The organism is [Brevibacterium] flavum (genome assembly GCF_019317305.1).
In the GTDB taxonomy this organism is placed as follows: Bacteria; Actinomycetota; Actinomycetes; order Mycobacteriales; family Mycobacteriaceae; genus Corynebacterium; species Corynebacterium glutamicum.
Genome location: NZ_CP079240.1, coordinates 2,759,271 through 2,816,941 on the forward strand (window position 1 = coordinate 2,759,271; position 57,671 = coordinate 2,816,941).

At 54.4% G+C, this 57,671-nt stretch carries 52 protein-coding genes, 1 tRNA gene and 3 pseudogenes (2 of these 56 cut by a window edge); 21 read left to right on the top strand and 35 right to left on the bottom strand.

All coding sequences use genetic code 11. The features are described from left to right. The 8 genes from KW808_RS13460 to KW808_RS13495 all read right to left on the bottom strand — a co-directional run. Nucleotides 1–2,134, bottom strand: the 5' portion of a protein-coding gene (locus tag KW808_RS13460) for a family 16 glycosylhydrolase (protein ID WP_003863085.1). It extends 11 nt beyond the left edge of the window; the window shows 2,134 of its 2,145 coding nt (coding positions 1–2,134); the start codon lies at nucleotides 2,132–2,134; its stop codon lies beyond the left edge, outside the window. Nucleotides 2,135–2,305: 171 nt separating this feature from the next. Next, nucleotides 2,306–4,084 carry an FAD-dependent oxidoreductase gene (locus tag KW808_RS13465; RefSeq protein WP_003863083.1) on the bottom strand — a complete coding sequence of 593 codons (1,779 nt, stop codon included), beginning with the start codon at nucleotides 4,082–4,084 and terminating at the stop codon, nucleotides 2,306–2,308. A gap of 31 nt (nucleotides 4,085–4,115) precedes the next feature. Continuing rightward, the gene (locus KW808_RS13470) at nucleotides 4,116–5,789 is read right to left on the bottom strand and encodes an FAD-dependent oxidoreductase (protein WP_003863080.1); all 1,674 of its coding nucleotides are present in this window, start codon (nucleotides 5,787–5,789) and stop codon (nucleotides 4,116–4,118) included. Further along, nucleotides 5,782–6,873: a zinc-binding dehydrogenase gene (locus KW808_RS13475; RefSeq protein ID WP_003863078.1), complete on the bottom strand. Its 1,092-nt coding sequence runs from the start codon at nucleotides 6,871–6,873 to the stop codon at nucleotides 5,782–5,784. The genes KW808_RS13470 and KW808_RS13475 overlap by 8 nt, the downstream gene beginning before the upstream one ends. A gap of 1 nt (nucleotide 6,874) precedes the next feature. Next, nucleotides 6,875–7,168, bottom strand: coding sequence for a YciI family protein (locus tag KW808_RS13480; protein WP_003853965.1), 294 nt, complete (start codon nucleotides 7,166–7,168; stop codon nucleotides 6,875–6,877). Between the two features lie 47 nt (nucleotides 7,169–7,215). Further along, entirely contained in the window at nucleotides 7,216–8,568 is a 1,353-nt protein-coding gene (gene shiA / locus KW808_RS13485; RefSeq protein WP_003853963.1) for a shikimate transporter, read from the bottom strand. 304 nt (nucleotides 8,569–8,872) lie between these two features. Further along, nucleotides 8,873–9,760, bottom strand: a complete 888-nt coding sequence (shiR, locus tag KW808_RS13490) for an HTH-type transcriptional regulator ShiR (protein ID WP_003863076.1) — start codon at nucleotides 9,758–9,760, stop codon at nucleotides 8,873–8,875. 396 nt (nucleotides 9,761–10,156) lie between these two features. Next, nucleotides 10,157–11,119 carry a diaminopimelate dehydrogenase gene (locus tag KW808_RS13495; RefSeq protein WP_034983278.1) on the bottom strand — a complete coding sequence of 321 codons (963 nt, stop codon included), beginning with the start codon at nucleotides 11,117–11,119 and terminating at the stop codon, nucleotides 10,157–10,159. Between the two features lie 66 nt (nucleotides 11,120–11,185). On the opposite strand from KW808_RS13495, the gene KW808_RS13500 reads away from it, so the two are divergent. Continuing rightward, a complete protein-coding gene (locus tag KW808_RS13500) occupies nucleotides 11,186–12,001 on the top strand; it encodes a CE1 family esterase (protein WP_003863068.1) in 816 nt (271 codons plus the stop codon). Here the strand turns inward: KW808_RS13500 and KW808_RS13505 are convergent. Both KW808_RS13505 and KW808_RS13510 read right to left on the bottom strand, forming a co-directional pair. Then, entirely contained in the window at nucleotides 11,988–12,803 is an 816-nt protein-coding gene (locus KW808_RS13505) for a Cof-type HAD-IIB family hydrolase (protein ID WP_003853955.1), read from the bottom strand. The two genes, KW808_RS13500 and KW808_RS13505, sit on opposite strands and share 14 nt — an antisense overlap. 74 nt (nucleotides 12,804–12,877) lie before the next feature. Next, entirely contained in the window at nucleotides 12,878–13,309 is a 432-nt protein-coding gene (locus tag KW808_RS13510) for a hypothetical protein (protein WP_003863065.1), read from the bottom strand. A gap of 248 nt (nucleotides 13,310–13,557) precedes the next feature. On the opposite strand from KW808_RS13510, the gene KW808_RS13515 reads away from it, so the two are divergent. Further along, nucleotides 13,558–13,959 (top strand): helix-turn-helix domain-containing protein, encoded by a 402-nt coding sequence (locus tag KW808_RS13515; RefSeq protein ID WP_003853941.1) that lies wholly within the window; start codon nucleotides 13,558–13,560, stop codon nucleotides 13,957–13,959. A gap of 208 nt (nucleotides 13,960–14,167) precedes the next feature. Here KW808_RS13515 and KW808_RS13520 read toward each other — a convergent pair. Beyond that, nucleotides 14,168–14,240: transfer RNA gene (locus KW808_RS13520), tRNA-Thr, on the bottom strand. Nucleotides 14,241–14,387: 147 nt separating this feature from the next. Between KW808_RS13520 and thrE the strand changes: the two genes are divergently transcribed. From thrE to otsB, 5 genes are all read left to right on the top strand, one after another. Continuing rightward, on the top strand, nucleotides 14,388–15,857 hold the full coding sequence (gene thrE, locus KW808_RS13525; protein WP_034983280.1) for a threonine/serine exporter ThrE: 1,470 nt from the start codon (nucleotides 14,388–14,390) through the stop codon (nucleotides 15,855–15,857). Nucleotides 15,858–15,936: 79 nt separating this feature from the next. Continuing rightward, nucleotides 15,937–16,266 (top strand): hypothetical protein, encoded by a 330-nt coding sequence (locus tag KW808_RS13530; RefSeq protein WP_003853934.1) that lies wholly within the window; start codon nucleotides 15,937–15,939, stop codon nucleotides 16,264–16,266. A 12-nt stretch (nucleotides 16,267–16,278) separates the two neighbouring features. Next, complete coding sequence (locus tag KW808_RS13535; protein WP_003863060.1) at nucleotides 16,279–17,736, top strand: alpha,alpha-trehalose-phosphate synthase (UDP-forming); 1,458 nt, start codon at nucleotides 16,279–16,281, stop codon at nucleotides 17,734–17,736. Next, on the top strand, nucleotides 17,733–18,221 hold the full coding sequence (locus KW808_RS13540) for a membrane protein (protein ID WP_003863057.1): 489 nt from the start codon (nucleotides 17,733–17,735) through the stop codon (nucleotides 18,219–18,221). Before KW808_RS13535 ends, KW808_RS13540 begins: the two co-directional genes overlap by 4 nt. 54 nt (nucleotides 18,222–18,275) lie before the next feature. Beyond that, nucleotides 18,276–19,046, top strand: a complete 771-nt coding sequence (gene otsB, locus KW808_RS13545) for a trehalose-phosphatase (protein WP_003863055.1) — start codon at nucleotides 18,276–18,278, stop codon at nucleotides 19,044–19,046. A gap of 32 nt (nucleotides 19,047–19,078) precedes the next feature. Here the strand turns inward: otsB and KW808_RS13550 are convergent, their stop codons facing one another. Further along, the gene (locus KW808_RS13550) at nucleotides 19,079–20,161 is read right to left on the bottom strand and encodes a LacI family DNA-binding transcriptional regulator (protein ID WP_034983184.1); all 1,083 of its coding nucleotides are present in this window, start codon (nucleotides 20,159–20,161) and stop codon (nucleotides 19,079–19,081) included. 100 nt (nucleotides 20,162–20,261) lie between these two features. On the opposite strand from KW808_RS13550, the gene KW808_RS13555 reads away from it, so the two are divergent. The 3 genes from KW808_RS13555 to KW808_RS13565 are packed head-to-tail and all read left to right on the top strand — an operon-like array spanning nucleotide 20,262 to nucleotide 22,779. After that, on the top strand, nucleotides 20,262–21,194 hold the full coding sequence (locus tag KW808_RS13555) for a metal ABC transporter solute-binding protein (protein ID WP_003863049.1): 933 nt from the start codon (nucleotides 20,262–20,264) through the stop codon (nucleotides 21,192–21,194). A 10-nt stretch (nucleotides 21,195–21,204) separates the two neighbouring features. Continuing rightward, nucleotides 21,205–21,897 (top strand): metal ABC transporter ATP-binding protein, encoded by a 693-nt coding sequence (locus tag KW808_RS13560; protein WP_003853925.1) that lies wholly within the window; start codon nucleotides 21,205–21,207, stop codon nucleotides 21,895–21,897. After that, the gene (locus KW808_RS13565) at nucleotides 21,898–22,779 is read left to right on the top strand and encodes a metal ABC transporter permease (RefSeq protein ID WP_003863047.1); all 882 of its coding nucleotides are present in this window, start codon (nucleotides 21,898–21,900) and stop codon (nucleotides 22,777–22,779) included. It abuts the gene before it with no gap. Nucleotides 22,780–23,139: 360 nt separating this feature from the next. Here the strand turns inward: KW808_RS13565 and KW808_RS13570 are convergent, their stop codons facing one another. From KW808_RS13570 to KW808_RS13620, 11 genes are all read right to left on the bottom strand, one after another. After that, nucleotides 23,140–24,831, bottom strand: a complete 1,692-nt coding sequence (locus KW808_RS13570) for an FAD-dependent oxidoreductase (RefSeq protein ID WP_003863046.1) — start codon at nucleotides 24,829–24,831, stop codon at nucleotides 23,140–23,142. Further along, the gene (locus KW808_RS13575; RefSeq protein WP_003863044.1) at nucleotides 24,832–25,641 is read right to left on the bottom strand and encodes a sugar phosphate isomerase/epimerase family protein; all 810 of its coding nucleotides are present in this window, start codon (nucleotides 25,639–25,641) and stop codon (nucleotides 24,832–24,834) included. 14 nt (nucleotides 25,642–25,655) lie between these two features. Continuing rightward, nucleotides 25,656–26,720 carry a Gfo/Idh/MocA family protein gene (locus KW808_RS13580; RefSeq protein ID WP_003863042.1) on the bottom strand — a complete coding sequence of 355 codons (1,065 nt, stop codon included), beginning with the start codon at nucleotides 26,718–26,720 and terminating at the stop codon, nucleotides 25,656–25,658. Further along, a complete protein-coding gene (locus KW808_RS13585; RefSeq protein WP_003863040.1) occupies nucleotides 26,720–28,051 on the bottom strand; it encodes an MFS transporter in 1,332 nt (443 codons plus the stop codon). The genes KW808_RS13580 and KW808_RS13585 overlap by 1 nt, the downstream gene beginning before the upstream one ends. Nucleotides 28,052–28,206: 155 nt before the next feature. Beyond that, entirely contained in the window at nucleotides 28,207–28,977 is a 771-nt protein-coding gene (locus KW808_RS13590; RefSeq protein WP_230622982.1) for an IclR family transcriptional regulator, read from the bottom strand. Nucleotides 28,978–29,034: 57 nt separating this feature from the next. Further along, nucleotides 29,035–29,976: a 23S rRNA (guanosine(2251)-2'-O)-methyltransferase RlmB gene (gene rlmB / locus KW808_RS13595; protein ID WP_003863034.1), complete on the bottom strand. Its 942-nt coding sequence runs from the start codon at nucleotides 29,974–29,976 to the stop codon at nucleotides 29,035–29,037. A 40-nt stretch (nucleotides 29,977–30,016) separates the two neighbouring features. Continuing rightward, nucleotides 30,017–31,399: a cysteine--tRNA ligase gene (gene cysS, locus KW808_RS13600; protein ID WP_003863032.1), complete on the bottom strand. Its 1,383-nt coding sequence runs from the start codon at nucleotides 31,397–31,399 to the stop codon at nucleotides 30,017–30,019. Nucleotides 31,400–31,441: 42 nt separating this feature from the next. Then, nucleotides 31,442–33,427: a sucrose-specific PTS transporter subunit IIBC gene (locus KW808_RS13605; RefSeq protein WP_003863030.1), complete on the bottom strand. Its 1,986-nt coding sequence runs from the start codon at nucleotides 33,425–33,427 to the stop codon at nucleotides 31,442–31,444. Nucleotides 33,428–33,577: 150 nt separating this feature from the next. Further along, nucleotides 33,578–34,879 (bottom strand): sucrose-6-phosphate hydrolase, encoded by a 1,302-nt coding sequence (scrB, locus tag KW808_RS13610; RefSeq protein WP_074496048.1) that lies wholly within the window; start codon nucleotides 34,877–34,879, stop codon nucleotides 33,578–33,580. 17 nt (nucleotides 34,880–34,896) lie between these two features. After that, nucleotides 34,897–35,658: a glucosamine-6-phosphate deaminase gene (gene nagB / locus KW808_RS13615; RefSeq protein WP_003863025.1), complete on the bottom strand. Its 762-nt coding sequence runs from the start codon at nucleotides 35,656–35,658 to the stop codon at nucleotides 34,897–34,899. A gap of 39 nt (nucleotides 35,659–35,697) precedes the next feature. Then, a complete protein-coding gene (locus tag KW808_RS13620; RefSeq protein WP_003863022.1) occupies nucleotides 35,698–36,864 on the bottom strand; it encodes an N-acetylglucosamine-6-phosphate deacetylase in 1,167 nt (388 codons plus the stop codon). A gap of 213 nt (nucleotides 36,865–37,077) precedes the next feature. Between KW808_RS13620 and KW808_RS13625 the strand changes: the two are divergent. Both KW808_RS13625 and KW808_RS13630 read left to right on the top strand, forming a co-directional pair. Beyond that, nucleotides 37,078–38,016, top strand: a pseudogene (locus KW808_RS13625) (dihydrodipicolinate synthase family protein). A gap of 12 nt (nucleotides 38,017–38,028) precedes the next feature. Next, nucleotides 38,029–38,940: an ROK family protein gene (locus KW808_RS13630; RefSeq protein ID WP_003863020.1), complete on the top strand. Its 912-nt coding sequence runs from the start codon at nucleotides 38,029–38,031 to the stop codon at nucleotides 38,938–38,940. Between the two features lie 209 nt (nucleotides 38,941–39,149). On the opposite strand, the pseudogene KW808_RS13635 reads toward KW808_RS13630, so the two are convergent. Together KW808_RS13635 and KW808_RS13640 are read right to left on the bottom strand one after the other, a co-directional pair. After that, nucleotides 39,150–39,867: pseudogene (locus KW808_RS13635) on the bottom strand (IS6 family transposase). A 109-nt stretch (nucleotides 39,868–39,976) separates the two neighbouring features. Next, nucleotides 39,977–41,302: a DUF2254 domain-containing protein gene (locus KW808_RS13640; protein ID WP_003863015.1), complete on the bottom strand. Its 1,326-nt coding sequence runs from the start codon at nucleotides 41,300–41,302 to the stop codon at nucleotides 39,977–39,979. A 132-nt stretch (nucleotides 41,303–41,434) separates the two neighbouring features. On the opposite strand from KW808_RS13640, the pseudogene KW808_RS13645 reads away from it, so the two are divergent. Continuing rightward, a pseudogene (locus KW808_RS13645) lies at nucleotides 41,435–42,187 on the top strand (IS6 family transposase). Between the two features lie 46 nt (nucleotides 42,188–42,233). Next, a complete protein-coding gene (locus tag KW808_RS13650) occupies nucleotides 42,234–42,845 on the top strand; it encodes an N-acetylmannosamine-6-phosphate 2-epimerase (protein ID WP_003863010.1) in 612 nt (203 codons plus the stop codon). A 285-nt stretch (nucleotides 42,846–43,130) separates the two neighbouring features. Here the strand turns inward: KW808_RS13650 and KW808_RS13655 are convergent, their stop codons facing one another. The 7 genes from KW808_RS13655 to KW808_RS13685 all read right to left on the bottom strand — a co-directional run bounded on the left by KW808_RS13655 (nucleotide 43,131) and on the right by KW808_RS13685 (nucleotide 47,560). Beyond that, the gene (locus KW808_RS13655) at nucleotides 43,131–43,877 is read right to left on the bottom strand and encodes a sialidase family protein (RefSeq protein ID WP_230622984.1); all 747 of its coding nucleotides are present in this window, start codon (nucleotides 43,875–43,877) and stop codon (nucleotides 43,131–43,133) included. A 6-nt stretch (nucleotides 43,878–43,883) separates the two neighbouring features. Next, nucleotides 43,884–44,300, bottom strand: coding sequence for a sialidase family protein (locus tag KW808_RS13660; protein ID WP_230622985.1), 417 nt, complete (start codon nucleotides 44,298–44,300; stop codon nucleotides 43,884–43,886). Continuing rightward, nucleotides 44,290–45,012: a transcriptional regulator NanR gene (locus tag KW808_RS13665; protein ID WP_003863008.1), complete on the bottom strand. Its 723-nt coding sequence runs from the start codon at nucleotides 45,010–45,012 to the stop codon at nucleotides 44,290–44,292. Before KW808_RS13665 ends, KW808_RS13660 begins: the two co-directional genes overlap by 11 nt. A 264-nt stretch (nucleotides 45,013–45,276) precedes the next feature. Continuing rightward, nucleotides 45,277–45,618 carry a hypothetical protein gene (locus KW808_RS13670; protein ID WP_003863006.1) on the bottom strand — a complete coding sequence of 114 codons (342 nt, stop codon included), beginning with the start codon at nucleotides 45,616–45,618 and terminating at the stop codon, nucleotides 45,277–45,279. Between the two features lie 93 nt (nucleotides 45,619–45,711). Beyond that, entirely contained in the window at nucleotides 45,712–46,194 is a 483-nt protein-coding gene (ispF, locus tag KW808_RS13675) for a 2-C-methyl-D-erythritol 2,4-cyclodiphosphate synthase (RefSeq protein ID WP_003863005.1), read from the bottom strand. Then, nucleotides 46,187–46,957 carry a 2-C-methyl-D-erythritol 4-phosphate cytidylyltransferase gene (gene ispD, locus KW808_RS13680; protein WP_003863003.1) on the bottom strand — a complete coding sequence of 257 codons (771 nt, stop codon included), beginning with the start codon at nucleotides 46,955–46,957 and terminating at the stop codon, nucleotides 46,187–46,189. Before ispD ends, ispF begins: the two co-directional genes overlap by 8 nt. Before the next feature lie 6 nt (nucleotides 46,958–46,963). Next, nucleotides 46,964–47,560, bottom strand: coding sequence for a CarD family transcriptional regulator (locus KW808_RS13685; RefSeq protein WP_003853867.1), 597 nt, complete (start codon nucleotides 47,558–47,560; stop codon nucleotides 46,964–46,966). 307 nt (nucleotides 47,561–47,867) lie between these two features. Between KW808_RS13685 and KW808_RS13690 the strand changes: the two genes are divergently transcribed. From KW808_RS13690 to disA, 5 genes are all read left to right on the top strand, one after another. Next, nucleotides 47,868–48,593: a response regulator transcription factor gene (locus KW808_RS13690; protein WP_003863001.1), complete on the top strand. Its 726-nt coding sequence runs from the start codon at nucleotides 47,868–47,870 to the stop codon at nucleotides 48,591–48,593. Then, entirely contained in the window at nucleotides 48,590–49,708 is a 1,119-nt protein-coding gene (locus tag KW808_RS13695; RefSeq protein WP_003853863.1) for a sensor histidine kinase, read from the top strand. The genes KW808_RS13690 and KW808_RS13695 overlap by 4 nt, the downstream gene beginning before the upstream one ends. 187 nt (nucleotides 49,709–49,895) lie before the next feature. After that, a complete protein-coding gene (locus KW808_RS13700) occupies nucleotides 49,896–50,480 on the top strand; it encodes a hypothetical protein (protein WP_003862999.1) in 585 nt (194 codons plus the stop codon). A 120-nt stretch (nucleotides 50,481–50,600) separates the two neighbouring features. Continuing rightward, nucleotides 50,601–51,995, top strand: coding sequence for a DNA repair protein RadA (radA, locus tag KW808_RS13705; protein WP_011015292.1), 1,395 nt, complete (start codon nucleotides 50,601–50,603; stop codon nucleotides 51,993–51,995). A 3-nt stretch (nucleotides 51,996–51,998) separates the two neighbouring features. Next, nucleotides 51,999–53,099: a DNA integrity scanning diadenylate cyclase DisA gene (gene disA / locus KW808_RS13710; protein WP_040072979.1), complete on the top strand. Its 1,101-nt coding sequence runs from the start codon at nucleotides 51,999–52,001 to the stop codon at nucleotides 53,097–53,099. Here the strand turns inward: disA and KW808_RS13715 are convergent. The 3 genes from KW808_RS13715 to KW808_RS13725 form a co-directional block, all read right to left on the bottom strand. Beyond that, a complete protein-coding gene (locus KW808_RS13715) occupies nucleotides 53,091–53,780 on the bottom strand; it encodes a hypothetical protein (protein WP_034983188.1) in 690 nt (229 codons plus the stop codon). The genes disA and KW808_RS13715 overlap by 9 nt on opposite strands. 75 nt (nucleotides 53,781–53,855) lie before the next feature. Further along, nucleotides 53,856–55,310 carry a vanillin dehydrogenase gene (vdh, locus tag KW808_RS13720; RefSeq protein WP_003862996.1) on the bottom strand — a complete coding sequence of 485 codons (1,455 nt, stop codon included), beginning with the start codon at nucleotides 55,308–55,310 and terminating at the stop codon, nucleotides 53,856–53,858. A gap of 453 nt (nucleotides 55,311–55,763) precedes the next feature. Next, nucleotides 55,764–56,387, bottom strand: coding sequence for a carbonic anhydrase (locus tag KW808_RS13725; protein ID WP_003862994.1), 624 nt, complete (start codon nucleotides 56,385–56,387; stop codon nucleotides 55,764–55,766). A 66-nt stretch (nucleotides 56,388–56,453) separates the two neighbouring features. On the opposite strand from KW808_RS13725, the gene KW808_RS13730 reads away from it, so the two are divergent. Then, entirely contained in the window at nucleotides 56,454–57,335 is an 882-nt protein-coding gene (locus tag KW808_RS13730; protein ID WP_003862992.1) for an iron-sulfur binding domain-containing protein, read from the top strand. Nucleotides 57,336–57,372: 37 nt separating this feature from the next. Beyond that, nucleotides 57,373–57,671 carry the beginning of a hypothetical protein gene (locus KW808_RS13735; protein ID WP_003862989.1) on the top strand. Its footprint extends 859 nt past the window's final position, so only the first 299 of its 1,158 coding nucleotides appear in the window; it begins with the start codon at nucleotides 57,373–57,375; its stop codon lies off the right edge, out of view.

Below are 57,671 nucleotides of genomic sequence, written 5' to 3' on the forward strand. Positions count from 1 at the left end.
GTCTCATGAACTGATTAATCAAATTCTGCAATGCTTCTTGATTGAGAGCCAGTGTGAAGACCAGCGAGCTCAACGCGGTGAACAACGAGATCCAGCTCACGGTCTCAGCTGTAGAGCTTCCGGTCGAACCAACCTCCAGGTCGCTGCCATCATCAGAGTCTTCAATACCAACATTGTCTGGGATTTCATTCGCAGCGTCAGGCCATACATTGTCCACAGAGTCAGACTCGATATCTACTGCCACATGGTCAATTTGGAAGCGGTGTTCTGGGAACGCCTCGTTATTGTCGACCGCTGTAATCCAGCTGTCTTTGCCAGACTGCTCCACCATGGTGTTCAAAATAAGATGCCAAGGCTGCCCGATGACTTCACGGTATTCCTCTTCCGACAACTTGAAGTGCGCGGGGCGAAGAGGTGCAGCGGCTGGGGTAACAGAGTTGCCAAAGACATCTTTGCCAGAGGAAGTTACTGCCTTGCCGTCAATGGTGAATACGATCTGGCCGTCGAAGACTTCGACGCCCCAGTCATGCCAATCCCCAAACATGGACTCTTCCATTTCCATTTGGCGAAGCTTCATCTCTGGGCGGTTGCCAGCACATCCAAGGTGTACTGCCGAGTACTGGGTGTTCACACGAGAGCTGTAGAACTCAGTAATATCCAGTTCACCATAAGGTCGGCCATCGTTGTCAGCACAGAAGTTGGTATTGTTCTGCATCCAGATAGCGGGGCGGACGCCGTCGACAAGCTCTTCGGACTGCGCCCGTGCGCGCACGGTGAGCCGGAAGTTGCCGGCGGGGATCTCTGGAAGGTGGACACGCGCGGAGCTGTAGCGTGTCACCTCACCCGGCGCGCACGGTTCCTCCTGTGCGTTTTCCGGAGTGGCGATGTCATCAGCGGTGGCCAGACAGTGGCGACGGGTCACGATATCCATGCGTCCATCAACGAATTCGACAGCTTCTGGGCGTTGCTCGAGTTCTGGATTCTGCCACGATTCCTTCAAATTGAAGTAGTTCCAGGAAGGCCTGCGGCCATCGGCAAAATCAGCACTTGCTGGCTCGTAGCGTTCCAGCACTGGCATGCGACCGAGGTATTCCAGAGTGTCTTGGGTCAAAAGCTGGGTGGTATCTGGCATGGGGGTGTCTTCAGATACTGCGGGAGATCCGGTGACCTCGATGCGGTCAATCACCATGGACCGGACTGGGAAATCTTCCTCAGAGGAACGTGGTTTTGCCCAGTCGGCGCTTTCTACCTTTTGATTAAGAGTGAGAGTCCATTCGCGGTCGACGATCTCATCAAACGTCTGCGCGGAGATCCCGAAATCATCAATTTCGGCATGCCCCAAAGTGACATCGTTGCGCCATGACTGGCGGTTAATCGCCTCATCATCAATGAAGTACTCAACACCATCGCGGGTCGTGCTCACCGTCCAGGTGTGCTGCACGCCATCGAGGGATTCATCTAGTTTAAGTTCACGAGGTGCACGGTTGGTGCCGTTGACACTTTCAGGATCACAACCCAAGTGGGTGTTTGATGGGGACCACGGTGCACGCAGATCATAAGAGAAGTGCTCTACTAGGTCTAATTCGCCATAAAGTCCATTGTTGGTTGCTGAGGAACATGCTTGCTCACCGTTTTGCATCCAAATGGCGCTTCGTACACCTTCGACTCCACCGGTGTTAAGGGTTGCAGTGACAGAAAGGTCGAACTCGCCACGAGCAATTTTCGGAGTGACAATGCGCGCACTGGTGAACTTTTCAAACTGACCTGGCGCGCAAGGTTCAACTTGCGCTGTGCTGTCATTGAGTTTTCCACGGTTGGCTGGGTCACTGATCGCGAAGTCCTCGTCAACGCAATGGCGTTGCGTGGTGATGGTGAGCTTGCCATCCTCAATGCTCAAAGCATCTTCGGTATAGAGAACTTTATCGCTGCCATAATCTGGCTGGCGGAAAATGTTCCACCCTTTGAGGGCATCTCGGGAATCAAACTCCTCCACCCATGTATATGGTGCAGAGAGATCTGGGGCTGGGTTAACTACTTGGGCAGCAGCTGGAGAAACGGCGACAGTTAAACCAAATGCAGCCGTTGAAAAAGCCGTTACCAAGGCGGTAACGGCTGAGGTCACATGCTTTTTCAAGATGGATAACCTTCCTTTTGCAAACTTGTTTATACGTCTATTTAAACAAGTTGCTAAGGAATTTCATATTTATTGACAACTACAAATAAGGTTTAAGCCAGCTTCTGTACTGTGTGCTGCTCTGCTGGTTTCCCTCACGATCATCGGACTAGTAAGCAACCCACCAAACAATTACTTAGAAGACGCGGCATATCCTGCCTTAGCTCCCCCGGATTTTCCCGCTTTCCCCACCGCGTGCTGTGCTGCGATCCAACCAAAGGTCATTCCGGAACCAACCTGTGAACCAGCACCTGGGTATTCGGAAGACATGACTGATTGGGCGTCATTTCCTGCGGAGTACAGTCCAATGATGGGCTCCCCATCTTCATCAACAACTTGACCGTTGGGGTTGATGCTGATGCCAAAGGCAGTGGCCAGTGGGGTTGGAACTACTGCGATTGCGTAGAACGGTCCCTTTTTGATTGGTCCGACGTTGGGGTTTGGCTTGTTGTCTGGATCGCCGGCGGCTTGACCGAAGAGGAGTTCACCCTTGTGGAAGTCTTCGTCGATACCCGTTTTAGCGAAGGTATTGTAGCGTTTGACGGTTTGTTCCAGGCCGCGTGCATCCACACCGATGTTGCGAGCTAGTTCGCCTAAGGATGATCCTGCGTGCAGGTATCCGGAGTCGATGTATTTTTGCAGAGCCAGTTTAGGCAGGTGAGGCATGGTGATCATGCCGAGGCCATATTTTGCCAGGGTGTGGGAATCAACAATGAGCCAGGCTGGAACAGTCGGGGTGGTTTTGTTGGATTCGTACATGGCGCGCACGAAGCGGTGGTAAGACACGGATTCATCGACAAAGCGCTCGCCTGCTGCGTTGACTGCGATGACTCCGGGGCGTCCACGGTCCCAAATGTGTGGGTACACCGCGGTAGATCCGTCGGCGCGGGTGCCGATCGATGATGGGAACCACAGTGCGTTTTCACCGTTGTCGTCGCCTAGGCGTGCTCCCACTTTCGCAGCAAGGGCCATGGTGTCACCGGTGGCGCTTTCGTTGGTGCGGGAGAACTGTGGGGTGGGTTCTGGCATGTACTTCTTGCGCAGTTCTGGATTCTGGGAGAATCCACCTGCTGCCAGCACCACGCCCTTGTTCACGCGGATACGGTGGGATACTCCCCCCTGATTGACTACCGCGCCAACAACAGCGTTTCCTTCTTTAATAAGTTCAGTAGTCAGCGCGTTTCGCCATACGTCGCCGCCGCGGGTGAGCACCTGGTGGTACATCCGAGCAGTCAGTGCATTACCCATGACAAGGCGGGTGCCACGAGGGTATTTCACCATGTCGGTTGCCCAGCGCAGACCGAGTTTGAGTGCAGTTCCCACTGCGGCGACAGTTTGTTTTGGACGCTTGGAGAAGAGTCCGAGAAGAACATTGACTTCTGGACGGCGCAGCATCATGGTGCCGTTCATCAGTGCGAACTCGTGGACTGGTGGTCTAACGTGCGCGAAGTTGACCTTGCCGAGCTCGCGGCCGTCGAAAGGCTTTGGCTCAAGTGCACGGCCGGTTTTGCCGGTTTCTGGAAGTTCGGAGTGGTAGTCCACCACGTTGGGTGAGCGGAGGAATTCCACGCCGATGTTTTCCATGTACTTCAGCATGTGCGGGCCTTGGTCGACATAGGCCATGCGCATTTCTTTATCCGATTTGTCCCCAACCAGGGTGTCTAGGTAACGCTCTACCTTTTCACGATCATCGGTGATGCCATCTTCGCGCTGGAAGTGGTTGTTGGGGATCCAGATGGTTCCAGCGGAATATGCGGTGGTGCCGCCGATGTAGTCGCTTTTTTCCAGAAGCAAGACATTCAGGCCTTCCACAACACCGGTGAGTGCTGCAGAGAGTCCGGCTGCGCCTGATCCTAGAACAAGCAGGTCAACTTCTTTGTCCCACTTCGCTTCGGAAGCTTTATCCACCATTGTTCTTCTCTTTTCCTTCTACTTTTGTTTCTTAGTGAGACAAGCTCAGTGCTTCAGTGGTTTCCATCTGAAAGGATTGGCTGATGTGCTTACCCACTGCGTATGCGCGGGTGATGGCGGATCCGATGGTTGCGCCACCACCTGGGTAGGCGTCCTTGAATACGGTTGCAGAGCAGTTACCTGCCGCATACAGTCCGCCGAGTGGAAGGCCATCCCAGCCGAGGACTTCGCCGTCTAGGTCGGTCTGCAATCCACCAGCTGTGCCCAGGACTCCGGGGTGGAGTTCGATGGCGTAGAAAGGGCCACTTTCTAAAGGTGCCAAACATGGGTTTGGGGTGTTGGCTGGATCGCCAAGGTGGCGGTCCTGCTCGGTTGCGCCGCGGCCGAATTCGGAGTCGACACCGGTGCGGGCATCGTCATTGAATCGTGAAACGGTGCTTGCAAGGCCTGCAGCATCCACGCCGAGTTTCGCAGCGAGTTCTTCCAGAGTATCTGCCTGAACCATCCATGCTGGGGCTTCCGTGCTGGAGGTAAAAGTTGGGTTACCTGCCACTGGGTACTTAGAGGTGAAGGAGGAATCCATCACTAGGTACGCCGGGATGTTGGCAAAATCTGATTCTTCTGGGTCGATGTTGGCAAAGACTCGAGAGAAATCGTGGTAGTTCAAAGCTTCATTAACAAATCGTTTACCCAGCTTGTTCACCACGATGGAGCCAGGCAGTGTTGCCTCCACGTTGCCCATGCGTCCAGATTGCTGGCCATCGTATTCCGCGCCGTGTGCGGTGATAACAGGAACGCCCCAGATATCGGTTGTCTCTGTGAACGCAGCACCCACGCCGATGCCCAGCTTAAGGCCATCGCCGGTGTTAGATGGTGCAGAAATTGGAGTGATCGGGAACTTCAGGAGGGTCGAGGTGAGCTCCTTGGACCATTCGAAGCCACCTGAGGCGATGACCACGTGCTTTGCGGTGATGGTGTGCTGAAGGGAGGCGTCGATAAGCAAAACTTTCCAGCCGGACTGGGTGCGCTGGAGGGAGCTGGCTGCGGTGCCAGCTGCGATGCGGATGCCGGCGTCCCAGGCGGACGCGATCATGGCGGAGGATAATGCGCCACCCATGGTGCGTACGCCCTGGTTCGCGCGGTCTTTAAGCAGCTGCGGATCAGGTGCGGCGCCGTGGAGGTGGTCGCGCTCATCCATGGTGATCAGCGGCAGGTAGGTCGGCTGGCGCACCGCCTCAACCAGGCCGGGAACCACGGAGGGGTCAAACGGCTTGTGGTCCAAACCGCGGCCGCCTTCGGTGGACCCTGGCCACTCGCGGTGGTAATCCGGGCGATTCAGTGGCGCGTAATCCACGCGGGTTTTCTCATCCAAAAACAGCACTGCCTCAGCGGAATTCTCGATGTACCAGGCAATTTCCTCGTCAGACAACTTGCCCTTGGTCGCCACGCGAATGTACTCCGCAGCAGCTTCCTCGGAATCGGTGAAACCCCGCTGCCCCATTAGATGGTTGTTCGGCGCCCACATCACTCCGCCACCTGCGGCCGTCGTGCCACCAAGCTTGTCATGCTTTTCGACGACGCCCACCAGCGCGCCTCCATCCGCCGCGACAAGTGCGGCGGTCATTCCAGCACAACCAGACCCAAGCACGAGGACATCTAGTTCTTCAGGCCAGTCGGCCGCTGAGGAAAGAAGTGGCTTAGACATTTTGAGCTCCTGGGAAATCAATGGCGATCTTTCCAACACCAGCATTTGGTGTGGTCAACGTGGTGAACGCCTCATCGAGATTCTCAAAATCAAAACGGTGGGTAACCAATGCGCGCAGGGTGTCCTGGTGCTTATCCAGCAGCGCAATGCTCTCTGGGAACAGGTTTTGGGAGTTGCGAGAACCCAAGAGATCGATCTCCTTGGATACCAGCTTGCGCATATCGAAAACCAGATCGCGGTCAGAGATACCCACGCACACCACGCGTCCTGCGGTTGCTACGAGATCAATCGCAGCGGCTAGGGATGCTGGGACGCCGGTTGCATCGATGATCAGGGATGGGCCGTTTCCGTCAGTCCAGGTGTCAACTTCCACTGCCTGCGCAGCGTTCGGGAAACCGCCATCAACCACGAAAGTCTTATCCGCACCGCAGTGCTTAGCCAGATCCAAGCGGGACTGCACCATATCGGTCACAGCGACTTCGCAGCCCTGATCCTTCAGGTAACGAACCGCCAGCACACCGATCGGGCCAGCACCATTGACGATAACCTTCTCGCCACTCACTGGACGGCCACGCTTGCAGGCCTGCATCGCAATTGAGATTGGCTCTACGATCGGTGCCAAATCAAGAGGAAGGGAATCTGGAATCTTAAACAGGTTCGCGTAAGGAACAGCCTGCTCATCAACCAAAGAACCATCTTCGTAGCAGCCGTAAACGCTCATTTCCTTACAAGCATTCACACGACCAACCGAACATGCGTAGCACTTGCCGCAGTAGAACATGGGGCAAATTACAACTCGATCGCCAACATTGAATCCATTGCCTTCATCGGAAGGATCCATCTCAGTGATAATGCCTGCTGCTTCGTGTCCCTGAATAATAGGGAGTTCTGAAGCGTAATCATCATCCCAAATATGGGCGTCAGTGCCACACAGTGTGACCGCTGCCATGGAGATTCGTGCAGAACCAGGCACAATCGTCGGCGCTAGAAGATTCTGAAACTCGATGGTCTGCTTCGAAGTAGTAACAGCAGCCGTGATGATCTTTGCGTTGGTAGTGGTTTCGGTGAATTCTGCGACAGTCATGTTAATTCTTCTCCGCAATAGCTCCGAAAGCAACATTCCACAGGCGAACCAAACGCTCTGAAACGAAACCACCAGAGTAGATAGGGTCCTGATCCATGATCGCTTCAACTTCCTCAACGGAATCGCCCTTGATGATCAGCAGCGCACCCAAAGGATCACATTCAGTCAAACGACCAGAGATCAGCAAGGTGCCTTCCTCGTGGAGGTTCTTCAAGAAATCAACGTGAGTTGGGCGGATTGCTGCCATCTCATCATTTTCTGGAACGTAGGCGTAGGTAACAGCGTATGCAGCCATAGAGAATCAAACTTCCCTCAAGTGTTTTGTTGTGGGTAATTGCCGAGTTATTTTCCGAGAAGGTGGGTTGGGGTTTTGTAGGTTTCTTTACCTGTGGCAAAGGCGACCGCGGAAAGGACTGCGAAACCAAGGCACATCCAGGCAACTGGCTGCCAGTTTTCTGCTTGTCCACCAGTGAGCATTTCTGCAACAGCTGGCGCGAATCCTGAGACCAACAGGCCAAGCATGAGGCCAATAGCCATTCCTGAGTAGCGAACCTTTGCAGGGAACTGCTCCGGGAACGCTGCCATATACGTAGCGTTTGGCGCTGCGTAGAACAGGCCCATCAGAACCATCGCGGAGAGGTAAATCATGGCGATGTTTCCAGTGCTAATCGCATTGAAGAAAACGAACATCATGCCACCAGCACCAAGTGCACCGGTGATGAACACTGGCTTGCGGCCAATCTTGTCCGACAACAAACCGAAGAACGGCTGAGAGAACACAGCCATAAGGTTTGCCACCGCGATGACACCCAGCATGGTGGTGCGCTCAATGTCGCTGTACACCGCATATGCCAGACCGAAGACGTTCAAGATGGTGTTCATCATGGCGTAAGTAGAGGAGAACATCACGCGGAAGACAGCAGCCCAGTGGTTCTTGAACAGTTCCACAACTGGAGTTTCAGGAACCTTGGCCTCTTCAACTTCTTCTTCAAAAGTCTCAGACTCTTCCAGGTGCCTACGGATCCACAGGGCAACACCGGTCAAGATGATGCTCAAGATGAACGGAATGCGCCAGCCCCAGCTAAACAGCTGTTCATCAGGCAGAGCCGCGATGGGGATGAATACCACGGAGGAAAGCACGATTCCGAACATGACACCGGAAATGGTGAATGAAGAGTAGAAACCGCGACGACGCTGTGGTGCGTGTTCCATGGACAGCGATGCTGCACCCGGGGACTCACCGCCGGCAGACAATCCCTGCAGTAGGCGAAGCACCACAAGCATGATCGGTGCGAGGATTCCCACCTGGCCGTAGGTCGGAAGAAGTCCGATAGCCAAGGTGGACAGACCCATGGTGAACAAGATGATCATCAAAGTCTTTCGACGACCAATGGTGTCTCCCAAGTGTCCGAACAAAACCGCACCTGCTGGGCGAGCAACATATGCAACACCGAGTGTGGAGATAGACAACAGAACTGAGTTCGCGCCGCCTTCTGGGAAGAAGACGTGGGAGAACACGAGTGCAGCTGCCGAACCGTAGATGAAGAAGTCGTAGTACTCCAAGGTTGAGCCAAGGAATGCTGATAGAGCAGCTCGCTTGGCCTGTGGAGTGCCTTTTGTTGGATGGGCTTTGGCCGAATAGGCTTCGTGGGACATGGTGTCACCGACCTTCGGCGCTGGTGAGTTGATAGTCATCGTATTCCCTCTCAAAGGAATGGGTATTTAGGTCAAGTGGCTATCCGTTTGGAACCTAAACTGTGAGCTGGATAACCAATGGAATGAACTATATGGCGGATCACTTTGTAAGAGAAATACGGAATTCCACATTCTTTAAGTAAGATTTTGACTTAATTATGTAGTGGAGGTCACTTTTATGGCGTTAACCTTTGTAAATAGAAACTATTGAGAGTGTGAAGCCGTGTGAAAACACCACAAAACTAATTGAAAAAATCTTTGTTTGAGTCCTAATTTCCCCCTAATTTTTAGGCCTCTTTTGCACTTAAGGCTTAAAGATATCCAACGCAATATCGATGACCGCATCCCTAGCGACCCGACCCGAACCCTTCATCCACGCAATGCCATGCCGAAGCTCCACCGAATGCTGCTTAATAGGCAAATGCACCGTATTCGGTGGCGCCAACAAACCAGTTCCATGCGTCGTGATCGCCACCCCTACCCCAGCCCCCACCAACAACAGCGCCATGTAAGGATCATTAACTTGCTGGCTGATCCTCGGCACAAAACCAGCCTCAGCACACAACTGAAAGGTGGAATTCCTAAACACAGACCCCGCAAACTCCGGCGTCGTCACAAACCCATCTTCAGCCAGATCCACCAAATCCACCACGTCTTCCCCCGCAAGACGATGATCCTTCGGCAACACCACGCAAAACTCTTCCAAACTAATCAGCCGAGTCTCAATCTCTGGATCCTCAATGGGCAAACCCATCAACGTAATATCCAACGCCCCCAAGCGCAGCAAACTTACCGCTTCCCTCGTCAACTTCTGACCAACGAGCTCCAACTCCACATTAGGAAGCCGTTTATGCACCTCACTGGTCAAAAGCGGCAGCGTGGAATAGTTCAGCACACCAGAAAAACCAATGCGAACAACACCAACGATCTCCCCCTCGGCAGCATTCACAGCTTCCCTCGCCACCGCAGCGCTCGCCACAATCCCCCTGGCATGCGGCAAAAACGCCCGACCCGCGGCAGTTAACTCCACTGACCGGGTACTGCGATCAAAAAGCTTCTGCCCCAACTCCGACTCCAACCGCCGGATCAGCTGACTCAACGGCGACTGCGGCATCCCCAAACGAATCGCAGCATTACTAAAGTGCAATTCTTCCGCGACCGCGATAAAGCCTTCCAACCAACGAATCTCCACGAGACCCAATCCTATCGTGGAAAATCCCAGCTGTTCGTGGTTTTAGCTCTCATCGTCCATTTAAGACGTCGAGATTTCCACATGGGTATCGGCCTAGGGAGAGCAACTTTAGGCCCTTAGAAGCGATTCTGAGAGGTCGAACTTTTTGGATCCTCAGCCATGAAATCACCCTTATCGAGGCAAACCAGACAGGCGTGCTCACGATCCTCAAATCTGCGATCGGTGGGCATCTGGGTCTGGTTTTTCCCGCTCGAAACCAGACCACGATGCCCACGAATCCAGTTTATGGTTTCCGTGGGCATCGTGGTCTGGTCCACGGAAACCACCCGCTGAAAACGCTAAAATAGGCAAGGAAACTACATTGTTTCCTTGCCTCTGCATCTTAAAAGCCCTGAATTAGACGTCGCGTGCGATCAGATCGTCCAAGTTTTCTGGGGAGAGCAGGTATGGTGCAACTTCGAGGACGGTGAAGGCACCGCTTTGGCCCTGCTGCTTCATGCGATGAGCTGCACGACCGAAAGCGATCTGTGAGGAAGCGGTGAAATCTGGGTTTCGGTCCAGCTTGAGGATGTATTCCACGGTGTGGTTGAAGCCACCGGTGTCGCCGGTGGTAATCACGTGGCCACCGTGTGGCATGCCGGTGTGCTCGGAGTCAAAGGTGGCCTCATCAATAAAGTTCACTTCGACTTCATAGCCAACGAAGTAGTCGGGCATGGTGCGGATGTCGTTTTCGATGCGCTCGTGATCGGCCGCGTCAGCAACCACGAAGCATTGGCGCTTGTGGGTTTGCTTTCCGGTGAGGTCGCCGGCTTCGCCACGGCGGGCCTTTTCCAGGGCTTCTTCGGATGGGAGGGTGTACTGGACGGCCTTTTGAACGCCAGGGATGCGTCGCAAAGCATCGGAGTGGCCCTGTGACAAACCTGGGCCCCAGAAGGTGTGCTGCTGGTGCTCGGCTAAGACTGCCGCTGCGTAGACGCGGTTGATGGAGAACATTCCTGGATCCCAGCCGGTGGAGACAAGTGCAACGTTGCCGGCTGCGGTGGCGGCTTCGTTCATGACCTGACGGTGGCGTGGGATGTCGCGGTGGTTGTCGTAGGTGTCTACGGTGCAGGCGAACTGCGCGAACTTTGGTGCCTGCTCAGGGATGTCGGTGGCGGAGCCCATGCACAGGAACAGCACGTCTACGTCATCAGCGTGCTTGTCCACGTCGGCGACATCAAAGACTGGCGTCTTTGTGTCGAGAGTGGCCCGGCGCGAGAAGATTCCTACAAGGTCCATGTCGGGCTGCTTGGCAATAAGCTTTTCGACGCTGCGTCCCAGGTTTCCGTAGCCCACGATAGCTACGCGGATGTTGGTCATGTTCTTGTAATCCTCCAAAATTGTGGTGGCACTGTCCTGGTCGAGCTTACCGAGATGCATACTTAGATGATGATTCAGGGACATCTCTTTCATCAGGACCGAAAGCGAACGTTTCGTATTGTTGAGCCTTTTGGTTCCACCACGGATGCGCTGATCTATTTTCATGGCTCCCAGCAATCGGGATCTGTGGGGCGCAGCTTCACCAACAGGACTTTTGATCCACTGCCGTTCATGGTGGTTTATCCAGATGGGGTGGATCAGCATTGGAATGATGCGCGGTTGGGTTTGGATGAAAACACCCGCCATTTAGGTATTGATGATGTGGGGTTCTTTGTAAAACTCGCCACGCACTTGGGCAACACGTATGGCATCAAAAGGATCTTTGTTGTTGGCTATTCCAACGGTGGGCAGATGGTGTTGCGGCTCATGCATGAGGTTCCCAAGATGCTCAGTGGCGCTGCAACCATTGCATCCAACATGCCAGTTGCTGAAAATACCTTGCCGCAGGTGAAAACCTTCAAGACACATCCGGTGCCTTATTTGGCGATGGCTGGAACTGCCGATACTTTTTCACCGTATGAGGGTGGCGATGCCGGTATTGGTCGCGAACACCGCCGTGGCGTGGGCATGTCCGCCTTTGATTCAGCTGCCTATATTGCCGCCCGAAACGGACTGACCGAACACCGCCACAACGTGGTTGATGATGTGGTGTCGATCGATACCTGGGATGGAGAAAATCCCGTTGAGTTTTGGACACTCAACGGGATCGGCCACTTGGTACCAAGTGGGAAAACTTATCCAGAATTTCTAGGCCCCTCAACCACATCCGTGATAGCGGCTGAGGAGATTGGGAAGTTCTTTGATGGGGTCAGGCGTCGATAAGCTCCAGCTTTAAAAACGCATTGCGCAAGCCGTCCTGCCCAACAGCATCCGTGACCAGGTCAGCAGCAGCCTTGAGCGATTCGGTGGCCTCGCCCATCGCGACGCCGTAAGCGCTCGCCTCAAATAGGGAGAGATCCTCATCGCTGTCGCCGAACGCAATGGTGTTTGCGCGATCTGCGTTCAGGTACTTCAGCAGGCGATCCACGCCGATCTTCTTGTTGACAGAGACACCGATCGTGCCGAACAACGCACCCGTCTGGCCACCCCACGTGGTGTGCTCCAGGTTAGGGAACGCCTCACGCGCTGCGTCCAAATCTTCCTGAGAATTGAAGATGTAACTGATCTTGTTCACATCGTCACGATCAAGGCTCGCGCCCCAGAACATATCCGGGTACATGCTATCGACTGTCACGTCGGTCTTCTCCGAAAGGCGAGACAGCACTGGCTTAGAAGCCTCACGGAAACCACGGCTTGCATACAAACCGTTGTTGGACTCGAGATAAAACTCCAAACCACGGTTGTAGAGCCACTCCACAATGTGGCGGGTCTCCTCACCCGACAAACGGCGGTGGAACACAGACTCCTGTGCGCTTTCCACATATCCACCATTTGCGCCAATGAGGCCATCCACTCCGATATCCCACAACTGAGAAGTCACCTCAGCGCTGCTTCGACCAGAGCTCAAGTACACGCGGTGTCCTTTGGCGCGTGCCTTACGGATCGCGTCAACGGCCGAACGCGGAACTTCATTTGAGTAATCCAGCAATGTGCCACCGATGTCTACGAAAAGTAACTTTCCCATGCCCCAAACTTTACGCGTAAATGAGGTACATAATCGAGGAAATTAAAGAACTTCTAATCTGAAAGAAACTCCCGCTACCCTGCAGCCTTACCGACAAGCCCCCTCAGCTTCGCCTCAAACTTGTCACTAACAGCCAAAACAGCGAAACTCGTGGCCCAGAAATCTCCGTCATCCAGAAAAGCTTCGTCATTAAAACCAATGCTTCCATAGCGGGAATCGTGTTGGGAAGCTGGTTGAAAAAATACGATAACCGTGCCCTCACGCGCATACGCTGGAGCGCCGTCTCGCACCTGAGGATCAAGGTGTGGTGCTTCATCTTTAACGACCCTGTGCAGCAACTCCGCGATCTCTCGATCAAGACCCTCCAACGACTCAATCACCGAGACACAATCTGCAGCCTCACGTTCTTTCTCTTTGGCGCCGACCCCACCAGCACCCTCCGCTCTCAATTCAGCAGCACGCAGCTTTAACGCTTGTAGCTCAGCAGCACTAATACCCTGGGCCATCTGACTCTCCCCTGCCATCGATTAGTTTCAACTTTTCAGTTCGATCCTAGGGTAACGATTTTGAAGAGGATTCGCCTAGGGAAATTAGCCCTAATCATTCATATTGAATTTCGCCCCACCTGCCAGGCTTTCGATCCTGGACCGAGCTCAATACCGAGCAGTGCAAAGTTTAACTCAAGATCTTAGAATGTTGCATATTGTTTTTTAGTTGCGTTGCATATTAAAACAATTTGTCATAACTTACATCCATGACAACAAATCAAGAAAAGTATCCAATCAGCGATCTAGTTCGCAACCAGCGCCGAACTCTCGACATGAATCAAGAGCATCTAGCTAAAGCCATAGACAAAACCCGATTCTGGGTAATCGACCTCGAAAAAGGAATATCCCGGAGAACCGGTGAACCATTCACCGTCGATCCAATGATGTGCATGAAGCTTGCAGAGGCTCTCGACCTTGATCCAGTAGAGGTTTTAAGCGCAGCGAAAGTTCCCGAATCTGAATGGCCAAATTTTTCGAAGATCATCTCCCAAAGTGACTATGTGAAGCATGTGGACATAACAAGACTGACCGTCCGCCAGCAAGATCTAGTCATCAATCTGGTCAACGAATTTAAGGAGCTTAATTTGAACACGCCATATGAAAAGTAACTAATTTCGACCCAAACGGGAGCCTAAGTGAAATGAAATAATCTCCTCACCAACTGGCGACATTCAAACACCGTTTCATTTCCAAACATCGAGCCAAGGAAAAAGAAAGCCCCTAAGCCCCGTGTTATTAAATGGAGACTTTTTGGAGACCTCAAGCCAAAAAGGGGCATTTTCATTAAGAAAATACCCCTTTGACCTGGTGTTATTGAGCTGGAGAAGAGACTTGAACTCTCAACCTACGCATTACAAGTGCGTTGCGCTGCCAATTGCGCCACTCCAGCACCGCAGATGCTGATGATCAACAACTACGAATACGTATCTTAGCGTATGTGTACATCACAATGGAATTCGGGGCTAGAGTATCTGGTGAACCGTGCATAAACGACCTGTGATTGGACTCTTTTTCCTTGCAAAATGTTTTCCAGCAGATGTTGAGTTTTGCGACCCTTCGTGGCCGCATTTCAACAGTTGACGCTGCAAAAGCCGCACCTCCGCCATCGCCACTAGCCCCGATTGATCTCACTGACCATAGTCAAGTGGCCGGTGTGATGAATTTGGCTGCGAGAATTGGCGATATTTTGCTTTCTTCAGGTACGTCAAATAGTGACACCAAGGTACAAGTTCGAGCAGTGACCTCTGCGTACGGTTTGTACTACACGCACGTGGATATCACGTTGAATACGATCACCATCTTCACCAACATCGGTGTGGAGAGGAAGACGCCGGTCAACGTGTTTCATGTTGTGGGCAAGTTGGACACCAACTTCTCCAAACTGTCTGAGGTTGACCGTTTGATCCGTTCCATTCAGGCTGGTGCGACCCCGCCTGAGGTTGCCGAGAAAATCCTGGACGAGTTGGAGCAATCCCCTGCGTCTTATGGTTTCCCTGTTGCGTTGCTTGGCTGGGCAATGATGGGTGGCGCTGTTGCTGTGCTGTTGGGTGGTGGATGGCAGGTTTCCCTAATTGCTTTTATTACCGCGTTCACGATCATTGCCACGACGTCATTTTTGGGAAAGAAGGGTTTGCCTACTTTCTTCCAAAATGTTGTTGGTGGTTTTATTGCCACGCTGCCTGCATCGATTGCTTATTCTTTGGCGTTGCAATTTGGTCTTGAGATCAAACCGAGCCAGATCATCGCATCTGGAATTGTTGTGCTGTTGGCAGGTTTGACACTTGTGCAATCTCTGCAGGACGGCATCACGGGCGCTCCGGTGACAGCAAGTGCACGATTTTTTGAAACACTCCTGTTTACCGGCGGCATTGTTGCTGGCGTGGGTTTGGGCATTCAGCTTTCTGAAATCTTGCATGTCATGTTGCCTGCCATGGAGTCCGCTGCAGCACCTAATTATTCGTCTACATTCGCCCGCATTATCGCTGGTGGCGTCACCGCAGCGGCCTTCGCAGTGGGTTGTTACGCGGAGTGGTCCTCGGTGATTATTGCGGGGCTTACTGCGCTGATGGGTTCTGCGTTTTATTACCTCTTCGTTGTTTATTTAGGCCCCGTCTCTGCCGCTGCGATTGCTGCAACAGCAGTTGGTTTCACTGGTGGTTTGCTTGCCCGTCGATTCTTGATTCCACCGTTGATTGTGGCGATTGCCGGCATCACACCAATGCTTCCAGGTCTAGCAATTTACCGCGGAATGTACGCCACCCTAAATGATCAAACACTCATGGGTTTCACCAACATTGCGGTTGCTTTAGCCACTGCTTCATCACTTGCCGCTGGCGTGGTTTTGGGTGAGTGGATTGCCCGCAGGCTACGTCGTCCACCACGCTTCAACCCATACCGTGCATTTACCAAGGCGAATGAGTTCTCCTTCCAGGAGGAAGCTGAGCAGAATCAGCGCCGGCAGAGAAAACGTCCAAAGACTAATCAGAGATTCGGTAATAAAAGGTAAAAATCAACCTGCTTAGGCGTCTTTCGCTTAAATAGCGTAGAATATCGGGTCGATCGCTTTTAAACACTCAGGAGGATCCTTGCCGGCCAAAATCACGGACACTCGTCCCACCCCAGAATCCCTTCACGCTGTTGAAGAGGAAACCGCAGCCGGTGCCCGCAGGATTGTTGCAACCTATTCTAAGGACTTCTTCGACGGCGTCACTTTGATGTGCATGCTCGGCGTTGAACCTCAGGGCCTGCGTTACACCAAGGTCGCTTCTGAACACGAGGAAGCTCAGCCAAAGAAGGCTACAAAGCGGACTCGTAAGGCACCAGCTAAGAAGGCTGCTGCTAAGAAAACGACCAAGAAGACCACTAAGAAAACTACTAAAAAGACCACCGCAAAGAAGACCACAAAGAAGTCTTAAGCCGGATCTTATATGGATGATTCCAATAGCTTTGTAGTTGTTGCTAACCGTCTGCCAGTGGATATGACTGTCCACCCAGATGGTAGCTATAGCATCTCCCCCAGCCCCGGTGGCCTTGTCACGGGGCTTTCCCCCGTTCTGGAACAACATCGTGGATGTTGGGTCGGATGGCCTGGAACTGTAGATGTTGCACCCGAACCATTTCGAACAGATACGGGTGTTTTGCTGCACCCTGTTGTCCTCACTGCAAGTGACTATGAAGGCTTCTACGAGGGCTTTTCAAACGCAACGCTGTGGCCTCTTTTCCACGATCTGATTGTTACTCCGGTGTACAACACCGATTGGTGGCATGCGTTTCGGGAAGTAAACCTCAAGTTCGCTGAAGCCGTGAGCCAAGTGGCGGCACACGGTGCCACTGTGTGGGTGCAGGACTATCAGCTGTTGCTGGTTCCTGGCATTTTGCGTCAGATGCGCCCTGATTTGAAGATCGGTTTCTTCCTCCACATTCCCTTCCCTTCCCCTGATCTGTTCCGTCAGCTGCCGTGGCGTGAAGAGATTGTTCGAGGCATGTTGGGCGCAGATTTGGTGGGATTCCATTTGGTTCAAAACGCAGAAAACTTCCTTGCGTTAACCCAGCAGGTTGCCGGCACTGCCGGGTCTCATGTGGGTCAGCCGGACACCTTGCAGGTCAGTGGTGAAGCATTGGTGCGTGAGATTAGCGCTCATGTTGAAACCGCTGACGGAAGGCGAGTTAGCGTCGGGGCGTTCCCGATCTCGATTGATGTTGAAATGTTTGGGGAGGCGTCGAAAAGCGCCGTTCTTGATCTTTTAAAAACGCTCGACGAGCCGGAAACCGTATTCCTGGGCGTTGACCGACTGGACTACACCAAGGGCATTTTGCAGCGCCTGCTTGCGTTTGAGGAACTGCTGGAATCCGGCGCGTTGGAGGCCGACAGAGCTGTGTTGCTGCAGGTCGCGACGCCTTCGCGTGAGCGCATTGATCACTATCGTGTTTCGCGTTCGCAGGTCGAGGAAGCCGTCGGCCGTATCAATGGTCGTTTCGGTCGCATGGGGCGTCCCGTGGTGCATTATCTACACAGGTCATTGAGCAAAAATGATCTCCAGGTGCTGTATACCGCAGCCGATGTCATGCTGGTTACGCCTTTTAAAGACGGTATGAACTTGGTGGCTAAAGAATTCGTAGCCAACCACCGCGACGGCACTGGTGCTTTGGTGCTGTCCGAATTTGCCGGCGCGGCCACTGAGCTGACCGGTGCGTATTTATGCAACCCATTTGATGTGGAATCCATCAAACGGCAAATGGTGGCAGCTGTCCACGATTTGAAGCACAATCCGGAATCTGCGGCAACGCGAATGAAAACGAACAGCGAGCAGGTCTATACCCACGACGTCAACGTGTGGGCTAGTAGTTTCCTGGATTGTTTGGCACAGTCGGGAGAAAACTCATGAACCGCGCACGAATCGCGACCATAGGCGTTCTTCCGCTTGCTTTACTGCTGGCGTCCTGTGGTTCAGACACCGTGGAAATGACAGATTCCACCTGGTTGGTGACCAATATTTACACCGATCCAGATGAGTCGAATTCGATCAGTAATCTTGTCATTTCCCAGCCCAGCTTAGATTTTGGCAATTCTTCCCTGTCTGGTTTCACTGGCTGTGTGCCTTTTACGGGGCGTGCGGAATTCTTCCAAAATGGTGAGCAAAGCTCTGTTCTGGATGCCGATTATGTGACCTTGTCTTCCCTGGATTTCGATAAACTTCCCGATGATTGCCAAGGACAAGAACTCAAAGTTCATAACGAGCTGGTTGATCTTCTGCCTGGTTCTTTTGAAATCTCCAGGACTTCTGGTTCAGAAATCTTGCTGACTAGCGATGTCGATGAACTCGATCGGCCAGCAATCCGCTTGGTGTCCTGGATCGCGCCGACATCTTAAGGTGCCAGGGCTTTAAAGTGCCAGGGGTTCTGTGGGATCCGTACACTGGTTCCCATGACTTTGACTATTGAGGAAATCGCCAAGACCAAAAAGCTTTTGGTTGTGTCCGATTTTGATGGAACCATCGCAGGATTTAGCAAGGACGCTTACAACGTTCCTATCAACCAGAAATCCCTCAAGGCGGTAAAAGACCTCTCCCAACAAGCAGACACTGATGTTGTCATTTTGTCGGGACGTCACCTGGAGGGATTGAAGACGGTTCTTGATCTTGGTCAGTACGACATCACCATGGTGGGTTCACACGGTTCTGAGGATTCCTCCCGCCCGCGTACCCTCACTCCTGAAGAGGTAGCTCGCCTCGCCAAGATTGAAGCAGATCTGGAAAAGATCGTCGACGGCATCGAAGGCGCATTCGTGGAGATCAAGCCTTTCCACCGCGTGCTGCACTTCATCCGTGTTTCCGACAAGGACAAAGTCCAAGGAATCCTCGCCCAAGCAGCACACGTAGACTCTTCCGGCCTGAAGGTTACTAACGGCAAGAGCATCATCGAATACTCCATCAGCTCCACCACCAAGGGCACTTGGCTGAAGGAATACGTTGACCGCACCGAGCCCACTGGTGTGATTTTCCTCGGCGATGACACCACCGATGAGCACGGTTTCAAAGCTTTAGAAAACGATGATCGTGCCCTAACCGTCAAGGTTGGCGAAGGAGACACTGCAGCCAAAACCCGCGTCGACGATGTTGATAATGTGGGAATTTTCCTAGAGAAACTCGCCTACCACCGCATGCAGTATGCGGAAAGCGTGCGATTGGGGATTTAAGAGAGCCTAAACGCACGAAAAGTGCCACAAGCCTAGATTGGCGCAACCGTGGAACCTGGGTGGAAGGAAGTTTCCAATTCCACTTCTGGTTCCACGTATTCTTTGTCAATCATTTTCAACAGTGTTTCGCCGGCTTTGAACCCTTTGAGTTTGTTGGGTTGGATGACGGTGGTGAGATCCCGTGCGAGTGCCATGTGGGTGCCATCGAAACCAGTGAGGGATAGATCTGCAGGCGCTGATTTACCTACGCTTTTAAGGTATTCCAGAACGCCGAATGCCAGTGCATCGACGGTACAGAGTACTGCGGTGAGATTTGGGTGTGTTTCTAGAAGTTCTTTGGCCACTTCGAAGTTGTGTTGGCGGTTGTTGATCCAGCATTCCATGATCGGCACGGTGTCGGGATCGATTCCCGCTTCGATAAAGACTTCCATGGCACCCCTGACTCGGTCGCGTTGTACCTGGTATTGGGCGTTTTCGAGGCGCTCGCGGGTGACTTCGCCGTCGTTGTTTGCGCGGTCTAGGCGGATGGACAGGATGCCGATTTTGCGGTGGCCGGCGTCGATTAGCGCTTGAGCTGCAGGGGCGATGGCTTTGCGGTTATTTGGGGCAATAAACGGCATACCTTCTTCACCTGCAGGCTGATCAGCGATGACAGCGGGCAAACCACGGGCACGAATGGCATCGATGTGTGGATCACCCTTGGCAACGGAGTAAATAACCACCCCGTCAACTGCAGCGTTGTTGACTAATTGTTGAGCCGAGACATGGTCAACGCTGCTCGCGGGCGAGGCAGGAATCAGCGTTAGTTGGGTGTCTCCAGCAGCTTGAGCCACGCCGGCGAGGAAATCCACGGAGGCCATATCTTCGAAGGCATAAGTGAGGTCCTCGGTAAGTAGCACACCGATCGCGCCTGCTCTGCGTGTACGAAGGCTGCGGGCCACCGGATCAGGGCCGAGATAGCCCATATCTTCAGCGGTGTCGAGGATGCGTTGGCGAAGTTCTGCGGAGAGTTGCTCCGGCCGGTTGTAGGCGTTGGACACTGTGGTCCTTGAGACACCTAATTTCGCGGCGATGGACGCGAGGGTTCCGTATTGTTGTTTCCTACCCATAATCATTTCAATCTACCAGTTACCCCTATGGCGTATCCGAGGTCTAACGCGATTTTGCGATTTTCAATAAGTTTTCATGTTGACAGCTGTTTTCAATAAGCATTTAATGGCAGGTATGAAAAAGCTTCTTTGGACACTCCCCATCCTCCCACTGGTACTAGCTGGCTGCTCAACCGGTTCAGCAGATTCCGCAGATTCCACCAACGCTGCCGGATCCGATTCCCTTAAAGTGGTCACCTCCACCCAGGTGTGGGCTGACGTCGCCGAAGCTGTCGCCCCAGATGTAGACATTGAAGCAATTATTACCGGTGGCGACATCGACCCTCATTCCTTCGAGCCTTCCGCTACCGATATGGCTAAAGTTTCCGAAGCTGACATCATTATCGTCGGTGGCGGCGGTTACGACTCCTGGCTCTACGGCACCTTGGAAGACGATGATCGCATCATCCACGCATTGGATCTCTCAGAGCATGACCACAGCGAGCACGAAACCGAAGAGGCACACGACCACGACGAAGAGGGCCACGATCATGACGTCGACAACGAGCACGTCTGGTACTCCACCGAATACGTCTCTGAGGTAGCTGAAGAGTTCGCAGAAAAAGCCACCGAACTTGATCCCGAGGCGCAGGCCGATGCAACGGCTGTGACCACCAAGATGGACGAGCTGCACAATCAGATTCACGATCTTCCAGCAGTTCGCATTGCTCAGACCGAGCCGATCGCCGATCACATTTTGTCCCACTCCGACATGGTGGAATCCACCCCTGAGGGTTACCGCGCAACCACGTTGAGCGAGAGCGAGCCAACCGCAGCAGATGTTGCGTCGTTCCAGGATGCAATTAACAACGGTGACATCGATGTTTTGATCTACAACCCACAGTCCGCGTCGACTGTCGCGACCAGCTTGAAGGATTTGGCGGAAGAAAAAGGCATCCTAGTTGTTGAGATCTATGAGACCCCTCAAAACACCGAGAATTTCCTCGATGTATTCACCAAGGCAGTTGATGATCTCACCGCTGCCGCTAACCAGGTTTAGAATTATTTAAATGCTGTTGACTTTCACTGATGCTGCGGTGGATCCCCTCTGGAAGGGCTTGAATTTAGAGCTCCGACAGGGGGAATTTCTTGCGGTTTTAGGCCCCAACGGCGTGGGAAAATCCACGCTCATCGGTACGATTTTGGGCACCCGAAAACTCACCCACGGTTCGGTTAAAACTGATGCCCGGGTGGGTTATATTCCGCAACAACGAATTTTCGATGTCCCGTTGCGTGCCCGCGATATGGTTTCGCTGTCCGCGGCGCATGGCGTGGTTTCCAAAAGGGGACCCGCGAAGGGTGACGTCGATAAGCTTCTTGCCCGCGTGGGCGCTTCCGGAATCGCCGATCGACGCGTCGGCGAGCTCTCCGGCGGGCAGCAGCAGCTCGTCCGCCAAGCCCAGGCCCTTGCCACGCGCCCGCAATTATTGCTTGCCGACGAACCCCTCCTCAGCCTTGACCCCGGCGTCGCGCAGCGCACGGTGTCCCTATTTGGTGAATTGAAGGCCGAAGGCGTCGGCGTTGTTGTGGTCACCCACGATGTCAATCCACTAATGGGCCTGGTAGATCGCATTTTGTACCTCGCCCCCAACGGCCACACCATCGGCACGGTTGGCGATGTCATGCAGTCCGAAAAACTCAGCGAACTCTACAACGCACCCGTCACGGTGGCTCGCATCAACGACAGAATCGTGGTGGTTTAAGTGGATCTATCCACCTGGCTTTCCGACACCCAATATCTCATCAGCGTCGATTTCGTCCAGCACGCACTCATCGCCTCCGCGCTGTTGGGCCTGCTCTCCGGTGTGATCGCGCCGCTCATCGTGGTGCGCCAACAGTCCTTCGCTGTCCACGGCACCGCCGAACTCGCCCTCATGGGAGCCGCCGCCGCGCTGCTCTTCGGATTGAATGTAGGCGGCGGTGCAGTGATCGGTTCCGTGGTCGCCGCGATCCTGCTGGCATTACTCGGCATGAAACAACAAGATTCCGCCGTCGGTGCCGTGATGAGTTTCGGCCTCGGTCTGTCCGTGCTGTTCATTCACCTCTACCCCGGCCGAAGCTCCACCGCGTTCTCCCTGCTCACAGGGCAAATCGTTGGTGTTTCCTCATCATCACTGTGGATTCTGGTGGCAGTCACCGTTATCGTGGTTGGCGCCGTGGTGATTTTCTGGCGCCCGCTGCTTTTCGCCAGCGCCGATCCGATCATGGCGCAGGCCTCCGGAGTAAACGTCCGATTCATCGCCGTTGCCTTCGCAGTTCTGGTTGGCCTCACCACGTCCCAGTCCGTGCAGATTGTCGGTGCGCTGCTGGTCATGGCATTGCTGATCACTCCCGGCGCGGCCGCTGTGGCGGTGACCGCCAATCCAGTGAAAGCCGTGGTGCTGGCAGTCATCTTCGCGGAAGTATCGGCTGTCGGTGGCCTGCTATTGTCGCTAGCGCCTGGTTTGCCGGTGAGTGTTTTTGTCACCACCATCTCTTTTGTGATTTACCTGGTCTGCCGCCTGATCGGTTGGCTCCGCGGCCGTGGAGCTCAGCGTGACGAAGATGCTTATCGACGCCGCCAGCACGATCACCACCCTCACTAGGCGTTTCGAAGTCCTATTTCAAGGGTTCGTGTCCACTTAAAAGGGGAAACCAGACAGGCGTGACAAAAATCTAGATTTCCGCCAGGTTTTGGCACGCCTGTCCGGTTTGCCTCGGATGAGGTGATTTCACGGCCAAGATCCCAAAAGTTCGACCTCACAGAATCGCTTCTAAGGGTCTAAAGCTGCTCTCCCCAGACTCACTACCCATATGGAAATCTCGACGCCTTAAACGCCTATGTTTCGAGGTTGCTTCTTAACAGCGATTTCACGGTTCCAATACCTCAAGCTCAATTTCTCAGCGGCGATTTCGCTCGGTTTTCCCCGGTTTTCCGACCGAAATCGCTGTTAAGAAATCGACATTTAGGAGTTAGCCAGTTCTTTGCCCGCGATGTATCCGAATGCCAGCGCTGGGCCAAGGTTGATGCCACCTGCTGGGTAGAAACCACCCATGATGGAGGCACGATCGTTGCCTGCGGTGTAGAGGCCACCGATGATCGTGTCGTCATCGCGGAGAACTCGTGATTTTCCATCGGCTTTGATGCCATCGAAGGTGCCAAACGAACCCGGAACAACTTTTACTGCGTAGAACGGGCCCTTTTCGATTGGTGCGAGTGATGGGTTGGGGCCGATCTTGGGGTCGCCGCCATACTTGTTGAATGCAGTGGATCCGCGACCGAATTCTGGGTCTTCGCCCCGGCGCGCGTTTTCATTGAATTCCGTGACGGTGGCGCGCAAACCTGTAGGATCAATGCCACATTTTTGGGCTAGTTCCTCGATGGTTTTGCCCTTTACCAAGTATCCAGAACGCAGGTATGGGGTGAGTGGTACTGGTAGTGGCTTGGCCATTCCCAGTGGGTATTTGCGCACGAAGGTGGAGTCGGCGATCTGCCAGGATGCAACTGGTTCGCCTTCGGGGGCTGCTTTCAGCATGGCGTCAACGTAGTCGTAGTAGCCGTTGGCTTCATTGACGAATCGCTTACCTGTGGAGACAACACCGATGGAGCCTGGTTTTGCGCGGTCCATGATGTGGGGGAAGGTGCCGACCTTTCCGTTGAAGTATGGGACCAATGAAACAGGGCACCATGCTGCAGGTGATTTCAGGTCGTTGACAAAACCTGCACCGATTTCCCGAGCCATGGATAGTCCGTCGCCGGTGGTTTCTGCTGGCGCGAGGGTCCAGTGTTCTTGGCCTGATGGGGTGCGTGGGAAGAGTTCCTTGCGCAGGTCAACGTTGTTGGGGAATCCACCAGTGGCAAGCACGACGCCGGCAGTGGCTTCGAAATCTACCAAGCCCTGTGGGGTTTGTACTTTCACGCCGGTAACGCGGTCGTTTTTGTAATTCAACGACACTGCGGAGTGATTGACCAGGAGATCAACGCCCAGCTTGTCTGCAGAGGTAGCCAGTCGAGCGGTGAGTGCTGCACCGTTGACCATCTGCATATTGCGTTTGTGCACGACCATGTCCCACATGTGCACGATGACGCGCCTGGCGGCATGTACCCAACCACGTGGATCGAACTGTGAAGCAGAGAGGAATTTCGTCAGGTCAGGCCCAGCCATGATGCCCATTCCCAGGAAGGAGGTTTCATACAGCTGGTGGCGCAGTTTTGGAAGAACACTCTTGGGTACTTTGCGTCCGTTGAATGGTTTTGGCCCAACGGAGCGGTGTCCAGTGCCAGCACCGGGGAGGTTGCCGTAGATGTCGTTGATTTTCGCGCCGGGGGTCCACTGCAGGTCGGTGTTGTTTTCAAAGAAATCGACCATTTCAGGGGCTGCGTCCAAGAAGGCGGAGATGTTGTCTTCTTGGTAGTACTCCCCCACTATCGCTTGCAGGTAGGTTTGGAATTCTTCTTTGGATTCCACTACTCCGTCTTTGCGCGCAAGGCTGGTTCCAGGAGTCCAAGCCCAACCGCCGGACCAGGTGGTGGCTCCACCGAGTACTGAGGCCTTTTCGATTACAGCGACTTTCTTACCGCCGTAAGCTGCTCTGACTGCAGCTGATAATCCGCCAGAGCCGGAACCGACAACGATGACATCATATTGGTGTTTCATTTAGACTGCTTCCTCAATTTTTTCTAACAGAGCTTGGGTGGTGTTGTAGAGGTGGTTGATCCATCCGGCGTCGCCACGAGAGGCTACTTCCCCATCGTTGGGGGTCTCCACGCTGAGTGGGACGTTAGAATCCAGGGCGTTGACAAAGGTCAGGAGGTTTTGTTCACCTTCGCCGGGAGCCAGACGCAGGGAGCGGGATTCTGTAACCAGTCCGTCGAGGTCAGCCGGGCGTTGCAGAGGGCTATCGCAAAGCTGGAGAACTCCTAGAACATCGGTGGCGTCGGTGAGTTCTTCTGGGGTGGCTCCGAACCTGGCCATGTGCAAGGTGTCCGCCACGACTTTTGCACCGGAGTCTCTGGCGATTGCTGCTGCCTGCGGAATGGAATGCACGCTGCGGTAAGAGATTGGCTCTAGGGCTGGGGTGACTCCGAAATCGCGGGCATCGTCAACCATGGCACCGATCGTGTCGGTCAGGCGCGCAATGTTGTCATCACCGGCGGCGATGGTGAAGGTTTTAGCTCCCAGTGCTCCGGCGGCTTCTAGTGCGGGAAGCCAGGCCTCGCGGGTGGTGTCTGCGTTTACCTGTAGGAATTCAGTGTCGAGCACATACAGGCCGGTTTCTTTCAACGCTTGTTGGGTTGCAGCCAGCAGTGGGGATCCTGGGGAAAGGTCATATACAGGTTCGTTGGGGGTTACTGCGATGACGCGCAGACCGACAAAGGAGAAACCAGTGGCAGCTGCGAGGCGCACTAGTTGATCAGGTGGTGTGGACAGGGAGGATAAAGGTGCAAGACCGATTTGGCGTGACATTTTAAAAGCTTCCGTTAGATCAAAGAGACCGGCTGGTGGGTGGCTGCTGATTCGTAGACACCAAGGAGAACTTTCAGAGCTCTGGTGGCATCGCAGCCGGTGATCAGTGGTGGGCGATCTTCGTTGAGCGCATCGATAAAGTCTGCGATCTGGGCGGTGTGATACGGGATCAAAGCACCGTTGATGGTGGAAAGATCGGCATTGGGATAAAGATCCGCGGGGTGGGATGGGGTGGTTTCGACGGTGTTGTTTTCACTGCGAACAATGAGCCTGCCGTCGGTACCTTCAGGGAATTCCAGGATCGTCATGGTGGCACCCTTTGTTCCCATCAGCTGCACTTGTGCGCCGAGTGCTGGCTCTGCGGCGGTGGTGGCTGAAATTGTGGCCAACGCGCCCGATTCAAAACGCACAGTGGCAACGGCGCTGTCTTCGACTTCGATGTTGTCGCCGTGTTTGAAGGAGTTGGTGTAGCCGAAAACTTCCACGGGTTCGCCCAACAGCCAGCACAAAAGATCGATGTAGTGGATGGCTTGAGTCATCAGCACTCCACCGCCGTCGGCTGCCCAGGTTCCTCGCCATGGGGTTGCTGTGTAATAGGAATGCTCGCGGTAAAGCGCTACTGTGCATTGGCCCATGATGGGTTGGCCAAGGGAGCCGTCGACAAGCTCCTTTTTCATTTTTTGAGCCGCGGGCCAGAAGCGGCGCTGGAAGAGCACGCCAAGTTGGACCCCTGCGGTGTCGCAGGCATCGATCATGCGCTGTGCGGAATCGAGTTCGATGGCGATTGGCTTCTCACAAAGCACGTGCACTCCGGCGGCAGCAGCGGCGAGGACCACTGTTTCGTGGGTTGGATGTGGGGTGCATACTGCGACGATGTCCACCCCGGAGGCGAGGATCTCATCGACAGACGTGAAACTGGAAGAAATTCCATATTTCGCTGCGGTTTCCGATGCTTTCGCACCATCCACATCACAGACTGCGCTGACTTCTGCGCCGGGGATTGCCTGAACTGCTTCGATATGGTTTCGGCTGATTGCACCGCAACCGATGATGCCGACTTTCCAGATCTTGTCAGACATTATTTCTTCCCTAGATCTTCAAGCTTGGTGAAGGCGGTTTCCTTGGTGGTCAAAATAACTGCGGCAGACAGTGCGATTGCGCCGATGATGAATCCAGCAACAGCTTCCCAACCGTTCCATGCGTACAGGGCGGTGGCGATGGTTGGTGCGAAACCAACGATGATCAGACCGAGCTGGTTGCCCATAGCCATGCCGGTGTAGCGCACGGAAGATGCGAACATTTCTGGGAAGAAAATGGTCCACACGCCGTTCCAGCAGGAGTAGAACAAACCTTGGTTGACCAGGCACAGTGCGAAGATCAGCACAAGGTCAGCTTCAGAGATTGCCTGGAAGTAGAAGTAGGTGGTGATTGCACAGGTGATGGCTCCGAACAGCAAGACTGGCTTGCGGCCAATGCGGTCAGAGACCCACGCGGCCAAAGGAATCGTTCCGATGGAAAGCCCCAGCGCGATGGTGTTCACCATCACCATGAAGGAACGATCGATGCCGATTTCGTTGGTGGCGTATGCCAGTGCGTAAACGTTGAAAGTGGTCTGAACAACGGCGAAGAAGGTGATCAGGAAAACTCGTGCGACACCAATGCCCTGGGTGCGCAGCACAGCCAAAGCCGGAGCGCCTGCGTCCTCTTCGGCCTTCTCAGTTGGTGCTTCCTCCAGTCGGGTGCGCACGAAGTACGCGACAACTAAAACCAGTGCGGAAAGCAGGAAAGGTACGCGCCAGCCCCATGACATGAGGTGTTCTTCCGGCAGCATCAAGAACGGTATAAATACCAAGCCAGCCAGGACGTTTCCAACTGAGCAACCCGCCATCACCGATGAGGTGAAGAATCCACGCTTGCCTTCAGGGGAATGTTCCATGGTCAGTGTGGATGCACCTGCGGCTTCTGCGCCTGCAGAGAATCCCTGTGCGATACGGGCGATCATCAACAGCACGGTCGCCCAAATGCCGATCTGTCCGTAGGTGGGCAGAAGTCCGATGGAAATGGAGGCGATACCCATGATCATCAGCGTCACCATGAGGGCGGTTTTGCGACTGATCTTATCGCCAACATGTCCCATCACCAGACCACCGATGGGGCGCGCAATGTACGCAACACCGAATGAGGCGAGAGAGCCGATCGTCGCGACGACTGGGTCGCCCTGTGGGAAGAAGAGGTGATTGAACAGCAGCGCGGAGGCGGTGCCGTAAATGACAAAGTCGTAGTACTCCAGAGTCGAACCCAAAAGTGACGCCAAGGCGGCTTTCTTTGGGGACTTTGCTGGGCTTTCTGCCTCACGCAGCTTCAAAGATGCAGTTTCAGGAGCGGCGGTTGCGGTCCTCACGGTTTCCATGTGATCACCCTTTCTCATTAAGAATCATGAACTTAATCACGTTTAATGTTCTTTAGAATAGGTGTCACAAACACACAACCAAGTTCTTCCCATTCAATGGTAAGAGGTGGGTGTAGGGGGCATTCACACCAAATGTGCGCGTTCGAAATGCGAACTTAATATAGAGAGTCTTTTTGTAGCCTTACGCTGAGCTTTTGGCATGCATCAAGCACCACAGTAACCGCCTGATTCACATCAATTTCATCGTTCCTCGCCACTACCCCCACTGATGCCCGAACAACCCCTTTTCGATCAAAAACCGGAGCCGCAACCGCCGTATTCTCCGGAATCAGACCACCCACAAATACAAAATGCCCCGTCGCGCGAATTTCCGGGAGCATCGCAGCTACAGCAGCACCATCCGTAATATCCCCCGAAATGGAATCCTTAAACGGCGAACTCGTCACTGCCTTAATGGTTTGCGGCGAAGCAAACGCCAACATCACCAACCCCAATGATGTGGTGTGCAAATCCAAACGCCCCGCATGCCTGCCCAAAAGACGCAGCTGACTATCCGTCGAATCGAAACGCTCCACATACAAAATCGTACGATCCACAAAATCCGGCACCGCCAAACACACGTATTGTCCCAGCTCTTCACGCACATCACTCAAGATGGTCTGAGCTTGCAGCCTCATGCGCTCCAAAGGATTCGCCCTCACAAACGTCTCCCACGCATGCGTGCCGATGCCATATTTGCCGTCAGAAAAGCGCTCCAGCAACTTCACCGACGTCAATTCCACGACCAAACGGTGCGCCGTCGAGCTAGGCAAACCACTGCGACGCGCGATTTCCGAGGCCCCCAACCTCGCGTTTTCTGCATCAAAGCAGTGCAACACCCGCATCGTGCGCTGCAACACCGTTTCCCCCGATGAAGAATTAGCCATGCCCAAAGTATAGGGAAGCGTCGAAAAGCATTTTGCTTTTCGACGCCAACCTCCGGCTTAACCCTTAATGCGACGCTGGCGCGAGAACTCCGACAGCACGACGCCGGCAGCAACCGAAGCGTTCAGCGATTCAACCCAGCCCTCGGTGGGTATGGACATGATGGTGTCGCAGTTTTCGCGAACCAGACGGGAAATTCCCTTGCCCTCAGAACCGACGACGATGACAACGTTGTCGGTGCCGTCGTAGGTGTCCAAAGTGTGGTCGCCGCCAGCGTCAAGGCCGACGACCTGGTAACCGTTTTGCTGGAATTCCTTCACGACACGAGTCATGTTGGTTTCCTTCGCCACTGGCACACGCGCTGCGGTACCAGCAGAAGTACGCCATGCAACAGCGGTCACAGATGCTGAACGACGCTCCGGAATGATGACACCGTTGCCGCCGAAAGCACCGACGGAACGAATCACAGCACCCAAGTTACGAGGGTCAGTAATGTTATCCAGAATCACGAACATTCCTGGCTTCTTAGAAGCCGCAGCATTGGCGATCAGATCATGAACATCTGCGTACTCGTAAGGAGGGATCGCCAGGCCGATGCCCTGGTGCATGCCGTTGCCGGTCATACGATCCAGCTCCAGCTTGTTAACCTCCAGCACTGGAAGATTTCGGCCAGCCGCAGTGTGCACTGCCTCGCTCAGACGCTCATCGTTCGCCGCACCCTCTGCAACATACAAAGCAGTCGCTGGAACGCGTGCATGCAGACATTCCAGCACTGGGTTACGGCCCACAACCAACTCTGGCATTTCACGCTGGTGGCGTCCACGATCACGACGATCACGCTCCACCTTGCGCTTGTGAGCTGCGTGATAGGTGCGATCCTCAGCTTTAGGGGTAGGCCCCTTACCTTTCAGACCGCGACGAACCTGTCCGCCACTGCCCTTGGTTGCACCTTTTTTATTGGTCTTGCGTAAGCCGCCTCGACGACTGTCATTTCCTGCCATGTTTAAATTATCTCCTTAAAAGTGTTTGTAATTGCTGCAATTACTGCAATTTCCATGTAGCGCCATCTGCGGTATCCACAACCTCAATACCGGCGTCGGCAAGACGATCTCGAACCTCATCAGCAACCGCCCAATTCTTCTCAGCACGAGCAGTTGCACGACGCTCAAGCTCCGAAGAAATCAGCACATCAAGCGCCTTATCTGCCTTGCCATCAGCGCCTGCATCTGAACCCCATTCAACGGGGTCGAAGCCCAAAACGCCAGTCATCGCACGAACCGAAGAAGCAAGCTTCTCCGCTGCCTCACGATCACCCTTATCCAAGGCAGCATTGCCCTCGCGGACAGCGTTATGGATTTCAGCCAAAGCCTTAGGAACTGCAATATCCTCATCCATCGCAGCTTCAAAACCTGGCGTCCACTCGCCTACCTCAACATCCCCCACACGCTCAAGGAAAGACTCAATGCGACGGTAACCCACCGCAGCTTCACTCAAAGCGCTCTCGGAATACTCAAGGACGGAACGGTAATGGGCAGACCCAAGGTAATAACGAAGCTCGACAGGACGAACCTGCTTTAGCATTTCCGGCACAGCCAAAACATTGCCCAAAGACTTGGACATTTTCTCGCCGGCCATTGTTACCCAGTGATTGTGCATCCAGTAGTTGGCAAATTTATCGCCAGCCGCATGTGCCTGGGCAATTTCATTTTCATGGTGTGGAAATTGCAGATCCAAACCACCACAGTGAATATCAAATTGCTCACCCAAATAGTAGGTGGCCATGGCAGAGCATTCCAAATGCCAACCCGGCCGGCCGTCTCCCCAAGGGGTTGGCCATGACGGCTCACCCGGTTTGGCAGCCTTCCACAGAGCAAAGTCCTGTGGCCCCCGCTTACCAAAGTTATCGGGCTCGCCCTGCTCCATATCTTCCACACGGTTTCCGGACAAAGAACCATAATCAGATCCTTCAGCCTTGGACCACGCTGCGACATCAAAGTACACAGAGCCATCAACGGCGTAAGCAAAGCCGTTATCAATCAAGCGCTGCATGTACTCAATCATCTGAGTGACGTGGCCTGTTGCACGAGGCTCCGTTGATGGAGGAAGCACACCCAACGTGTTGTACGTCCAGGTGAATTCACGTTCATAAGTAGACACCCATTCCCACCAAGGGCGACCATTTTCAGATGCCTTGGTGAGAATCTTGTCATCGATATCAGTGACATTGCGAACAAATGCCACATCAAGTCCCTTAGCCATGAGCCAGCGGCGCAAAATATCAAACGCTACTGCTGAACGAACATGTCCAATGTGGGGTGAAGATTGCGGGGTGGCACCACACAGGTACACCGAGGCATGACCTGGTTGAACAGGTTTAAAATCTCGAAGCGTACGGGTACCGGTGTCAAAGATGCGTAGAGTCACGTCCCCTAGTCTAACCTGTGTGCGAACACTCAAGGTTTCAACTTATGGTGTTGCTGGCACCGCTTCTTTCTTTGCGACGTTGAGCAGGTTGGCTCCCGCTTCAATTTCGCCCAAACCGTAAGTGTTTACAGGTCCGGTTTTCTTGTAATTCGAAACAACAATCGGCGTGGTTACCTCATAACCTGCAGCCTTAATGGCATCAATATCGAATTCACACAGCAGCTCCCCTGCTTTGACTTCATCGCCCTGCTTCTTCAGCGGGTTAAAGTGCGTGCCGTTGAGGTTTACGGTGTCGAAACCAATGTGCATCAAGATATCCACATTGGAACCATCCTCAGCCTTAGTGCGGACTGCGAAAGCGTGACCAGATGGGAAGGCCACCACGATCTTTCCGCTCACTGGTGAAACCAGCTGCCCCTTGGTGGGGACGATCGCAACACCTGAGCCAAGCTTTCCGCTGGCAAACATGGCATCGCTGACGCTGCTCAGTGCGATAGCTTCACCGGTCAAAGGTGCCTGGATGATGGTGGAATCGTTTGAAAATTCTGCGGGTGCTTCTGCTTCGGCTTTGGTCGTTCCTGCAGGCACTGGAGCAGCGGTTGCATCTGGATCAATGCTGCCGTTGCGGCGAACCAAGTAAAGGCCATAAGCAATCGCTGCGCCGAATGCGATGACAAAGGTAACTACCGCGCAAACCAAGAACATGACCATATCTGGAGCATCAATAGAAACAACACCCAAGAAACCTGCAGCGCCCAACGCAACTGCCTTGATATCAAAGAGTGCAATCAAAGCGCCACCGATAGCTGCGGTACCGATACCAATGTAGAACGGCCAGCGCAGGCGAAGGTTCACACCGAAGATCGCAGGCTCTGTAATACCAAGAACAGCGGAGACACCTGAAGCACCTGCAAGGCCCTTGAGCTTTTCACTCTTCGCTAGGAAGAACACTGCCAAACATGCTGCACCCTGCGCGATATTGGCCATGGATGCGGTTGCGAAGATGAAGGATCCACCCTGGTTGAACAGCTCCAGCTCAATTGGCGGGAAGGACTGGTGCAGACCAGTGATCACGATTGGTGAGTAGACCAGACCGAAAAGCAGACCGCCGACTGGACCACCGAAATCATAGAGTCCCTGCAGACCGTGTGCCAGCAAGTCACCCACCCAGCGCATTGCTGGACCAATAGCAATGAACGTAAGGAAGCCGGTGAGCAGCAGAGTCAACACTGGGGTGATCAGGAAGTCTGCAGTGCCCTTGAGTCGCTTGTGCAGGAACTTCTCGATCGTTGCCAGAATCCAAGAGACCACCAGCACAGGAAGCACGGTGCCCTGGTAACCAGCTTGAGCAACATCCAAACCAAACAGGGACCACATTGGCATTTCGCCCGCGGTCATGGTGGCGGCCACGTCGTAGCCGTTAACCAGGGTTGGGAACACCATCGCCATACCAATGCCGGCGCCCAGGAACTCATTGCCACCGAAACGCTTGGTTGCGGTGAAACCAACCAACACTGGCAAGAACGCGAACGGCGCAGATGCCATCAGGTTGATCATCTCAGCAACACCGCTGATCTGAGGGAACATCTCCACCAGTGATTGCGGACCGAACAGATCCTGCGCAACCAACACATTGTTGATAGCCATGAGCAGACCGCCACCAACCAAGATTGGAATCAGCGGGACGAAAATGTCCGCCAATACCTTCACAGCACGGCTGAACCAGTTGGCGTTGTTAGCCACAACATCTTTGAGCTGCTCTGTGGACACAGCGATGTCTTTGGAGGTTGCGTCATCGAGTTCTTTGAAAACATGATCCACATCGCCTGGCCCGACGATGATCTGGAACATGCCGCCAGTTTCAAAGGTGCCTTTCAGATCTGGATCATCATCCAGACTTTGGCGATCCACATCCTTGGTGTCTTTGAGCACGAGGCGTAAACGCGTTGCACAGTGTGCGGCGGCGACAATGTTGTCTTCGCCGCCAATGTCGCGCAGGATGCGTTGCGCGAGGTCCTTATGGTCCATGAATTTCTCCTTAACCGGGAAGAAACAAAAATATTCAGACATGAATGTTTGTTCAAAAGCTAAACAATATTAAACCTGTTTATTTGTGTCCGATCAAGGGATTTTGCGAAGTATTTGTACAATTCGCCACAAAAGACCCTTTTTTATGACTTATCTCTCAATAGTGTCACCTTTGAAGGCCCGGAAAGCGAATGAAACCTGTCCATCACCTGCAGTTATCTCAATGGCTGTATTATCGTCCGCGATCACTAATTCGCCAGGTTTTACCTCAGCTACGCGACGATCACCATCACGATCCACAGACAAACGGACACCATCCCACTCGAGGGAAATATTGCCTCGGATGTCTACTCGGACAAGTTCAGAACCTAATACAGATCTGATTACCCCCGACTCCCCCTCTGGGAGAAGGAGCTCTTGGTAGATCGCGTGGTTGCGCAAATGAAGCTTGCGGGGCACAGTCAGGCAGTGCACCCATCCTTCCTGTGCAACTGTTGGGTGATCATCCTGCGCGGGCAGCCCCATCCAGCCCACGAGCCAGGCATCAGAACCGTTTACTGCAACCTGCGGTGCGTAGAATTCATGGCCGAAATCCAGCTCGCTGAATCCTCGCAAGACGCGGAAGGTCGTTCCTTCAAGCTTGCCAACGACATATCCGCACTGGTCAGAGCTTGCGTAGTGAGTAACCTCATCGTGGATTCGGTCCAATCCTTGTGGACAGAGAATCAGCACGTCGAGATCTTCGCCAGTTTCTTCATCGCGAAGCGTAAAAAGGTTGGGGCATTCCCACATGTAGCCACCGGGAACGAGATCAGGAGCAGAACCAGGTTGTGCATCACTGAGGTCAAAGGTGATTTCACCGGAGAATTCCCAGTTTTCAAGATCTGTCGAGCGGTATAGGACCGCTGCACCGGTGAGGTTTTCGCGTTGGGCCCCAAGAACCATTTTCCAACCATCACCATCAGGGCTGATCATGGGATCGCGGTAATGGGGTGTGAAACCGCTGGCGGGTCCGTCGATAAGCGGATTTTTAGGTGAACGGCGATGAATGCCGCCCATCAGCCCAGTTGGGTCCTCGACTTCGACAAGGTTTTGGGTGGCGCGGCGCTTGCCGTCAATTTTTAGGTTGCCGGTGTAGAAAAGTTTAAGTGTGCCGTCAGTAAATACGGCTCCACCGGAATAGCATCCATCCAGGTCATAGGATGCATCCGGGTAAAGAGCGTCGGGCAGGTGCGTCCACTGCAATCGCTGCGGTCCGGTCAACGGCGTGGTGGTGTGAGCCCAGCCGGTGCGCTTTGGTGCGAAGGGGAAACCTGGATCGTGCTGGTAGTAGACGTGGAGGGTATCTCCATCGACGTACATTCCGTTGGGATCATTGAGCCTGCCCTGCGGAGGAGTCACATGGTACGCAGGGCGCAAACTGGAAAGTTCTGTGTGCATAGCCCCACACAGTACTTTCCTTTTTGTTTCTAGCGCAGCTTTAATTGCTCCATGAGACGGTAGTGATCAGCGTTTTCCAGCTTGGATGCTGCTGCTTCATCAACGATGATGGTGGCATTGTTGTGCATCTGCAGGATGGAACCTGGGCAAGAAGCAGTCACTGGGCCTTCCACAGTTCCGCGGATGGCGTCGGCTTTTCCTTCACCAGTTGCCACCAACACGATGTTTTGCGCGCGGGACAAAGTGCCCAAACCCTGGGTGACGGCGTGGGTTGGGACCTCTTCGATGGTGTTGAAGAATCGAGCGTTGTCCTCCACAGTTTTAGGGTGCAGCGCCTGGACCTTTGTCAGTCCTGACAGAGAAGATGATGGCTCATTGAAAGCGATGTGGCCGTTTCCGCCGATGCCAAGGATTTGAACTTCAACGGATTCTGCAGCGATCTTTGCCTCATACTCTGCAGCTGCTTCGTATGGATCAGGGTTTGCACCATCTGGGCTGTAGACCTCTTCATCAACGATGTCGATGTGGTCAGTGAACTCTTTGCGAATGGTTTTAAAGTAGCTGTTTTCATCGTCACGGGTTAGTCCCACGTATTCATCCAACAAGAATGCCTTGCAGTTCTTGAATGACACTTCCCCAGCTTCATACATGCGAATGAGCTCTTGGTAGGTACTCAGTGGTGAGGATCCTGTTGCAAGCCCCAAGGTTCCACCCTTGTTGGCGAAGGGTGCGATTAGGGCTGCAGCTGCTTTGCCGACTTCTTGCTCGTCTTTGCAGATAGTGATTTCCATGGTGGGACTCCTTTAAAATCAGGATAGTTTTACTCGTACTTAAAGTACTTGATGACCTAAATGGACCTTTTGCACCTGGCCGTTTGAGTCAAAGACCACAAAATTTGCAGGGTTGGATTTAGCGATTTCGTGATCGCCAAGACCGAGAATTTTGGCGGCGACGGTTGAGGTGTGGAGGGTCGCGTCGATAAGCGTCATACCCCTGCGCACGTGGTGCACGAACTGACTCGCTAGTGTGCTGGTGCCCCCGGCGATGGCGCCGCCATCGCGCAGACGGGCGACTCCATCGGTGACGGTGACGTTCAAAATGCCCAAAATATACTCACCGTCTGGCATTCCGGCGGCTTCCATGGCGTCCGTGATGAAAAAGGCGTTGTTGGAACGAGCTAGATCGACCGTTCCATCGGCCAAATGCACGCCGTCGGCGATCAACTCAACATATGCGTCCCCGGCACGTGCCGCAGCAAGCAAAGCGCCCACGCTGCCGGGAGCCCTATGATGCAGCGGAGGCATCGCATTGAACAAATGCGTAGCCGTGACCGTCACATTTTTCTCTTTAGCCAAGGCAATTGCGCTGGTAGTGGTATCAAAATCTGCATCAGTGTGCCCGAAGGAAGCAATGATGTGGTGCGCTGCGCAGAGATCGAGAAGCTCAGAAAGATTGTCAGTTTCCGGTGCTACTGTGATCGATTTGATCCAACCTTTTCCCGCATGGATCACCCGGGCAAGATCTGTTGGGTTGCCGGGAAAAATGAAATCCGGGTTTTGAGCACCACAACGGCATGCGTTGATGAAAGGGCCCTCGAGGTGAATGCCGCACAGCAGGCCCTCTTCACACAAGCGAATAAGGTTTTCCACCTGCGCTGCCAGTGCGTCAGCCGGCGCCGAAACCATGCTTGCCAACATCACGGTCGTGCCATGTTCGCGGTGATACTGCGCGGCGTTCCTCGCCTGGTCCTGCGTTCCCGTAGGAAACGCGCCACCGTTTCCACCGTGATTATGAAGATCAATAAAACCGGGAACAATCGTGGGGAGTTCGGGGTGGAATCCTGCGTTTTTAGGTGCTGGTTCTCCAGAGAGTTCCGTGATGATGCCGTTTTCGAGTTGGAGAAAGCCATCAATCACCCCGTGGGGGGTAACAATTCTTCCTTCAATTTTTTTAACTGCTTGACCTGCATTTTCTTGATAATGCACCACTTCTGCCATCTTTCTGAGGTTATTTGCTTCCTTCCAGCAAGCATAGGACGTATGATGTCTTATGTCCACGGATTTAGGTTAATTATCTTCGGACTTGAAGCCTGCTGTTGCAGGTCTACTGAATTACCTCAGCCTTCCAAGCTGATGATGCATTACTTAAAAACTGCAGACACTTGAAAAACTTCTCACCCGCACTCGTTCCCTCAACCCACAAGGAACACCATGGCTTCCGCAACTTTCACCGGCGTGATCCCACCCGTAATGACCCCACTCCACGCCGACGGCAGCGTGGATGTAGAAAGCCTCCGCAAGCTCGTTGACCACCTCATCAATGGTGGCGTCGACGGACTTTTCGCACTGGGCTCCTCAGGCGAAGCGGCATTCCTCACCCACACCCAGCGCAAACTTGCACTGACGACTATCATCGAGCACACCGCAGGCCGCGTTCCCGTAACTGCTGATGTCATTGAAACCACCACTGCTCGTGTTATTGAGCTCGTGGAAGATGCCCTGGAAGCTGGTGCCGAAGGCCTCGTTGCCACCGCACCTTTCTAAACCCGCACCCACGATGTGGAAATTGAAGAACACTTCCGCAAGATCCACGCCGCCGCTCCAGAGCTTGCACTGTTTGCCTACAACATCCCAGTGTCGGTGCACTCCAACCTCAACCCAGTCATGCTTTTGACGCTGGCCAAGGATGGCGTTCTTGCAGGCACCAAGGATTCCAGTGGCAATGATGGCGCAATCCGCTCACTGATCGAAGCTCGTGATGATGCTGGACTCACTGAGCAGTTCAAGATCCTCACCGGCAGCGAAACCACCGTTGATTTCGCCTACCTTGCTGGTGCCGATGGAGTTGTCCCAGGCCTGGGCAATGTTGATCCTGCAGCATACGCAGCTTTAGCAAAACTCTGCCTCGATGGAAAGTGGGCAGAAGCTGCTGCTTTGCAGAAGCGCATCAACCACCTCTTCCACATCGTCTTCGTGGGAGACACCTCCCATATGTCCGGTTCCAGCGCTGGTTTGGGCGGTTTCAAGACAGCACTCGCACACCTTGGCATTATTGAATCCAATGCGATGGCAGTTCCTCACCAGAGCCTCAGCGACGAAGAAACTGCTCGCATTCACGCCATTGTTGATGAATTCCTGTACATCGCTTAAGGCCCACACCTCATGACTGATCCCACTTGCACCCTTGCCCTTGATATTGGTGCCACAAAGATTGCCTACGCACTAGTCCCCGATAACGCCCCGACGACAACATTGTCCACGGGACGCTTGGGAACAAAAGAAGGCGACAGCCCTATCGAGCAGATCCGGCTGGTTCTTCTGGCAGGCTTAAAAGCTGCCGAGGAACACGGCCTCAGTGTCACCCGCATCGGCATGGGCGCTCCTGGTGTAATTCTGGGACCAGAGGGAACCATCGTGTACAACGGTGAAACCCTCACAGAGTGGGCAGGCACTGACCTGCGAGGATTATCCCGAGAAGTCCTCAACGTTCCATTCGCGGCACACAATGATGTCCGCGTATGGGCCTACGGTGAGCACCACTTAGGCACCGGCAAAGACCTCACCGGCAGGGTTCTCTACGTGTCCCTCGGCACTGGAGTCGGCGGAGCAATCATCGAAGACGGAATCATGATGAGTAGCCCCACTGGAACTGCGGGAGAATTCGCAGAAGTTGTGTGCTCTGACCATGCAGGATTAGCCGTTCGGTGCGAAAATATAGCAAGTGGCACCGGCCTAACCAGGTACTACAACGAGGCCGCCGCAACTCAACTTGACCTTCCCGCCATCATGGAGCGCTTCCACCAAGGTGATGGCCTGGCCCAGCAAATCATTACTGGAAATCTCCGAGGCTTTGGCCAAGCGCTAGGCGCATTAGTCACAGTGCTGAACCTTTCCGCAGTAGTAGTTGGAGGCGGAGTCGCAGGCATCGGCGCACCCATCATGGATCCCATCACCGCAGGGATTTTCGATCGAGTGTTAACCCCCAACAAATCCGTACAAGTTTTAAGCACGTCCCTTGGTGCCCAAGCAGCCGTCATCGCAGCAGCAAAATATGCCCGCGATAACGCCTTTTAAGCACCTAAAACGCTGTTCTCAACACAGGAGTTTCCTTAAATAATGGACTTAAATACTCAACGCTCAAAGCTCTACGCACAGCTTCAAGGCCAGCTCATTGTTTCCGTGCAAGCTCCCGACAGCCATGCCATGCGAGGGGGCTGTTGCAAAGTTGGGCCAGGGTCGAAAAGCCCAACCTCAAGACATTAGTTGTCCTTGCTCCGGGGTACTTAAGCTGTCTCGAATATCCGGCTGACGATCACCGCGTCTGGGTTCGGGTGCCCGTAGGCAAACATCGTGCCCTGGCCTTTCCGCAATGAATGCATCGCTTCCATCCCTTTCAACGTCCGGTAGGCGGAAATTCGGTTTTTGAACGCTCCCTTCGGCCCCAGGATTCTTTTAAGTCGGCCATGATCTCCCTCGATAACGTTGTTGAGGTATTTCACCTGCCGGTGCTCCACCGTCTGAGGGCAGATTCCCTCCGCCTTCAGCTCGGATATTGCCTTGGCCAGAGCTGGTGCCTTGTCGGTGTTGATGACCCGCGGGGACCCGGCTGTCGTATTCGATCGCAGCGTCTTGGCCAGGAAACGCTTGGCCGCAGCCACATTCCGTTTTGGTGAGAGATAAAAGTCCAGGATATGCCCACCAACGGTGTTCGCCAGGTCACAGATAGCACCGCTTCCCGCCGACCCGGATATAGGTCTCATCTACCCGCCAGGAACTGGCCTGCCAGTCGGGTACCTGCCGGTATCGGCGGGTCTGCTTGTCCAGCTCGGGGGCGTATTTCTGGACCCAGCGGTGAGAATCGTGGTGTGATCGACTGGCACTCCGCGCTGAAGTCATCATTTCCTCGAGATCTTAGGTCAGCTGAGCCCGTAGCGGCAGTGACCTGTGCACCGCCCACAGGATGATGTCACGGGGGAAATGCCGACCGGAGAAGATGCCCATGGCTCTGATTATTTCACGCCGGTCTTTCTATTGCCCCAACTTTGCAACAACACCCTGCTGGGTGCCCGTGCTTTCCGGCACTGGAACCTCACCGCCACCTGATCCCGGATCAGACGTTCGCGGTGTCACTGTCGCGGTCCTCGTCCGTCTCATCGTCCAGGATGCCGCGGGCACGCTCGACGGCAGGCAGGGAATGATCGGCAGCGGCCGTCACCAGGTCCTCGACCATGGTGCGCAGCAGCCTCGGAATCATCGCAGAATCCGCCCCGTAGAGATGGATCTCACGGATCACCTCATAGAGCATGTCCGCGATACGTTGCGGCTGGTGCACCACACGGACCCGACCGTCGTCATCGGCGATGTAGGGGCTGGGCTCGATGACGGTGACCAAATAGCGGAAGATCCGGTGGATCTCCTGGACACATTGGGCCGCCGTGGCCGGATCATTGATGCCCGGGGACAACGCACGATCGGCAATGTCGACCAGTTGACGCAGTCCGAACGCCACATCCTGGTGAAGTTCCCGCTCGGTCCGCACCTCGATGGCCGAGTGCAGAACGCGTCGGTCCCGGTCGCTGAGTTCCCCGTCCCACCAGACCCGCAGCAGCGGCTGGCCCTCGACGAGGAAGTCCCCCACCGGCCGGTCGACCGTGATCACCGCCTGGTGTTCCGTCGACCAGGACACCAGCTTCCGGTAGTCGATCCACACCAGCGAACCATGGCTGCCCACCCGGATTTCTTCCCGGGGGTCACCGGGCCGCGGTGACCAGCCCGGCCCCTGGACTGGGCCTGCGTCGTCGCTCTGCACGGGATAGATACGTGCGGCCAGAGCCATCGTCTCCTCCCCGATCTCGGAGATGGCGTTGGCCACCCGCATCGAGAAGGTGATGAGCCGGATGAACGCCAGGAACAGTCCCAGACACCCGAGCACCAGCAGGAAGGCAACCGACACTGAAGCACTGGGGACGAATCCGGTGATGTCCTCGTCCTCGCTCCACACGTACCGGATGACCGTCAGGGAGAACACGAACGTCCCCAGGAACATCGCCAGGGTGGCCTGCACGATGCGGTTGCGCAGAAAGCCGTTGAGCATTCGCGGGCTGAACTGGCTGCTCACCAGCTGCAGAACAACGAGAGTGATGGAGAAGATGAGACCGGTCACTGAGATCGTGGAGGCGGCGATGGTGCCCAGCACCTCGCGGGCGGCATCAGGCCCACCCTCAAAAACGAATTTGAGCGCGGCGTCGGACAACCCACGTTCCCACGTGGGAAGCAGGAAACCGAAAACCAGGGCCGCGACCACGCTGGCAGCCGGTATCGCCCAGAAGGGCCGCCACAGCCGGTCCCACCGCGTCTCCCGGGGAATGTCCGGGATCGAACCGCGGATGCGGAAACTCTCGGAGGTACCAGTAGTACCGTGGTCGTTTTTCTTCACCACACCATTATGGCATTGACGACGGTTCTCAGTGCGCACTCAGCCGACTTGTTCCACCCGCCTTCACAACAGAAAACGGCTGTTGTGGCGACGTCGGGGCAGTAGGATCCTCGGCGTGAAATAATTAAGGCCATGAGTCTCTTCTCGGGTCGTCATTTCCCTCGCGAGATCCATCCTGTGGGCGGTGCACAGGTCACTGCCGCTACGGGCTCAGCTGACCTAAGATCTCGAGGAAATGATGACTTCAGCGCGGAGTGCCAGTCGATCACACCACGATTCTCACCGCTGGGTCCAGAAATACGCCCCCGAGCTGGACAAGCAGACCCGCCGATACCGGCAGGTACCTGACTGGCAGGCAAGCTCCTGGCGGGTAGATGAGACCTATATCCGGGTCGGCGGCACGTGGTGCTATCTCTACCGGGCTATTACCGCCGGTGGGCAGACCCTGGACTTTTATCTCTCTCCGAAGCGCAATGTCGCGGCGGCCAAGCGTTTCCTGGCCAAGACGCTGCGATCGAATACGACAGCCGGGTCCCCGCGGGTCATCAACACCGACAAGGCACCAGCTCTGGCCAAGGCAATATCCGAGCTGAAGGCGGAGGGAATCTGCCCTCAGACGGTGGAGCACCGGCAGGTGAAATACCTTCAACAACGTGCTGGAAGGTAACCATGGGCGGTTGAAACGGATCCTCGGACCGAAGGGGGCGTTCAAGAATTGGATGTCTGCGTGACCTGTCACTCAAGGGGATGGAGGCGATGCACTCATTGAGAAAGGGTCAGGGAACGATGTTCGCCTACGGGCAGTCGAACCCAGACGCGGTGATCATCAACCGGGTCTTTGAGACAGCTTGGACACGCTGGCACACGGTACCCATCAGGAGATGAAAAACTGAGTCTTCACGGTTCCCCGCCCAACTTTGCAACAGCACCCATGCGAGATACCCATACGCTCACCCATGTGGCCGCAGCCTGTGTCGATGGCGGTGCTCCTGCCATTCGCTGTGGCGGTTACGGCGGTTTGGAAGATATCCGTTCAATCTCCAACCGTGTCGACGTTCCCGTTTTCGGACTCACCAAAGAAGGCTCCGAAGGAGTTTACATCACCCCAACCAGGGATTCCGTTCGAGCAGTGGCAGAATCCGGCGCCACTGTAGTCTGCGCGGATGCAACTTTCCGACCTAGGCCTGACGGCTCCACCTTTGCAGAGCTGGTCACTGTTGCCCACGATTCCGGAATTCTCATCATGGCGGACTGCGCAACTCCCGAAGAAGTTCTCAGTGCGCATAAGGCTGGCGCGGATTTTGTGTCCACCACGCTTGCCGGATACACCGAACACCGCGAGAAAACAGTCGGGCCAGATTTCGATTGCCTCCGCGAAGCCCGTGAGTTAGTTCCAGATGCGTTCCTCATTGGCGAAGGCCGCTTCTCCAACCCTGCGGATGTTGCACACGGTCGTCTCATTGGTGCCAACGCGATCATCGTGGGCACCGCAATCACTGACCCTGGTATCATCACTGGACAGTTCGCGTCACTGTTGCACTAGCACTTAGTCCAGCGCTGCACGGATCCACCACAAATCGCTCTGATCAGCGGTTTTGTGGTGGATTTTTGCGTCTCATCTGCCTAAAAGCGCTAGGATCCACCACAGATTCCAAGATTCCTCAGGGATGTGGTGGATCCTTGCCCTGCTAACCCCCAGTAACCACACAGGAATCACACCAGCCTCAGTAGCCCCAAAAACAACAGTGCCAGAATCGCTTCTAAGGGCTCAACGGCGTCAAAACCAAACTAGGGGCCACCCCACACGTAAAGGCCCTTAAATCGACCCCTACAGCCCCACCCCAAAATCCTGCTTAACTTCCCCACCCTTGCGGATATCAAAAACCAATTCATCCCCAATTTCCAGGGTCTGTCGCGCGGGCTTGCCTCGAGTGCGGATTTTTTGGGTGCTCGCGTCTGGATTGGACACAATTTTGAATACACCTTCACCCCATTGCGACGCATCCGGCAGCAGAACTTCGATGCCGTCATGGTCATCGTTGATCACCACATGACGGAGGGATATGGCATCGGAAATGGGCTCATCGATCCGCATCGAAATATCATTTACGCTGATCACCGTGCATTTTATCGCGCGCGTTCCCTCTGCTTCCCACACCACGGCAACATCTCCGTTGGGCATTTCCGCAGCGGTTGAATAGGCGGCTTCTTCGCGGTCGATGGTGATGCGATGCGCCCAGGTCGCTCCTTCGTCGCTGGATAAATCAACCACCAAGTGGCGTCGCAGATCAGGGTCCGCCAGGTGCGTTGCGGCGAGCATTCCAGCCGCTTTCCAGTAGAACACGTGGCCGTTGCAGCCGGGGTCGATTAGTTCAGGCACAGGCTCCAGCGGAGTGAATGTCTCCCCGAAATCATCGGACACACTGCTCAGACGGTGTCCCACCCCCCTGGAATGCAGCACAATCCGACCGCTCGGCAGCTGCGTCATCGCGGATTCGTTACCGCCGGCAATATCGGTGATGTGGCCATCGCTGCGCAGAATCCGAAGCGAAATCTCGCGCCCGCGCCGCACCACAAAACTCTAAATCCACCGCCCATCCGCCAGGACAAGTCCCGTCCCCGACGAGGCAAACGCGGCATCAACGTCCGCAAAATAGTGGGCCATGCTTATCGACGTCCACCCACTCACATCCCGGCGCGCCAGCCGGGGTTCAAGGTCGGTGGGATCCTCAAAAAATCCTGCGAGGTTGGACAATCCGTGGAAGCACAGATCGCCCGTGACAAGGCAGACATCGCCCACACCGCGGTGTTCAGTTTCGACGATTGCTGGTTCTGGGGTGGTCCAGGTGATGCCGTCTGAGGATCGCGCTGACACCACGTCGATGGGTGCGGGGAGGTCGTCAACACTGAGGCGGGCGTCGAAAAGCGTTAAAAGACCCTGATCCCAGACCAGCGCGGGAATGCGGTACAACCCGCGCGCAATGAGGCTAGTGCGCATCGAGCATGTTGGAAATCATGCGGCGAAACGGCGCGTAGTGAGCGAGCACGGCGCTGCGATAATCGTCGATGTTGCCGCTGGAGAGCGCTTCGACGATGTCGCTGTGAGCTTTGATGGTTTCGTCGATGTCTGCGGGCATAGCCAGATTGAGCATGGGCTGCGCCTCGGTTTGGATCTGCCAAAACGCATCGTTGAGCTCTCTAATCAGCGGGTTTTTCGTGCGCGCTAGGAGTGCTCGGTGGAATTTTTGATCCTCCACCACAAAAGATTCGCCCTGATCGTTGTGCTCGCGCATCTTGTCCACCAGATCAAGGAGTAGCTCGCGGTCATCGTCGGTGAACACCTCGATCAGCTCTTCGCCAAGTGAAAGGTCAAGGATTTCGCGGGTATCCACCACGTAGAAAAGGTTTTCCACCGAGGTGTCATTGTCCAACACCGTGCGGAACACCATCCCGTTGATCAGGGGCTCGAGGGACATCTTGGACACGAAAGTGCCGTAGCCGTGGCGAACCTCGACGATGTCCAAGGTCACGAGCGCGCGGATCGCCTCCCTGATTGCAGAACGGGAACAACCCAATTCCTCACATAAGAACGCTTCGGAAGGAAGAAGGTCTCCCGTACGCAGCCGGTTGTCCCGAATGTATTTTTTAATTTCGCGCACTGCTTCTTGAGTAGTGGACCTTGATCGCGAAGTCTTTTTGGAGCTTTCCATTGTGTTCACTTCCTAATCTGGAGATGGTTCTGATCATATCGACTGCAGTTTCCATCAGACCCCATCCGTCTTATCTGAAGTGCTTTCAGGTGTTTTACCTGCAAGTTTCTAGACGGCGCCCCACCGTAGGGGTAAGTAAATGTGCATTTTCTGAAATGGTTTCAAAAAATTTATTCCTTAATGTCTGATGTCTGATGCGTATTGACACTACAGCAATTCGATGACACCGCTCACAATTTCTTTTAATGAGCATAGCGTCACAATTCAACTCACGGCCTGGGCCCCTCTTTTAAAAAGGATGTACCTCATGAGCACCACGATTACTGCCAAACCGCCCCAAAACTTAGTCCAGGATTGCGCATCAAAAAGGAGCATTAAATTGGGTACAGCCACAAATGCGTAGAGGCGCGGAATAAACCAATCACAGGGCTTTTTGTAATTCGAAAGTCCCCACGCCACAGCTCCGATGGCTATTGCACTCGAAATCCACATCACTAATGCGGTGGGGTTGTTGTCCCAAAATCCCAAAATCTGCTCGGTAGCCATCCCGCCAAGCACGATGATAGCAACGAGATTCCAGACTTTAAGTGAACTCAGCTTGGGCATGCCCCGACCATACCTTGAAGCCAGCCCCCGCCAGCCCCCGCCAGCCCCCGCCAGCTCCAAACAGACCAAGTCAGCCCAATCCCTACAGAAAACTTAAGCCTTCCACACCACTGCCGTTGCCACAGAAGCACGACCTTCGCTGCGACCAGTGAATCCCATGTGATCAGTGGTGGTGGCAGACAGTGAGCATGGTGCACCGATGATTTCGGAGATGACTTGTTGTGCTTCTTCGCGGCGGGGTCCAAATTTGGGGGTTTGGCCAACCAGTTGGGCGGCGACATTTCCAATGACGTACCCGTGTGCCGAAAGCAGCTCCCGGACTTCCTTCAACAACTGTGTACCAGAAACACCATCGTATTCAGGTCTCCCCACACCAACGAAAGAGCCCAAATCCCCCAGACCAGAGGCAGAAAGGAGAGCATCCACAATTGTATGAGCTACAACATCACCGTCGGAGTGGCCTTCGCAGCCGTCGACGCCTTCAAAGAGGAGGCAGGCGATCCAGCAGGGTTTTCCCGCTTCGATTTGGTGGGCGTCTGTGGCGATTCCTACGCGGGGGATGATTGGGTTAGTCACCTGGTACCTCAAATATTGTGGGTTCGGCTTCGTCGGTGATGCGTTGTGCCAGCATCATATCAATGGGGGTTGTTACTTTAAACGCCATTGGGTCGCCTTGTACGCAGACTACATCTGCGCCGTACCATTCCATCAAGCTGGCGTCATCGGTTGGGATGAAGCCTGGGTTGGGGTCGGCGAAGAATTTCTCATTCGCTGCAACGAGTTCGGAAAGTCGGAAGCCCTGTGGGGTTTGGACGGCGCGAAGTTCTGCACGGTTGGGTGTGTCGACAACTACTCCGCCATCAGGGGACACTCGTTTGATGGTGTCCGATACTGGCAGTACTGGGATGACTGCGGTGGCGCCTTCGTGGACTTTGCGCACCACGCGCGCAATCATGCCGGGTGGTGTGAGCGCTCGGGCGCTGTCGTGGATTAAGACAATTGCATCGGGGGTGGCGTCGTCAAGCAAAATTGCCTGAAGGCCTGCCCAGACCGAGTCCGCGCGCTCCCCGCCGCCGTGCACGAGCCGTACGCGTACCCCTTCGGGGTCGTTCAAAAGACCGCGTTTGCGCAGCAAATCGCGGGCGTAGGTTTCCATGTCGGGGCTGACGAGGATGATGATTTCGTCGACGCTTTCGGAGGTGAGCAAGCCTTGGAGCGAGCGCTCTAAAAGTGTGCGTTCACGCAGCGTGACGAATGCTTTGGGGATGGGTCCGCCGAGGCGGGTTCCGCGCCCCGCCGCCGCGAGGAGTGCGATGACGGGGATTCGTGTAGACGACATGGGCGTCTAATCTTCGTCGTCGAAGCTCAGATCGTCAAGATCCACGTCGGAATCGTCGAAGTCGTCGAATGCGTCCTTCTTCTCTTCCTCGTCGCCGAGCAGGTCAGCGCGGTGGCGAGCAATGGTCTCATCGACCTGGCTGAGGAAAGCATCCGCCTTCTCATCGTCCACGGTTTCGGCGAGCGCGAGCTCACCAACAAGAACCTGACGCGCCTTGGAGAGCATGCGCTTCTCACCAGCGGAAAGGCCACGATCCTGATCACGACGCCACAGGTCACGAACAACCTCAGCGACCTTGTTCACATCACCGGAAGCCAAACGCTCCTGGTTAGCCTTGTAACGGCGGGACCAGTTGCCGGCTTCTTCGACGTCAATTTCACGAAGAACAGAGAAAACCTTCTGCAGGCCTTCCTCACCGACAACGTCACGCACGCCAACGAGTTCAGCGTTCTTTGCTGGAACGCGAACGACGAGATCGGAATGATTGATCTGGAGAACCAGGTAGTCCACCGTCTCACCATTCATTTCACGCTGCTCCAGGGCTGAAATAATTGCAGCTCCGTGGTGCGGGTAAACGACGGTATCTCCGACCTTGAATTCCATTCCCACTCCTTCTAATGGCGGTTCCATTTTTGCTAGAACCAGCCGGTGGCGCCCGCATTGTCCATGCAAGCGACCTATTTAATACTTCACCCTGCTGTGCTACCCCTCAAATTTCAATCGAATTCGGGGCAGGCTTTAACCTATGGAATTCTACCATATTTAACGTAACTTCAGCGCCTTGAGGCGCAGGGATAATGCTTTTCGACGCGGCCCTCCACCCGCAATCTACGGTTGAGCGGCCGAGGCCAAGGCAGCCGTTTCTGCTCCTGTTGTTAATCAGGAAACAGAAAAGGCCATACTTGAAACCATGACGAACCCCTCCCCCGCGCTAAATGAAACCCTTTCCGGCAGGGTGCTGATCGTTGAAGATGAGCGCCCCCTTGCTCGCATGATTTCGCTTTATCTAAGCAAAGCGGGTTTCGATACCACCACGATCCACGACGGCGCTGCCGCTCCTGATAAGGTCGCCCACCTGCGCCCCGACGTGGTCATTTTGGATCTTGGGCTGCCTGGTCTTGATGGTTTGGAAGTGTGCAAACGCATCCGCGCGTTCACCGATTGCTACATCCTAATGCTCACCGCCAGGGGTTCAGAGCGGGATCGGATTACAGGTTTGGAAATTGGGGCTGATGATTACATCACCAAGCCGTTTAATATCCGCGAACTTGTCATTCGTATCCAGTCAGTAATGCGTCGCCCTCGAAAAATCGATGAAACCATCCAAAATGGTTTGACCTTGACTTATGGCCACATTGAGCTGGACACCTTGGCGCATGAAGTCACTGTCAAAGGCGTTGGGGTGACACTGACCCGCACTGAATTCGAGCTGCTTCAAGCCCTCATGCACAAACCGGGAGAGGCAGTGTCTAGGCGTGATTTGGTCAGCCAAGTGTGGGATACCACCTGGGTTGGCGATGAACGCATCGTTGACGTGCACATTGGAAATCTGCGCCGCAAGCTGGAAAAACCTGCCCCTGGTTCACATTTCATCGACACCATCCGAGGTGTTGGCTACCGGATGGCCTTCAAATGACAGCCCTCATCCCAGCTCGCCACAGCCTGACTTTTCGTCTGCTCACCGCGCAGCTTGCTGTGGTGTTGATCAGTCTGCTGGCCGCCCTGATTGTGGCTGCCTTGGTAGGGCCTGCAATTTTCAATTCTCACCTGGATCTTTCCGGCCCGATTGATCCCCGCCAGACGGATTTCCACATTCAGGAGGCCTACCGGGACGCCAATTACATTGCCCTCGCAGCGGCACTTCCCACCGCAGTGTTGAGCTCCATTGGTGTGAGTTTTTGGCTTTCCCACCGCCTGGGTCAGCCGTTGTGGCGACTGTCCCGGGCTGCAACTGCCATGAGCTCCGGCGACTATCAGGTGCGCGTACCCATTTCCGATGTGGATAAAGAGGTCGCTGCTCTATCTCTCGCCTTCAATTCCATGGCGGATCAGCTCGAACACACAGAAGAACTCCGCCGAAACATGCTCTCCGATCTATCCCATGAAATGAACACACCCCTCTCCGTCCTCCTAGTCTATGTCGACGGTTTGCAGGACGGCATGGTGGAGTGGGATGCCGACACCCACGCAGTTTTCGCCGAGCAACTTGGCCGGCTTTCCCGCCTCACATCAGATCTTGATGATGTCTCTAGAGCCCAAGAACACCGCTTCGACCTGGTCTACAGCACCGTCGCCATCGGTGGTCTCATCCACAATGCCGCCGGAGCCGCCGCAGGTTCCTACCAAGAAAAAGGCGTGGCCCTGGAAGTCACAGGTAGCGATTCCACCGAACTCATCCGCGTTGATAGCCAACGCTTCGCCCAAGTCATGGCCAACCTCTTCTCCAACGCCTTGCGGCACACCCCCGCCGGTGGGAAAGTTCACGTCCGCGTCCTGCGCCAAGGCGTGGGAACCATCGTCATCGAAGTCATAGACAACGGCGAAGGAATCGCCCCTGAACACGTAAAATACGTCTTCGAACGCTACTTCCGCGCCAAACGATCCGACTCCGACGACCAATCCGGCTCCGGAATCGGCCTCACCATCTCCCGCGCACTCATCGAAGCGCAAGGCGGCACATTAACCGCAGAATCCGCTGGCCTGGGCAAAGGCGCGAAATTCACCATCCGACTACCCCTTTTAAGCAATTAAAAAAATTGCTTTTCGACGCTTCCCTCCACCCTTGAACAATCCACATTTAAGATTTATGCCCCTTTTGTTTGCCCCCGTTTACACCCTCCGTTTAATCAACCGACTGTGTGAATGCGCTTAAACGGACTAGGGTTGTGAGCAGCATATCCAGATTTTTCTGGATAAATCCTGGAATTTCTTAAAACCAATGGAGGACGAATCCGTGAAGTCCCTGAACTTGGCTGCCCGTCGTGGCGCGCTCGTGACCGTGGCTGCTGCGTCAGCTCTTGCGCTTGCATCCTGCAGTGCCGGACAGATCACCCAGACCTCAAGCCAGGTTGCAGCAGTTGATGGCAACCAGGCAGGCTCCGCGAACGACCCAGTTCTGGTGCGTGATGTAACCGTGCACCTCACCACCGACGGCGAAGCTGGAGTAAAGTTCACCGCCATCAACCAGGACACCTCTCACACTTCTCACACCCTTGAGTCCGTCACCGTTGACGGCGAAGAGGTTGAGCTTGATGATGCAGAGCCAATCGAGCGCAACTGCTCCCTCGTTGCAGACATCCAGTCCGAACTGGATCTGATCGAGGAGCCAGAAGTTGGCTGCATCCAGCACGTAGCAACTTCCCTGGACAACCCAGGTTTCGCATACGGCGGAGTCGTGCCAGTTGAGTTCGTCTTCGACACCGGTGCGATCACCATCGACGCCACCGTTTCCGCACCTGTCCTCGAGTCAGGCGTAGAAAACCGCGAGGTCGGCGGAGACACTGCAGAGGCAAGCAACCACTAAGCCTCTCAAAGCTGCTTGAACCGCCCACTTCCAATGAATTGTTGGAGGTGGGCGGTTCTTTTTCACCCCTTTTCGAACACCATTTCCCTTCATGTCCACCCCACCGTTTAAGGTAGGGGCATGGCAAAAAAGGTTCGCAGCGTACACGAGTGTTCTGAATGTGGTTATTCCAGCCCAAAGTGGTTGGGGCGCTGCCCTGAATGTGGTTCTTGGGGTTCCATGGAAGAGCGCACAGTCGGTGAGTCCGGTGGTGCGGCTCGTGCTGCTGTGTCGGGTGCTGCGCCGGCAGGCTTGACCCCTACCTCCCCGGCAGTGCCCATCGGTAAGATCGTTGCTTCCCAGGCCACAAGCATTTCCACTGGTATTGGAGAGTTAGATCGCGTACTCGGTAACGGCATCGTGCCAGGATCCGTCGTACTCATGGCCGGTGAGCCCGGTGTTGGTAAATCCACTTTGCTGCTTGAGGTCGCAAGCCGTTGGGCTTCAATGAAAGAGGGCGACGGGACCCGCACCGCGCTGTATGTCACCGCGGAGGAATCCGCAGGTCAGGTGCGTCTTCGCGCTGAGCGCACCGCAGCTGTCAAAGACACCCTTTATCTTGCTGCTGAATCCAATCTGGATGTGGTTTTCGGCCACGTTAACCAAGTGAAACCGAGCCTCCTCATCGTGGACTCCGTGCAAACTATGCATGCCGCTGGCGTTGAAGGCGTTGCGGGCGGTGTCGCGCAATCTCGCGCTGTCACAGCCGCGCTCACCACGCTTGCGAAAACCTCCGGAATCCCAATTCTCTTGGTAGGCCACGTCACAAAAGACGGCAACGTCGCAGGTCCACGCGTCCTTGAACACCTCGTTGACGTCGTTTTAAACTTCGAAGGTGACCGCCACTCCTCCTTAAGAATGCTCCGTGGCATCAAAAACCGCTTCGGTGCCACCGATGAAGTCGGCTGCTTCGAACAACAATCCGACGGCATCAAAGAAGTCCCCGATCCCTCCGGACTCTTCCTCTCCCACCGCGGCTCTACCCCAGACGGCACCGCGGTCACCGTCGCCATGGATGGCGTGCGCCCGCTATTAGCGGAGGTTCAAAGCTTGCTTGTCGACGCCCCCTCCAAGAATCCACGCAGGGTCGTCACGGGCCTCGACGCCAATCGGGTCCCCATGGTCCTTGCGGTGTTATCCGCACGCGCCGGACGCCAAACCCAAGGAAAAGACGCTTACGTGGCAACCGTTGGTGGCATGAAAGTTGGCGAACCAGCAACAGACCTCGCTGTCGCGCTCGCTACTGCCTCGGCTTTAGCCAAGAAACCACTACCAGATAAAACAGTGGTACTCGGTGAAGTCGGCTTAGCCGGAGAAATCCGCCGTGTTCCAAACGTTGACCGCAGACTAGCCGAGGCGGAACGTTTAGGTTATGAAAAAGCAGTCATCCCCGGAGGCTCAGGCATCAAACAAACAAGCCTGAGAGTCATCGAAGCTTCAACACTTGCCGAAGCACTTGCAGCAGTAAGCTTATAAAGCATGACACCAACAACCACTCCTGTATCAAACCCAGATGCCCTTTCCACTGGAACTCAGGATGTGCACACCCTCAAAGGAACGTTGCAGCGCCTCGCCCCAGGCACACCACTTCGCGATGGCTTAGACCGCATCGTCCGAGGACACACCGGCGCGTTAATCGTCATTGGTGATGATGAAAACGTCTCCTCGATCTGCGACGGCGGCTTTGAATTCGACGTTTCGTTTGCTGCAACCCGACTCCGCGAGCTGTGCAAGATGGATGGCGCTGTCATCTTGTCTTCCGACCTTGAGCGTATCAAACGCGCCAATGTTCAGCTGCTGCCTTCACCAACCTGGCCAACCCAGGAGTCCGGCACCCGCCACCGTTCTGCAGAACGCACCGCGCTTCACACCGGTGTGCCAGTGATTGCGGTATCCGAATCACAAAACACCATCACTCTCTATGTCGAGGGCAAATCCCACATGTTGGAGCAGCCAGCTGCCCTGCTTAACCGCGCCAACCAAGCTTTGGGAACAATGGAGCGCTACCGCGATCGTCTCGATCAGGTCAATAACCGCCTTCACCTGGCTGAACTCCACAGCTATGTCACCGTGATTGATGTTGTTTCTGTCATTCAGCGCGAGGAAATGCTGCGACGAGTGGGTGAAATCATTGATGGCGATGTTCTTGAACTAGGCAAAGACGCCAAGGAGATTCAGATCCAGCTCAGCGAATTACGTGGCGATAATGACCGCGAACGTGAATCAATCATTGCTGATTACCTCGTCACCGACGGCATTCCTGCAGATGAGGAAATCTACGCAGCCCTCGAAGCGATCTCACATTTAGATGATAAGGCTCTGCTGAATCCTGCGAACATCGCGCGTGTTCTTGGACTGCCACCGACCGAGGAAGCACTTGATGAGCCAGTCGCTCCTCGCGGCTACCGCACGCTCAACAGAATTCCTCGAGTGCAAAAATTCCTCATGGATAAACTCATCGTGGAATTCGGCAATTTGGATGCGCTGCTCAATGCGTCAGTAGAGGATCTAAGTGCAGTCGATGGTGTTGGCTCACTGTGGGCACGCCACATCACCGACGGACTTGGACGCTTAAGTTAGGTTAAAGGTCACCGCTGGTGAAGGGTTATTACCGACCACAGTGTGCAAGTAGTAGCCACCGGCGGGGACATCAGTGCGGTTGTTGCACTGGTTTGGCGCTGAAGTGGTACGAGACCATGTTGCCTGGAAGTAGCGATCCTCGCCGGCAGGGAACACGCTCGTGCCGTCTTCAACTGCAGGGTTGCAGTCGACATCAGACCAGATTCGTGCGTTGGTCGCGAGGTTGTATACCTCGAAACGGAGTTTGTTCTCCTCGAGGTCAATTTCGCAATCAACAGCAGTCGGATTATGCACAGCCATAAATAATTCTGGCTGCGCAGAACCTGAGAAAGTCGGCTGATTAGTGCTTGCGGAAATCACCAAGTCACTAAGCTCACAGGTCTTTTTTGCATCTGCTGCAACGGTGGATGTTGCGGTTGGTTCAGCACTGGAAGTCTCTTCTTCTGTGGTGGCTTCAGTCGTGGATTCTTTAGAAGAAGAACTAGACGTCGTGGAAGATTCCATTGAGGAGGTCACTACAGCATTAGTTGGCTGCTCTTCCTCAGGCTCCGATGATCCACCTCGAAGCGCGACGACTGCCCAGATAATCAAGGCAATCACGACGAGCAGAACTAGGAGCGCTGCCATGCGGCGGCGCTTGTAAATGACTTCATTATGTCTCGGCGTTCCCACACAGAACACTCTATTACTTTCATCGGCCTGTTCAGCGGATTAGCGTTTTGGGCGTGTTGAGTGCGGGATAACGTCGAAAAGCAATTAGCTCCGCTTGATGCCGATCCATCGATCTGTGGTGAACTCCTCGATCGCCCAATCGCCGTTGAAGCGTCCGAGGCCAGAGTTCTTTGAACCACCGAACATCACGTGTGGTTCATCGTTGACGGTGAGGTCATTGATGTGAACCATGCCGGAATCAATCTGCAGAGCAAACTGGGCTGCACGATCAATATCCTTCGACCACACTGCCGCGCTCAAACCAAAGTCGGAAGCATTGGCCAGCTCTGCTGCGTGTGCCTCATCATCGGCCTTCAGCACGCTGATGAGAGGTCCGAAGATTTCCTCACGAGCGATTTCCATGTCAGAGGTGACATCAGAGAACACATGCGGATGAACCAGTCGGCCTTCAATTGGCCCTTCAACCTGGACGGTTGCCCCTTCCTTTTTGGCCAACTCGATCTTTTCCTTCAAGCCACTGAGCTGACTGTCATTAATGACAGGTCCAACAAGGGTTCCTTCTGCGCTTGGATCGCCGGTTGGAATGTTCTTCACTGCTTCAACGAACTTCTCTAGGAATTCATCATGAACTGCAGCATCAACAATGACTCGGTTGATTGACATACAAATCTGTCCCTGGTGTAGGAAAGCGCCAACTGCGGCAGCCTGGGCAGCGGCGTCGATGTCGGCGTCGGCAAGCACAACGAACGGCGCGTTGCCACCGAGCTCTAGTGCAACAGTTTTCATTGGTCCACCATTAATTGCCAGCTCACCGACACGACGACCGACTGGGGTTGAACCGGTGAAAGAAATCAGCTTTGGCACGGCGTGGGTGACAAAGTGATCACCGATTTCAGATCCTGCGCCCGCAACCGTGCTGATCACGCCTGCAGGAACTCCGGCCTCCTCAAAGATTCGTGCAGGAATTACACCACCAGTAACTGGGGTATCACTCGCAGGCTTAATCACTACAGCGTTGCCCACGGCTAGTGCCGGAGCAACCGAGCGGATCGAGAGGTTCAGTGGGAAATTCCATGGACTAATCACTCCGACAACGCCCTTGGCTACGCGGTACACACGGTTTTCTTTACCCGGAGTATTCGAAGGAGAAATTCGACCATGCACACGACCAGGGAATGAAGCCGATTCTTTAGTGATGTTTCCTGCCAAAGTGATTTCCAAATTAGCCTTGGAACGCGTCGAGCCGGATTCCTTGATCAGCCATTCCACGATTTCCTCCCGGTGCTCTTCAAGAAGTTCAGCCGCACGGTAGATGATGGCAGATCGTTCCGCAGCTGGCATCGCGGCCCATTCTGCCTGGGCTTTCTTCGCGGACTCATATGCGGCATCAACATCAGCAATGGAAGCTTGTTTGCTTTCGGCGATTACGGAATCGTCGTAAGGATTGATATTGGTGGAAATTCGATCCGAGTTTCCCTCCACCCACTGGCCTCCGATGAGGTGTTTGGTGGCGTCGATTCCAGCAAATGTTGCAGTCACAATGTCTCCTAAAGTTGATTGTGGATACTTCACCAACTGTACCTTTAGTTACAAACTTGTGATTTTTATGAAATCAATCACTGCTGCCCTAGAGGTCGATTTGCGGGCCTGGATTTCCAAAAGGGCCATAGGGCTGAGTGGCGTTCATCGCCGTTGGAATCGATTCTGCGAGGTCACTTTTTCGCTGTTCAGGACGGGAATTGTGATAGTTTCCACAGCGATCAAACTGGCGTGCCAAGATTACCTAAAAAGCCGAACTTCTGGCACCTGTGTCCGGTTCCCAACCGGTTCTCAATCTCTAAACCTCTAAACCTGACAGGCGTTCCAAAACCTGGAAAAAACCCAGAGTCTTGGCACGCCTGTCTGGTTTCTCTAACTTGAGTCCCCCGAACTACCAAACCACACTGCCCACGGCCCCCAAATCACCGATCATAGGCAATCTCAGACCGAAAACTAACCCACGTTCTTGCTAATTACAGGTTCAGTACGACCGTCAGAGAGTCGGTAGCGCAAACCAATGATTCCCAACTCACCGGTTTCGACCTTCTGATGAATCTCTGGAGAACGGGACAACAGTTGGTTTACCGTTGCCACAACGTGGTGTTCCTCGAATTCCTTGATGGAGCTCAGGCCCTCTGCCTTGGCTTCTAGAATGGATGGTGCAACCTTTTCTACCAAAACTCGTTGGTAGCCTCCGGGAAGTGCACCGCCTTCAAGTGCTTCTGCAGTTGCTGCAACTGCACCACAGGATTCGTGGCCCATGACGATAACCAATGGAACGCCGATGGATTCAGTGGCGTATTCGATGGACGCAAGCACTGCTTGGTCGAGGATTTCTCCGGCAGTACGGACAACAAAGAGGTCACCGAGACCGACGTCAAAAATAATCTCAACTGGCACTCGAGAATCTGAACAGGAAATAACAACAGCTGCAGGCGTTTGTCCATTGCGAAGTTCTCTTCTGCGCGGGGCGTCCTGGTTTGGTCGATCTTCGTTGAAACTGATGAATCTTTCGTTTCCGGCAAGCAATGCTTCCCATACTGCGGGCGGAGTTCTATCAACATTACGCAAAGGCATAAGCTCTATTATTCCACTCGGTGTGACATATGACCTAAAGTGCCAGTCAGTACAATCATTTAGGTCATGTCATTTACAGCTTTTCAAACAGCCCTGCTCGTGTGGTTTAGAGCAAATGCCCGCGATCTTGCGTGGCGTGATCCCAATACTTCAGCATGGGGAATTCTCCTTTCAGAGGTGATGAGCCAACAAACTCCCGTCGCGCGAGTCGAGCCGATTTGGCGTGAGTGGATGGAAAAATGGCCCACTCCGGAAGATTTCGCGAATGCGAGCACCGATGAGATTTTGCGGTCGTGGGGCAAGTTGGGCTATCCACGTAGGGCGCTGAGGTTGAAGGAATGTGCAGAGGTGATCGTCGAAAAGCATGCCGGCGAGGTGCCGGATACGGTGGAGGCGCTGCTCGCGTTGCCGGGGATCGGTGATTACACGGCGCGCGCGGTCGCGGCGTTTCATTTTGGGCAGCGCGTGCCGGTGGTCGACACGAACGTGCGTCGCGTGTACCAGCGCGCGGTAGCCGGACGTTACCTTGCGGGGCCTGCGAAAAAGCAAGAGCTTATCGACGTCTCCCTTCTCCTTCCCAACACTCACGCCCCAGAATTCTCTGCCGCAATAATGGAGTTGGGTGCTCTTATCTGCACGGCCACTTCCCCAAAGTGTGACACCTGCCCACTGTTTGACCAGTGTCAATGGCAAAAACTTGGCTGTCCCTCCCCGAGTGAAGAGGAGCTGGCTTCAGCGAAAAAGCGGGTGCAGAAATTTGTGGGAACCGACCGACAAGTCCGCGGCCTGATCATGGACGTGCTGCGCAAAGCCACCGCACCTGTGCCACTATCCGCAATTGATGTCGTGTGGCCTGACGATGCCCAACGCTCCCGGGCGCTGTTTTCGCTCATTGAGGACGGACTCGCGGAACAAGATGAGGCGGGTTATTTCCACCTGCCACGATAAAACACTGCGCGCCTGCAAAAAACAGTAGGTTTAAGTAATGCTTGGTCTCTCTCGTCGTAAGTTTGCCATGCTCGCTGCCTTAACTGCGGGAATCGTTGGCGTTGTTGCCACTGGTTGTAGTACGCCCGCAGAACCTGAAACGATCGATAATCCGGTGTTCATTGGTATCTCCATTGATCCAATTAAGAACCTAAGTCCGAATCACGCTGCAAACCTCTTCGCTTTATCTGCAGATGGCTCGGGAGGAATTTTCCAAGAACTCGCTCCCACATACTTTCCGTCGATCCATCGATTAGGAAACGGATTCATCGCACCCGATAGAGATTCTTTGGTAGT

What these genes read in the sequence shown, in the direction of transcription:
- KW808_RS13480 (WP_003853965.1), bottom strand. Translation starts at nt 7,168, where the DNA reads ATGGCTGCATACGCTGTTACCTACGCCTACGTTCCAGAAAATGATGAG.
- nagB (WP_003863025.1), bottom strand. Translation starts at nt 35,658, where the DNA reads ATGGAAATCACTATCTGCAAAGACGAGCAAGAAGTCGGCAAAGCAGCT.
- KW808_RS13695 (WP_003853863.1), top strand. Translation starts at nt 48,590, where the DNA reads ATGACAGCCCTCATCCCAGCTCGCCACAGCCTGACTTTTCGTCTGCTC.
- KW808_RS13510 (WP_003863065.1), bottom strand. Translation starts at nt 13,309, where the DNA reads ATGGCCCAGGGTATTAGTGCTGCTGAGCTACAAGCGTTAAAGCTGCGT.
- KW808_RS13620 (WP_003863022.1), bottom strand. Translation starts at nt 36,864, where the DNA reads ATGGCAGAAGTGGTGCATTATCAAGAAAATGCAGGTCAAGCAGTTAAA.
- KW808_RS13685 (WP_003853867.1), bottom strand. Translation starts at nt 47,560, where the DNA reads ATGGAATTCAAGGTCGGAGATACCGTCGTTTACCCGCACCACGGAGCT.
- KW808_RS13585 (WP_003863040.1), bottom strand. Translation starts at nt 28,051, where the DNA reads ATGGAAACCGTGAGGACCGCAACCGCCGCTCCTGAAACTGCATCTTTG.
- KW808_RS13550 (WP_034983184.1), bottom strand. Translation starts at nt 20,161, where the DNA reads ATGATTATGGGTAGGAAACAACAATACGGAACCCTCGCGTCCATCGCC.
- KW808_RS13575 (WP_003863044.1), bottom strand. Translation starts at nt 25,641, where the DNA reads ATGTCACGCCAAATCGGTCTTGCACCTTTATCCTCCCTGTCCACACCA.
- KW808_RS13580 (WP_003863042.1), bottom strand. Translation starts at nt 26,720, where the DNA reads ATGTCTGACAAGATCTGGAAAGTCGGCATCATCGGTTGCGGTGCAATC.
- KW808_RS13475 (WP_003863078.1), bottom strand. Translation starts at nt 6,873, where the DNA reads ATGACTGTCGCAGAATTCACCGAAACCACTACCAACGCAAAGATCATC.
- rlmB (WP_003863034.1), bottom strand. Translation starts at nt 29,976, where the DNA reads ATGGCAGGAAATGACAGTCGTCGAGGCGGCTTACGCAAGACCAATAAA.
- KW808_RS13665 (WP_003863008.1), bottom strand. Translation starts at nt 45,012, where the DNA reads ATGGAAAGCTCCAAAAAGACTTCGCGATCAAGGTCCACTACTCAAGAA.
- KW808_RS13590 (WP_230622982.1), bottom strand. Translation starts at nt 28,977, where the DNA reads ATGGCTAATTCTTCATCGGGGGAAACGGTGTTGCAGCGCACGATGCGG.
- otsB (WP_003863055.1), top strand. Translation starts at nt 18,276, where the DNA reads ATGACTTTGACTATTGAGGAAATCGCCAAGACCAAAAAGCTTTTGGTT.
- KW808_RS13535 (WP_003863060.1), top strand. Translation starts at nt 16,279, where the DNA reads ATGGATGATTCCAATAGCTTTGTAGTTGTTGCTAACCGTCTGCCAGTG.
- KW808_RS13505 (WP_003853955.1), bottom strand. Translation starts at nt 12,803, where the DNA reads ATGGGAAAGTTACTTTTCGTAGACATCGGTGGCACATTGCTGGATTAC.
- shiA (WP_003853963.1), bottom strand. Translation starts at nt 8,568, where the DNA reads ATGACTATCAACTCACCAGCGCCGAAGGTCGGTGACACCATGTCCCAC.
- KW808_RS13560 (WP_003853925.1), top strand. Translation starts at nt 21,205, where the DNA reads ATGCTGTTGACTTTCACTGATGCTGCGGTGGATCCCCTCTGGAAGGGC.
- KW808_RS13605 (WP_003863030.1), bottom strand. Translation starts at nt 33,427, where the DNA reads ATGGACCATAAGGACCTCGCGCAACGCATCCTGCGCGACATTGGCGGC.
- KW808_RS13630 (WP_003863020.1), top strand. Translation starts at nt 38,029, where the DNA reads ATGACTGATCCCACTTGCACCCTTGCCCTTGATATTGGTGCCACAAAG.
- KW808_RS13690 (WP_003863001.1), top strand. Translation starts at nt 47,868, where the DNA reads ATGACGAACCCCTCCCCCGCGCTAAATGAAACCCTTTCCGGCAGGGTG.
- KW808_RS13700 (WP_003862999.1), top strand. Translation starts at nt 49,896, where the DNA reads ATGGAGGACGAATCCGTGAAGTCCCTGAACTTGGCTGCCCGTCGTGGC.
- ispD (WP_003863003.1), bottom strand. Translation starts at nt 46,957, where the DNA reads ATGTCGTCTACACGAATCCCCGTCATCGCACTCCTCGCGGCGGCGGGG.
- KW808_RS13500 (WP_003863068.1), top strand. Translation starts at nt 11,186, where the DNA reads ATGATGATTCAGGGACATCTCTTTCATCAGGACCGAAAGCGAACGTTT.
- KW808_RS13495 (WP_034983278.1), bottom strand. Translation starts at nt 11,119, where the DNA reads ATGACCAACATCCGCGTAGCTATCGTGGGCTACGGAAACCTGGGACGC.
- radA (WP_011015292.1), top strand. Translation starts at nt 50,601, where the DNA reads ATGGCAAAAAAGGTTCGCAGCGTACACGAGTGTTCTGAATGTGGTTAT.
- KW808_RS13730 (WP_003862992.1), top strand. Translation starts at nt 56,454, where the DNA reads ATGTCATTTACAGCTTTTCAAACAGCCCTGCTCGTGTGGTTTAGAGCA.
- KW808_RS13515 (WP_003853941.1), top strand. Translation starts at nt 13,558, where the DNA reads ATGACAACAAATCAAGAAAAGTATCCAATCAGCGATCTAGTTCGCAAC.
- KW808_RS13470 (WP_003863080.1), bottom strand. Translation starts at nt 5,789, where the DNA reads ATGTCTAAGCCACTTCTTTCCTCAGCGGCCGACTGGCCTGAAGAACTA.
- KW808_RS13540 (WP_003863057.1), top strand. Translation starts at nt 17,733, where the DNA reads ATGAACCGCGCACGAATCGCGACCATAGGCGTTCTTCCGCTTGCTTTA.
- disA (WP_040072979.1), top strand. Translation starts at nt 51,999, where the DNA reads ATGACACCAACAACCACTCCTGTATCAAACCCAGATGCCCTTTCCACT.
- KW808_RS13570 (WP_003863046.1), bottom strand. Translation starts at nt 24,831, where the DNA reads ATGAAACACCAATATGATGTCATCGTTGTCGGTTCCGGCTCTGGCGGA.
- KW808_RS13650 (WP_003863010.1), top strand. Translation starts at nt 42,234, where the DNA reads ATGCGAGATACCCATACGCTCACCCATGTGGCCGCAGCCTGTGTCGAT.
- KW808_RS13660 (WP_230622985.1), bottom strand. Translation starts at nt 44,300, where the DNA reads ATGCGCACTAGCCTCATTGCGCGCGGGTTGTACCGCATTCCCGCGCTG.
- thrE (WP_034983280.1), top strand. Translation starts at nt 14,388, where the DNA reads ATGTTGAGTTTTGCGACCCTTCGTGGCCGCATTTCAACAGTTGACGCT.
- KW808_RS13555 (WP_003863049.1), top strand. Translation starts at nt 20,262, where the DNA reads ATGGCAGGTATGAAAAAGCTTCTTTGGACACTCCCCATCCTCCCACTG.
- KW808_RS13465 (WP_003863083.1), bottom strand. Translation starts at nt 4,084, where the DNA reads ATGGTGGATAAAGCTTCCGAAGCGAAGTGGGACAAAGAAGTTGACCTG.
- KW808_RS13670 (WP_003863006.1), bottom strand. Translation starts at nt 45,618, where the DNA reads ATGCCCAAGCTGAGTTCACTTAAAGTCTGGAATCTCGTTGCTATCATC.
- KW808_RS13725 (WP_003862994.1), bottom strand. Translation starts at nt 56,387, where the DNA reads ATGCCTTTGCGTAATGTTGATAGAACTCCGCCCGCAGTATGGGAAGCA.